41 protein-coding genes and 1 pseudogene (1 of these 42 cut by a window edge) are annotated in these 51,927 nt (G+C 58.0%); 12 read left to right on the top strand and 30 right to left on the bottom strand.

What is annotated here, in order from left to right; translation table 11 throughout:
• Positions 1-230: 230 nt before the first annotated feature.
• Positions 231-3,959: a DNA polymerase III subunit alpha gene (locus tag KVT38_RS15145; protein ID WP_217594564.1), complete on the bottom strand. Its 3,729-nt coding sequence runs from the start codon at positions 3,957-3,959 to the stop codon at positions 231-233.
• Between the two features lie 100 nt (positions 3,960-4,059).
• Between KVT38_RS15145 and KVT38_RS15140 the strand changes: the two genes are divergently transcribed.
• The 3 genes from KVT38_RS15140 to KVT38_RS15130 all read left to right on the top strand — a co-directional run bounded on the left by KVT38_RS15140 (position 4,060) and on the right by KVT38_RS15130 (position 5,281).
• Entirely contained in the window at positions 4,060-4,386 is a 327-nt protein-coding gene (locus KVT38_RS15140; RefSeq protein ID WP_217594563.1) for a YtrH family sporulation protein, read from the top strand.
• Between the two features lie 4 nt (positions 4,387-4,390).
• A complete protein-coding gene (locus KVT38_RS15135) occupies positions 4,391-4,891 on the top strand; it encodes a sporulation membrane protein YtrI (protein WP_217594562.1) in 501 nt (166 codons plus the stop codon).
• A 75-nt stretch (positions 4,892-4,966) separates the two neighbouring features.
• Positions 4,967-5,281 (top strand): YtpI family protein, encoded by a 315-nt coding sequence (locus KVT38_RS15130; RefSeq protein ID WP_217594561.1) that lies wholly within the window; start codon positions 4,967-4,969, stop codon positions 5,279-5,281.
• Here KVT38_RS15130 and KVT38_RS15125 read toward each other — a convergent pair.
• Positions 5,253-6,599 (bottom strand): DRTGG domain-containing protein, encoded by a 1,347-nt coding sequence (locus tag KVT38_RS15125; protein WP_217594560.1) that lies wholly within the window; start codon positions 6,597-6,599, stop codon positions 5,253-5,255. The two genes, KVT38_RS15130 and KVT38_RS15125, sit on opposite strands and share 29 nt — an antisense overlap.
• A gap of 150 nt (positions 6,600-6,749) precedes the next feature.
• Here KVT38_RS15125 and KVT38_RS15120 point away from each other — a divergent pair, with 150 nt between their 5' ends.
• Positions 6,750-8,099: a sensor histidine kinase gene (locus tag KVT38_RS15120; RefSeq protein ID WP_217594559.1), complete on the top strand. Its 1,350-nt coding sequence runs from the start codon at positions 6,750-6,752 to the stop codon at positions 8,097-8,099.
• Between the two features lie 49 nt (positions 8,100-8,148).
• Here the strand turns inward: KVT38_RS15120 and KVT38_RS15115 are convergent, their stop codons facing one another.
• The 11 genes and pseudogenes from KVT38_RS15115 to KVT38_RS15070 all read right to left on the bottom strand — a co-directional run bounded on the left by KVT38_RS15115 (position 8,149) and on the right by KVT38_RS15070 (position 19,092).
• Positions 8,149-8,736: a hypothetical protein gene (locus KVT38_RS15115; RefSeq protein WP_217594558.1), complete on the bottom strand. Its 588-nt coding sequence runs from the start codon at positions 8,734-8,736 to the stop codon at positions 8,149-8,151.
• 108 nt (positions 8,737-8,844) lie between these two features.
• Entirely contained in the window at positions 8,845-9,918 is a 1,074-nt protein-coding gene (locus KVT38_RS15110; protein ID WP_217594557.1) for a glycosyltransferase family 4 protein, read from the bottom strand.
• A 201-nt stretch (positions 9,919-10,119) separates the two neighbouring features.
• A pseudogene (locus tag KVT38_RS34785) lies at positions 10,120-10,209 on the bottom strand (helix-turn-helix domain-containing protein); the annotation flags it as partial.
• Between the two features lie 71 nt (positions 10,210-10,280).
• Positions 10,281-11,849, bottom strand: a complete 1,569-nt coding sequence (locus tag KVT38_RS15105) for a recombinase family protein (protein ID WP_217594556.1) — start codon at positions 11,847-11,849, stop codon at positions 10,281-10,283.
• A 509-nt stretch (positions 11,850-12,358) separates the two neighbouring features.
• Positions 12,359-12,880 carry an AAA family ATPase gene (locus KVT38_RS15100; protein WP_217594555.1) on the bottom strand — a complete coding sequence of 174 codons (522 nt, stop codon included), beginning with the start codon at positions 12,878-12,880 and terminating at the stop codon, positions 12,359-12,361.
• A gap of 266 nt (positions 12,881-13,146) precedes the next feature.
• The gene (locus KVT38_RS15095; protein WP_217594556.1) at positions 13,147-14,715 is read right to left on the bottom strand and encodes a recombinase family protein; all 1,569 of its coding nucleotides are present in this window, start codon (positions 14,713-14,715) and stop codon (positions 13,147-13,149) included.
• Positions 14,716-15,224: 509 nt separating this feature from the next.
• Complete coding sequence (locus KVT38_RS15090) at positions 15,225-15,746, bottom strand: AAA family ATPase (RefSeq protein ID WP_217594555.1); 522 nt, start codon at positions 15,744-15,746, stop codon at positions 15,225-15,227.
• Positions 15,747-15,899: 153 nt separating this feature from the next.
• The gene (locus KVT38_RS15085; protein ID WP_217594554.1) at positions 15,900-16,076 is read right to left on the bottom strand and encodes a helix-turn-helix domain-containing protein; all 177 of its coding nucleotides are present in this window, start codon (positions 16,074-16,076) and stop codon (positions 15,900-15,902) included.
• Between the two features lie 188 nt (positions 16,077-16,264).
• Positions 16,265-16,984 carry a YhcN/YlaJ family sporulation lipoprotein gene (locus KVT38_RS15080; RefSeq protein WP_217594553.1) on the bottom strand — a complete coding sequence of 240 codons (720 nt, stop codon included), beginning with the start codon at positions 16,982-16,984 and terminating at the stop codon, positions 16,265-16,267.
• 250 nt (positions 16,985-17,234) lie between these two features.
• A complete protein-coding gene (locus tag KVT38_RS15075) occupies positions 17,235-18,236 on the bottom strand; it encodes a hydroxyacid dehydrogenase (RefSeq protein WP_217594552.1) in 1,002 nt (333 codons plus the stop codon).
• A 10-nt stretch (positions 18,237-18,246) separates the two neighbouring features.
• On the bottom strand, positions 18,247-19,092 hold the full coding sequence (locus KVT38_RS15070; RefSeq protein ID WP_217594551.1) for a sugar phosphate isomerase/epimerase family protein: 846 nt from the start codon (positions 19,090-19,092) through the stop codon (positions 18,247-18,249).
• 156 nt (positions 19,093-19,248) lie between these two features.
• Here KVT38_RS15070 and KVT38_RS15065 point away from each other — a divergent pair, with 156 nt between their 5' ends.
• The 3 genes from KVT38_RS15065 (at position 19,249) to KVT38_RS15055 (ending at position 22,512) form a co-directional block, all read left to right on the top strand.
• A complete protein-coding gene (locus KVT38_RS15065; RefSeq protein ID WP_217594550.1) occupies positions 19,249-20,145 on the top strand; it encodes an AraC family transcriptional regulator in 897 nt (298 codons plus the stop codon).
• Between the two features lie 383 nt (positions 20,146-20,528).
• Positions 20,529-21,464 (top strand): phosphodiester glycosidase family protein, encoded by a 936-nt coding sequence (locus tag KVT38_RS15060; RefSeq protein WP_217594549.1) that lies wholly within the window; start codon positions 20,529-20,531, stop codon positions 21,462-21,464.
• A 34-nt stretch (positions 21,465-21,498) separates the two neighbouring features.
• Positions 21,499-22,512, top strand: a complete 1,014-nt coding sequence (locus tag KVT38_RS15055; RefSeq protein ID WP_217594548.1) for a bifunctional glycosyltransferase family 2/GtrA family protein — start codon at positions 21,499-21,501, stop codon at positions 22,510-22,512.
• A gap of 22 nt (positions 22,513-22,534) precedes the next feature.
• On the opposite strand, the gene KVT38_RS15050 is transcribed toward KVT38_RS15055, so the two are convergent.
• Positions 22,535-23,128, bottom strand: a complete 594-nt coding sequence (locus KVT38_RS15050) for a TetR/AcrR family transcriptional regulator (RefSeq protein WP_217594547.1) — start codon at positions 23,126-23,128, stop codon at positions 22,535-22,537.
• Positions 23,129-23,356: 228 nt separating this feature from the next.
• On the opposite strand from KVT38_RS15050, the gene KVT38_RS15045 reads away from it, so the two are divergent.
• Both KVT38_RS15045 and KVT38_RS15040 read left to right on the top strand, forming a co-directional pair.
• Entirely contained in the window at positions 23,357-24,844 is a 1,488-nt protein-coding gene (locus KVT38_RS15045) for a DHA2 family efflux MFS transporter permease subunit (RefSeq protein WP_217594546.1), read from the top strand.
• 180 nt (positions 24,845-25,024) lie between these two features.
• Positions 25,025-25,594 (top strand): dihydrofolate reductase family protein, encoded by a 570-nt coding sequence (locus tag KVT38_RS15040; protein WP_217594545.1) that lies wholly within the window; start codon positions 25,025-25,027, stop codon positions 25,592-25,594.
• Between the two features lie 123 nt (positions 25,595-25,717).
• On the opposite strand, the gene KVT38_RS15035 is transcribed toward KVT38_RS15040, so the two are convergent.
• Positions 25,718-25,906, bottom strand: a complete 189-nt coding sequence (locus KVT38_RS15035) for a hypothetical protein (RefSeq protein WP_217594544.1) — start codon at positions 25,904-25,906, stop codon at positions 25,718-25,720.
• Between the two features lie 71 nt (positions 25,907-25,977).
• Entirely contained in the window at positions 25,978-27,066 is a 1,089-nt protein-coding gene (locus tag KVT38_RS15030) for a VanZ family protein (protein ID WP_217594543.1), read from the bottom strand.
• Positions 27,067-27,415: 349 nt separating this feature from the next.
• Between KVT38_RS15030 and KVT38_RS15025 the strand changes: the two genes are divergently transcribed.
• Positions 27,416-28,663 carry a carbohydrate-binding protein gene (locus tag KVT38_RS15025; protein WP_217594542.1) on the top strand — a complete coding sequence of 416 codons (1,248 nt, stop codon included), beginning with the start codon at positions 27,416-27,418 and terminating at the stop codon, positions 28,661-28,663.
• A gap of 53 nt (positions 28,664-28,716) precedes the next feature.
• On the opposite strand, the gene KVT38_RS15020 is transcribed toward KVT38_RS15025, so the two are convergent.
• From KVT38_RS15020 to KVT38_RS14970, 11 genes are all read right to left on the bottom strand, one after another.
• Positions 28,717-29,802 (bottom strand): serine hydrolase domain-containing protein, encoded by a 1,086-nt coding sequence (locus KVT38_RS15020; protein WP_217594541.1) that lies wholly within the window; start codon positions 29,800-29,802, stop codon positions 28,717-28,719.
• A gap of 62 nt (positions 29,803-29,864) precedes the next feature.
• Positions 29,865-30,707: an amidohydrolase family protein gene (locus tag KVT38_RS15015; protein WP_217594540.1), complete on the bottom strand. Its 843-nt coding sequence runs from the start codon at positions 30,705-30,707 to the stop codon at positions 29,865-29,867.
• A gap of 120 nt (positions 30,708-30,827) precedes the next feature.
• Complete coding sequence (locus KVT38_RS15010) at positions 30,828-31,709, bottom strand: SDR family oxidoreductase (protein WP_217594539.1); 882 nt, start codon at positions 31,707-31,709, stop codon at positions 30,828-30,830.
• A 77-nt stretch (positions 31,710-31,786) separates the two neighbouring features.
• Positions 31,787-32,170 (bottom strand): Rrf2 family transcriptional regulator, encoded by a 384-nt coding sequence (locus KVT38_RS15005; RefSeq protein ID WP_217594570.1) that lies wholly within the window; start codon positions 32,168-32,170, stop codon positions 31,787-31,789.
• 208 nt (positions 32,171-32,378) lie between these two features.
• Positions 32,379-33,632: an FAD-dependent oxidoreductase gene (locus tag KVT38_RS15000; protein ID WP_368859102.1), complete on the bottom strand. Its 1,254-nt coding sequence runs from the start codon at positions 33,630-33,632 to the stop codon at positions 32,379-32,381.
• Between the two features lie 177 nt (positions 33,633-33,809).
• Entirely contained in the window at positions 33,810-35,678 is a 1,869-nt protein-coding gene (locus KVT38_RS14995; protein ID WP_217594537.1) for a hypothetical protein, read from the bottom strand.
• 813 nt (positions 35,679-36,491) lie between these two features.
• Positions 36,492-41,831, bottom strand: a complete 5,340-nt coding sequence (locus tag KVT38_RS14990) for an S-layer homology domain-containing protein (protein WP_217594536.1) — start codon at positions 41,829-41,831, stop codon at positions 36,492-36,494.
• Positions 41,832-41,941: 110 nt separating this feature from the next.
• Positions 41,942-43,516: an extracellular solute-binding protein gene (locus KVT38_RS14985; protein WP_217594535.1), complete on the bottom strand. Its 1,575-nt coding sequence runs from the start codon at positions 43,514-43,516 to the stop codon at positions 41,942-41,944.
• A gap of 51 nt (positions 43,517-43,567) precedes the next feature.
• Entirely contained in the window at positions 43,568-44,434 is an 867-nt protein-coding gene (locus tag KVT38_RS14980) for a carbohydrate ABC transporter permease (RefSeq protein WP_217594534.1), read from the bottom strand.
• A gap of 19 nt (positions 44,435-44,453) precedes the next feature.
• Positions 44,454-45,359 carry an ABC transporter permease gene (locus tag KVT38_RS14975; protein ID WP_368859101.1) on the bottom strand — a complete coding sequence of 302 codons (906 nt, stop codon included), beginning with the start codon at positions 45,357-45,359 and terminating at the stop codon, positions 44,454-44,456.
• 139 nt (positions 45,360-45,498) lie between these two features.
• Positions 45,499-46,479, bottom strand: a complete 981-nt coding sequence (locus KVT38_RS14970) for a Gfo/Idh/MocA family protein (RefSeq protein ID WP_217594532.1) — start codon at positions 46,477-46,479, stop codon at positions 45,499-45,501.
• Between the two features lie 236 nt (positions 46,480-46,715).
• Here KVT38_RS14970 and KVT38_RS14965 point away from each other — a divergent pair, with 236 nt between their 5' ends.
• Positions 46,716-48,992, top strand: a complete 2,277-nt coding sequence (locus KVT38_RS14965) for a helix-turn-helix transcriptional regulator (RefSeq protein ID WP_217594531.1) — start codon at positions 46,716-46,718, stop codon at positions 48,990-48,992.
• A 128-nt stretch (positions 48,993-49,120) separates the two neighbouring features.
• Positions 49,121-49,534, top strand: a complete 414-nt coding sequence (locus KVT38_RS14960; protein ID WP_217594530.1) for a hypothetical protein — start codon at positions 49,121-49,123, stop codon at positions 49,532-49,534.
• 111 nt (positions 49,535-49,645) lie between these two features.
• On the opposite strand, the gene KVT38_RS14955 is transcribed toward KVT38_RS14960, so the two are convergent.
• The 3 genes from KVT38_RS14955 to KVT38_RS14945 all read right to left on the bottom strand — a co-directional run.
• Positions 49,646-50,635 (bottom strand): GNAT family N-acetyltransferase, encoded by a 990-nt coding sequence (locus KVT38_RS14955; protein ID WP_217594529.1) that lies wholly within the window; start codon positions 50,633-50,635, stop codon positions 49,646-49,648.
• 155 nt (positions 50,636-50,790) lie between these two features.
• Complete coding sequence (locus KVT38_RS14950) at positions 50,791-51,477, bottom strand: response regulator transcription factor (protein ID WP_217594528.1); 687 nt, start codon at positions 51,475-51,477, stop codon at positions 50,791-50,793.
• Positions 51,474-51,927 carry the end of a sensor histidine kinase gene (locus KVT38_RS14945; protein WP_217594527.1) on the bottom strand. Its footprint extends 1,028 nt past the window's final position, so the window shows 454 of its 1,482 coding nt (coding positions 1,029-1,482); its start codon lies off the right edge, out of view — the gene reads right to left on this strand; the stop codon is at positions 51,474-51,476. Before KVT38_RS14945 ends, KVT38_RS14950 begins: the two co-directional genes overlap by 4 nt.

Raw genomic sequence — 51,927 nt, 5'->3', positions numbered from 1 at the left:
GATCATCTCCCTTATCCCTATTTTAATAAATTGTAGGGAGGGACTCCAATCCGATTAGGGGGCCTTAGAGAAAGTGCGTGATACAGGCCGACAAATGACCTTACTCATTAATTTTGGCGTTGTATCGTGTATTTTTGCGCGATAGCTTGCCCGAGCACTCCCTCTGCCGTTGTACCGCGCACATTTGCACGATACGCACCTATATCGATGTCAGAATCGGCGCGACGCTGCTATTTGACCTTCGCCGTGCCCGCGCCGAGCAAGCGTTCGACGGCCGCGGTCAGCGCCGCAGACGGCAGGACGCGGTAATAATCGTTCAGCGCCAGCGACTTGCGGTCGCGCTCGTAGAACAGAACCGTCTGCAGCGGCCCTTTGTGCTTGACGAGCAGCGCCTGCAAGTCCTTGAGCACGGAGGGCGCCTCATGCCCCTCGTCGATCCGCACGTAGAAGCGCTGCGACGCCGCTCCCCCATTGCCTCCGTTGACGCGCTCAGCGCCGGCCCGCGTCTTGTCGGGGGCCGACTTGACGACGGACGTCGCCCGGCGCGCGCCCTCAGCGGCGGCCGGCTTCGCTTCGGCCCGGTCCGAGCCGCGCGCGGCGTCGGCGCTCCGCTCGGACCGGCCGCCCCGGTAGCCGCCGCCTCTGCGCATGCGGGCCGCCTCGCGCTTCAGCGTGTCCGCCGACAGCGGCACGATCTCGTCCGCCAGCAGCTTGAAGTCCTCGTCGCCTTGCTGAAGCTTGGCCCGCACGAGCAGGAGCGCGCCTTTCCCCGCAAAAGCCGATGCGGTCTTCCAGACGGACGGGAACACGACGAGCTCGGCGCCCATGATGCGGTCCTCCAGCTCCAGAAACGCCATCGCCTGACCGCTCTTGGCCACGATCGGCTTGAGCGAGACGACCATGCCCGCCGTAACGACCTGCGCGCCGTCCTCCGCCTCCGCCAGGTCCGAGAGCCGGTCCAACCCCGCTTCCTCCCACAGCCCGTCGAAGACGTCTAGCGGATGACCGGAAAGGTACAGTCCCAGCAGCTCCCGCTCGAACTCGAGCGTCTGGGTCTGCGTATAGGGGGAAACCTCCGGCAGGTCCACCTCCCAGTTCGGCGCGTCGCCGAGATCGAACAGCTCCAGCTGCAGCTCTTCTTTTTCCTTGCGCCAGATCGCCGCAGCCTCGACGGATTCGTCAAGCGCCGCGAGCAGCTGCGCCCGGTGGCCGGGCAGCGCGTCCAGCGCGCCGCAGAGCAGCAGCGATTCGAGCACCCGCTTGTTGCAGGCGCGCGGATCGACCCGCCTGCACAGGTCGGACAGGCTGTCGAACGGCCGCTCGGCCCGCTCCTTCATGATGCTCTCGATCGCCTGCGTGCCGACGTTTTTGACGGCGGCAAGCCCGAAGCGGATGGCGTTGAACGAGCGGGCGGGATCGTCGGACGCCGCAATCGCCCGAGCCGAATCTTCGGACGCGGCGCCCGCGTCCCCCATCCCGTCTTGCCCGGCAGCCAGGGCCGTGCGCACCGGCGTGAACAGCACCCGGCTCTCGTTCACGTCCGGCGGCAGTACGGGAATGCCCATGCGACGGCATTCGTCGACGTATTCCGCGGTTTTACGCTGATTGCCGATGATCGAGGTGAGCATGGACGCCATGAACGGGACAGGATAGTGGGCCTTCAGGTATGCCGTCTGGAAGGCGAGCACGCCGTAAGCGGCGGCGTGGGCCCGCGGGAATCCGTAGTCGGCGAAGCGCAGGATCATGTCGTAAACACGATTCGCCTCGTCGTCGGTATAGCCCTGCCCCAGGCTGCCCCGCACGAAATGCGCGCGCTGCTCATCGAGAATCTCCCGCTTCTTTTTGCCGACCGCCCGTCGCAGCAGATCGGCTTCGCCGAGCGAAAAGCCCGCCATCCGGGAAGCGATCTGCATGATCTGCTCCTGATAGACGATGATGCCGTACGTATCACGCAGGATCGGCTCGAGATCCGGTTGCGGATATTCGGCCGCAACTTCGCCGTGCATAGTCTTGATGAACTGCGGGATGAAGTCCATCGGCCCGGGCCGGTACAGCGCCACGACGGACACGATGTCCTCGAACGTCCTCGGCTTCATGTCGCGCAGCACCCGCCGTATGCCAGCGGACTCCATCTGGAAGACGCCGGTCGTGTCGCCGCGGCCGAGCAGCTCGTACGTCGCCGGATCGTCGTACGGAATCTCCTCCCAGCGCAGCGCCTTGCCCGTCGACTCGAGCACGCTCTGCATCGCGCGTTCGATAATCGACAGGTTGCGCAGGCCGAGGAAGTCCATCTTGAGCAGGCCGACCGCCTCGAGATGCTCCATCGAATACTGCGTCAGCGGCACGCCCTCCGCGCCTTCCTGCAGCGGCACGTAGTCCGTGAGCGGCTCGGAGGAGATGACGACGCCGGCGGCATGCGTCGATGCGTGGCGGGGCATCCCCTCCGCGCGCCTGGCCATCGCGATCAGATCCGCGATCGGGCCGCCCTTCTCCGTCAAGGCGCGGAAATCGGGATTGTCTCTCGCGGCCCGCTCGATGGACATTCCCGGCATGCCGGGAATGAGCTTGGCCGCCCGGTCCACGTCCCCGTACGGCAGGTTCAGGACGCGTCCGACGTCGCGCACCGCGGCGCGGGCCGCGAGCGTGCCGAACGTGATGATCTGCGCGACGTGGCCGCTGCCGTACTTGGCTGCGACGTAGCGGATGACCTCGTCCCGGCGCTCGTCGCTGAAGTCGACGTCGATATCGGGCATGCTCACGCGCTCCGGGTTCAGGAAGCGTTCGAACAGCAGCTTGTGCTTGAGCGGATCGACGTCCGTGATGCGCAGGCTGTAGGCGACGATGCTGCCTGCCGACGAGCCGCGTCCCGGCCCTACCGCGATGCCTTGCTCGCGCGCGTAGCGGATGAAGTCCCAGACGATCAGAAAATAGTCGCTGAAGCCCATCCGGGCGATGACGCCGAGCTCGTAGCGCAGCCGCGCCTCGGCCTCCGCGGCAATCGCGCCAGCCGATGTTGCCTCCGGCTCGCCGTACCGTTCCCGCAAACCGGCCAGGCATAGCTCCTCCAGATAGGTCTCCGCGGTCATCCCTTCGGGGATCGGCGAAAATTTCGGCAAAATATGCGCCCCGAGATCGATCTCCAGCTCGCACCGGTCCGCGATCAGCGCCGTGTTCGCCACCGCCTCCGGCCGATGCCGGAACAAGGCGGACATCTCCTCCCCGCTCTTCATGTACAGCTGCGAGGTGCCGATCCGGAACCGGTCCTGGTCGTCGACCGTCTTGCCGGTGCCGATGCAGATGAGCACGTCCTGCAGAACGTGATCCTCCTCGTTCAAATAGTGCGAATCGTTGGTCGCGGCGAGCGGGATGCCCAGCTCGTCCGCCAGCTTCAGCGTGCCTGCGGCGATGCGCTTCTGATCGGTCAGGCCATGGTCCTGGATCTCGAGAAAGTAGTCCTCGCCGAACAGCTCCCGATACTTAAGCGCCGTCTGCCGCGCCTCGGCGTCCCGGCCGTGCAGCAGATGCTGGGACAGCTCGCTGCTCATGCAGCCGCTCAGACAGATCAATCCTTCGGCATGCCTCGACAGCGCCTCGAAGTCGATGCGCGGACGATAATGAAAGCCCTCGAGATGTCCGATCGAGCTCAGCTTCATCAGATTGCGGTAGCCGGCGGCGTTCTTCGCGATCAGCGTCAAATGGTAGATCGGCTGGTCGCGCCGCGACGCCTTCTCCAGCCGCGAGCCTGAGGCAACGTAGGCCTCCATGCCGATGATCGGCTTGATCCCCCGCTCGCGGCAGGCTTTGTAAAAGGGTATCGCCCCGTACATGACGCCGTGGTCGGTAAGCGCCAGCGCCGTCATGCCGAGCTCGGCCGCACGCGCCGTCATGTCCTTGATGCGCGAAGCCCCGTCCAGCAGGCTGTATTCGCTATGATTATGAAGATGGACGAATCCGCACATCGCCATGCCTCCCCGTGTTCCCGTTTTTGTTCCCATTAATCGAATTGTATCATATCGGCGCGGGCACGTCCCATACATATAAGTATAGGAGGGGATGGACATGAACCGCGTCTACGCGCATGCGGTGCTCGATTTCTGTATCGCCTTCGGCGTGGTGCTCGGCGGAGCGATGCTGGCCGGCATGGCGGCGCTGTTCCTCTGGCGTCCGCCGGCCGAGACGGTGCTGGAGATCGCGAGCCGCATCAAGATCTGGGCGGTCGTCGTCGCCGTCGGAGGCTCGATCGATCCGATCCGCGTCATCGAAGCGAACGTGATGGAGGGGTACTTGTCGCCGGCCGTTCAGCAGATCGGCTATATCGTCTGCGCGTTTCTCGGCGCGCACCTGGCGACCGAGCTGGTGCAGTGGTTGTGCAGAAATCCGGGGTGAGAAAATGAGGGTACCCGCGTTTTCGAGGTACGGACGGGGCATGCAGGCGGCCGCTTTTTTCCTGTGCGGGATGATCGTGGGCGCGGCGGTTTACAGCGCGCTCGTGCTCGACCAGACGAACCGGATCGTCCTGCACAACTACGAGCTCAAGGAGCAGGCGGAGCTGGCCGAGCAGCAGGCGAGGCAAAAAGAAAAGCCGAACGCGGGCGAGACGGTCATCTCGAGCATCGTGCTGTACGTGAACGAAGCGCCCGGCCGGGAGCCGCTCGACGCCGTCACGGAGAGCGCGCTCAAGGAACGGCTCATGACGAGCCTGAAGCGCAGCTTCATCGGGAGGAAAATCTACGATATCGGCTCCGACGCGGCGCTCGCCCGCAGCCTGCTGGACGGCGCCGTCTATCCGGATATCGAAAAGAAAGATTATACCGTGCATATCCGCACGGCGCTGGCGGCCGACGGCCGGCTGACGATATGGGCGGAAGCCGCGCCGCTGCTCAGACGCTGAGCGCAGGCGCATTCATTCGGCGCGGCGAATATGGTACAATGAGGAACAATTCGCTACATAAGGAGCTGCCCCCCTTTGTCCAATCTCGAAGCGATCCTGTCCTGGATCTTCGGCATCGCGATCCTCGTCACGCTGATTCTGTCCGTCGGCTTCAGCTTCCGTTCGCGTCGCAGCGCCGATCCGACGCAGCGCGGTCTGATGGCCGCACGGATGAACATATGCCTCGGCATTATGCTGATCGCGCTGGCGCTGCTGCAGATGTTCGTCTACAGCGGCTCGACGCTCCGCGTCATCGTCGGCGCGGTCTTCCTCGTGCTCGGCCTCTTCAACCTGTTCGCGGGCATGCGCAATCACGCCTTTTTTACGAAGCGTCGATCGTCTGCGCAGTGATCATCGCCTTGGCCATGACCTCCCCGTCCGCGAGCGCGGCGGTGACCTCCAGCTTGAGATGGCGCCGGCTCGCCTCAATGAGATGCGGCCGGATCGCAAGCTGCGCGTCGATCGGAATCGTCCGCAAATAGTAGACCGTCATATTTTCGACGATATGCTCGTGACGGCCGAGATCGGCAGCCATTCTGGCGACCGCCTGCTGCATAAGCATCGTCAGCACGCCCTCCGACAGCGTGCCGAGCGCCCCCGACATCTGAGGGGTCACGAGGCCGGTGAACGACTGACGCCCTTCCGCGTCCCGTTCCTCCGAAAAACCCGCCCATACGAGCGCATCGAACGTCTCGCCGAGCTGCTCGGGGCGGTTGGCGAACTGCATCGCCCGCAGCAGCTCGGCCCGGCTGACGGCGCCCGCGAGCTTGCGCTGGCGGTCGACGACGGGCAGCAGCTCGATGCCCTCGGTCACCATCCGGTGCGCGGCCGACGCGATCGGCGTGTTCATCGTGACCGTCATCGGCCTGCGCGTCATGAGCTTGTCCACCGATTGGTCCGGCGGGCGGCCGACGACGTCCTTGGACGTCACCATGCCGACGACGCGATTCCACTCGTCGACGACCGGGAAGCGCGAGTAGCCGGTCTCGGCGCTCGTCTTCAGGAAGTCGGCCACGGTCGCGGACTGCTTGAGCGAGCCGACCTTGGCCGTCGGCTCGACAAGATCCGCGATCATCATGATTTTCCGCTTAATGAGCCGGTCGTACATGGCCCGATTGATCATCGAGGCCACCGTAAACGTGTCGTGCTTGCAGGTCAGAATGGGGAGCTGGCGGTCGTCCGCCAGCTCCTTCACGTCCTCGCTCGTCCCGAATCCGCCGGTGACGAGCACGCCCGCCCCATGGGCGAGCGCGATGCGGTGCGCGCCTTCGCGATTGCCGACGATGAGCAGGCTGCCCGCGTCGATATAGCCCGTCATCTCGTCCAGCTCCATCGCGCCGATGACGAGCTTGTGCAGCGTCTTGTCGAGCCCCTCCCCGCCACCGAGCAGGCTGCCCTGGACGATCTCGAGCACCTCGGCGAACGTGAGCTGCTCGGGATGACTGCGCCGCTTCCGGCCGACCCGGACCGTCCCGATCCGCTCCTTCGTGCTGACATAGCCCGCCAGCCCCGCTTCTTTAAGCGCGCGGTAGGCCGTTCCTTCGGACACATCCCTGTCCTTCGCCATTTGCCGCACCGAGATGCGCGTGCCGATCGGCAGATCCCTTATGTATTCGAGCAGCTGCTCGTGCTTCGTTAACTCTTCTCCGGCATGATCGTTGCCCGCCATTTCCGACGCCTCTCTTTTCCAATCGTATCGAATGCAGTGGGCAAAAACAGGAAAACGATTTAAAGTATATACATACACTGCCTTCGCCCTCAATGTAGCACAGCGACCGCAGCCTAGTCGAGCCAAGCGCCAAAAGGAGAACTACCGTTCATGCAAGATTTCGTTTCATTCCTCCGGCAGGACCTGCTTATCTCCATTCCGCAGACCTTTACCGTTATATGGCTGACGCTTGCCGCGCTCGGCTTGCAGCCGGCCCGACGCTGGCTGCGAATCGGCGCGCTCGCCGTCGTCAATTCCGTCTTTACGGACCTGTTTTTCCACCTCGTTCCAACACCCATGCATGTGCTGAATTCCGTCGCGAGCACGACGCTCATGCTGTTCCTCTTGTTCAAGGACGTCGGTGCGAAAAAGAAACTGATGATCCTGCTGCTGTCCTACGTCATCAGTTCCCTGAACGATCTGGCCGTATACTATTTGTACGGAGCCGTGTACGGCGATGCCGACAAGGCGCGCATACTGGATGACTTCCCGGCATTCGCGTCGTGCCTGTATCCGGTGCTGCTCATTCAATGGTTCGTCGCTGCCTTCGTCGGCCCCCGGGCCGTCCGCTGGTTCGACAGCCTGCGCGCGGCCGGCGGTTACATTCGCCGCAACGGACTCGTTCGCGTGCTCGTCTGCCTTTTGCTCCAGCTTTTTGCGGGCAGCGGCGTCCTGCTGGGCCGCGCCATTCCCGGCGAATACGAGCGATACGCCTTTTTCGACTACCTGTTCTACGCGACGGTGCTGCTCTCGCTGCCCACCTTGTACTTCGTGATCTGGCTCATCGACCGTACGCGGCAGGACACGGTGCTGTCCACCCAGGAGCACTATATCGACCAGATCAGCGGTATGTTCACATCGATTCGGGGTCAGCGGCACGATTACCTCAATCATATCCAGGTCATGCATACGATGCTGCAGCTCGGCAAGCTCTCGGAGCTCAAGGCCTACATGTCGGACGTCGTCAAAGAAACGCACGAGGTCGGCGATATCGTTCAGCACGACATTCCCGCGGTAGGCGCGCTGCTGAAGGCGAAGACGGCCGTCGCGCTGAGCCTGGGAATCGACTTCGACAGCGACTTCGCTGGCCCCTGGAACCCGCGATCGCCCGTCAAGGTCATCGATATCGTGAAAATCGCGGGCAATCTGATCGACAACGCCTTCGACGAAGTCGTCAAACTGCCGGCCGGCGAGCGCCGGGTGCGCGCGTCCTTCCGGCTGTCCGACGGCTATCTGGAGTTGACCGTGTCCAATCCCGGACCGCCCATCAGCGAGGCGGCGCGGGCGCGTCTGTTCGAGCCCGGATTTTCGACCAAGCCGGGAGTCGACCGGGGGCTCGGACTGCCGATCGTCCGCGAGCGCGTCGCCCACTATGACGGTACGCTGACGGTCCATTCGGACGAGAAGCGCGGCACCGTGTTCCAGGTCCGGCTGCCGCAAAAAGCCGCCCAGTTGTCCTGAGCGGCTAGATCCTCGCGGCTTCCGGCCGCGCCCTCGCGCGGCGAATCGGCTAGAACAGCAGCAGCCAGCCTATCGAAAAAAGGACGACATACCCGGCTATGGACAGCAGCACCGCCGCGAAGCTGTCCTTGCGCTCCACCTCGTGCAGCTCCAGCGCGTGAATGACCAGAACGAGCAGGCTGAGCAGCAGCAGCCCGCCCGTCAACGCCAGCGACAGCCTGACCGACAGAAACGCCGCGAGCGCCGAGACGAGATAGCCCGCCCCGAACAGAAGCTGCGAGCTCCCTTGATAAGTGACGATCTCGATCCAGGCGCGCTTGCGCCGGCCCAGACGGTTGCCTACGGCAGACAGAGATGCCGTCAAGGCAAGCAGCGACAACAGGCCGAGCAGCAGCAGCTTGAGCGCCAGCCCTGCGCTGAACAGTCGGCTCACGAAGAGAACGGAAAAAAACGACATCGCATGCTCGACCCGGTTCTGAACCGCGAGCACCCAAATATAAAATCCGGCGACCGACGCGGCCGCCCCGATCAAGCCGAGCGGCAGGTCTTCGGCGCCGCGCAGCGCAAGCGCCGCCGACGGATTGCGCACAAGCGCCAGCAGCAGCCGCGGGTTCGCGGAAAATCGATCCCGGCTCATTTTCATCAACCTCCCCGACCATTCAAACGTTCCGCTTAAAAAGCGCTGGTTCCCTTTTTCGACGCGAGTCGCCCGATTCCCTCCGAAAACAGAAAAAATGCGAGTGACTCAGCTTAAGCCGAATCCCCGCATCATTTGAACAAAATTTGCGACATACAGCCCGGGAGCGAAGCGCGCAAGCGCGCGCTGCCTGCCGTCGGACCTGATCCGCTCTCTAAAGCCCGCGTCGAGCAGCAGCGCCTCGGCGAGATCAGCGGCCACGCCAAGCGACTCCTGCGCATACAGCAGTCCCGTCAGGCTGTGCTCGATGAACGTCCGAACGCCGTCCGAGTCGGCCGCAACGACCGGGCACCGGCACAGCATCGCTTCGCCTACCGCATAACCGAAGCCTTCCAATATGGACGTCGACGCGAGCAAGCCGCCGGAATCTCCGATGATCGAATAATAATCCGACATGACGAGGTTCGGGACGTTCGAATGTCTCCTGATGACGGGGGCAAGGCCGGATAACGAAGCCATTCGCTCGAAGGCCGCCTGCTCCTCCGGTTGATTCAGCGTGGCATCTTCGAACGTCCACAGATGCACGTCGTGACCGCGGCGTCTAAGTTCCGCGCCGATCTGCAGATAAGCACGCCAGTTTTTATTCGGCTCGATGCGGCCGACCCAGCCGACGATCGGGCTCGAATGGATCGGAACGGGGTGATAGCCGAATCGCTCGACATCGAGCGGATTGTCGAAACAAAACTGCGGTATGTCGCTGAACATGCCCCCGAACAGCTCGATCAGATGCGAGGTTTGCGGATAGACGAGTCCGTTGGCATAGGCGCGCAACCAGGTCGCCCCGCCAAGCAGCGCCTCTACCGCCTGCTGCCGCGTTCCGAGTCCTTGGGCCTCGAACAGCATCGTTCCGGCGAAGCCGAGCCTGCGCATCCGCTCCAGTCCGAAGAAATCGTTCGAGACGACCACCGCGTCGAACTGTCCCTCCTGCAGCAGCTGCCTCATTCCGTCGTCCTCGTTCGTAACATAGATCGGCACGCCGCTCGTATTATTCTGAAGGCCCGCCCCGGGCAGCTGGTAATGCAAGCGGCAGTCGACGCCGTGACGGATCAGCGCCTCCGCCCGCAGACGATTAAGCGTCTCCATCCCGCCGCTCGGCAGCAGGTAAGAAAATAATACGCGCATCCGTATCCCTCCCGTTCGGTCGCACGCCATAGCTTATGAGCGTCCGGTCCGCAACGATTGGTCAAGCGTCCCCTCTTCTCAAAAAAGTAACGATAGCAGCGCCTGTCGGCGTTTGTTCAAAATAAGCCGAACGCCAAAAACCTCCTTTTCCGCCGCATGGATGCGGTGAAAAGAAGGCCGGTCTGCGCCGGATCGCTCCGGTCAGATTTTTAACTCCCCGAGCTTAATCAGCTCAACGACCGCTTGTGAACGACCTTTGACGTTCAGCTTTTGCATGACGTTTGTAGTGTGTTTTCAAGTACACATAAATAAAGAGATTGAAAACTGTCCAGGACTCTCTACCCGTCGCTGCTGCTGTTCAATTATAGATTCGTAATGACATCGACTTCCCCGGCTTTATTAACCGTGATTTGCTGTATAAGGCGAGTCAACAGGAGTCGGGTCATTTCAATGTCGTCGTAATTTTTCATTTTCGTCAGATCGGTGAGACTCTGCTTCATCTGCTTGTGCGTCTTCTCTATGTTCGCTTCTTGTTGTTGATGGGCATTTATGATGTCGAGACGTTTCCCGTCTTCCTCGATCTCTTTCTCGTACTGCACCTTTTCGAATTCGTACTGGCCGGTATCTATCTCCCCGAGCATGTTCTGCCGGCGGATCTCGAATAAGAGCCTACGGTTGTCTTCAATGCGCTTCTCAAGCTTCTTTTTCTCTTTCTCCATATCCTTGCCTGCCAGCCCGATCGACAGAGCTTCCGGATCCTGCTCGTACACTTTTAGACGTGCCCGAACCTCTTCCAAAATCATCTTCATTAAATCATCGCGGAAGTCGAAATACGGAAGCCATTTGTCGTTGCTGCAACCTTTGGCGCCGACGCGGCGACGCCTGGAGCACATAAGGTATCTGTATTCGGTTCCGGATTTGTTGTTTGTTTTGCTCGCCATCGTGACCATGGCTGAGCCGCATTCGGCGCAAAAGATCATCTTAGCGAATACATTCACGAAGGACCGCCGGCCACCGCGGGCTCCTCCCCCTCGGATTAATCGGATGTCTTGCGCTTCCTTGAACAGCTCAGGCGAAATGATCGCTTCGTGCGTCTGGAAATCGGTCTTCTCCCACTCCGACTTTGGCTTCTGGACGAGCTTCTTGCCTCGGTCCATAAGATCGGCCAGATCGTTGTAAGTGACTTCGACGGTGTGCCGGCCGAAAACGTTGAAGCCTGTGTAGTTTTCATTTTGAAGAATACGTTGTACAGCCGTGAGCCCCCACAAGCCGCCTTTATAGGAAGGGATAGGGAGGCGCCCGCCATCTTCACCATTTATATAATTGACGATCGATTTCTCGCCCATGCCACGATTGACGTACAGGTCGTAAATCATCCTGACGATCTCGGCCTGCTCGGGAACAACATCTAGCGTTTTCCTTCCATCCCGGACAACCTTTTTATATCCATACGGAGGTATGGAGCCGATATAGTTGCCCTTGGCGGCCGATTGACGGATACCGCGGCGCGACGACGTGCTGATGTCGCCGCTTGTGTTTTGGTTGACCACCGACTTAATGCCGAACAGCAGCTCATCGTCCTTTACTCCCGAGTCGTATCCGTCCTCAATCGAGATCACGCGCACTTTAAGCGCATTGACGAGGATTCGCTTTAGCGATATTGCATCCAGCGCATCCCGGCTAAAGCGAGAGAGTGACGTAAAAAAGAGGGTGCGAACGTCGCCCCTCTTCGCATCCGCGATCATCCTTTGAACATCGTCACGCGCTACAATGCTTGTAGCCGAATCGCGGTCTTCGTAAATTTGTTCAATTTCCATGCCCAAAGTTGCGGACCGTTCACGTATAAATGCTTCTTGGTGTTCGGGACTGTCCTTCTGCGAGTCTTTCATAGTAGAAACACGAACGTATCCTCTTACGCCTTTAGTGATCATTACACATTTCCCCCGAAGTGTGTTTGTTCAGAACCTCGTCTAAATTGTGAGCAATCATTCCGTTTTTATCCAGTATTTTCGACCATTCGGCTTTTACCAATTTATTTATAACGGCTTGGGGATCCGTGCCTTTATGAATCAGATTTATTCGATAGGGCTTTTTCTTCTCCACGATCGCATCACCTGATCTATTTTATGAGCAGGGGCTTGGTCATGTTGCCCCTGCTTCGTCAATTGGTTTTTGGATCGCTTAACTTGCCGCTCGATCCGTTCGCAGTAGGACTTGCGCGCTGCCGGCGCATCGACGTTATGAATAGCTGCTCGTGCTGAAGGGATTAACGTGCGTCCGCAGAATGATGTGCGCGCGGTCGACCCATGGGAGATGAAGAGTGTTTAAAAAGTGAAGCCCCGGCGCATTCGGCAGCCGGGGCTCATTTTATAAGTTCCCTTTCTGACTTTCTCTTATCGCCTCATAAAATGCATGGCTTGCGTTCTGACCGCGAAGGAGGTCAATTAACGATTTTTGATATGATCCAATCTTTAACTTGTTGAGCCACAATCTCAATTGGTGTGCTACTTGTATCCACAATAGGTATCTGTAAAGCGGTTGCCTCTTGGTACATCCCTTGGGCGGCATGCAATGCCACGTTTAAGTTATTCCCCTCTTTCCATACACCGCCCCGTTCTTCTAGCCGAATGGTCCGAACACTGTCATTGCAGTGGAGGAGCAGCTTACAAACGGGGGAGAACATAGCATAATCTTCACAAAGCTCTGGTTGGTAAGCATAAGGAATGCTTCCGAAAAGGATCGTGTGGTTACCGCAACGCGAATTGAAATAAACGATTCGCAACCACAGGTTGCAAGCGGCTTGAAAGTTGTTATTTTCAACAAGATCGTCCATATCATATACATTAAATCCCTTGCCCAGCAATTTACTTACAACGGGTACTACCGTGGTCTTGCCGGCTCCACTAAGGCCAGCAACTAGAAATAGAGGAATAGGTATCGTCCATTCTTTTCTCCATTCCATATCCCCACCTCTCCTTTCAAGTGTAAGATTATAAAAAGCTTCCCCCTCTGAGCATCAAGCACATAATTCTATTTTATGTTTGAGTTAGTCGATTAGAAGCGCATGGGATGGTATAATCGCTTGCAGTCTGTAGTTGGTTCTTTTCGATTGACATCACCTATTATGTGTTTCACAATACATCACATTTGTAGTGTGTTTTCAAGTACACATAAATAAAGAGATTGAAAACTGTCCAGGACTCTCTACCCGTCGCTGCTGCTGTTCAATTATAGATTCGTAATGACATCGACTTCCCCGGCTTTATTAACCGTGATTTGCTGTATAAGGCGAGTCAACAGGAGTCGGGTCATTTCAATGTCGTCGTAATTTTTCATTTTCGTCAGATCGGTGAGACTCTGCTTCATCTGCTTGTGCGTCTTCTCTATGTTCGCTTCTTGTTGTTGATGGGCATTTATGATGTCGAGACGTTTCCCGTCTTCCTCGATCTCTTTCTCGTACTGCACCTTTTCGAATTCGTACTGGCCGGTATCTATCTCCCCGAGCATGTTCTGCCGGCGGATCTCGAATAAGAGCCTACGGTTGTCTTCAATGCGCTTCTCAAGCTTCTTTTTCTCTTTCTCCATATCCTTGCCTGCCAGCCCGATCGACAGAGCTTCCGGATCCTGCTCGTACACTTTTAGACGTGCCCGAACCTCTTCCAAAATCATCTTCATTAAATCATCGCGGAAGTCGAAATACGGAAGCCATTTGTCGTTGCTGCAACCTTTGGCGCCGACGCGGCGACGCCTGGAGCACATAAGGTATCTGTATTCGGTTCCGGATTTGTTGTTTGTTTTGCTCGCCATCGTGACCATGGCTGAGCCGCATTCGGCGCAAAAGATCATCTTAGCGAATACATTCACGAAGGACCGCCGGCCACCGCGGGCTCCTCCCCCTCGGATTAATCGGATGTCTTGCGCTTCCTTGAACAGCTCAGGCGAAATGATCGCTTCGTGCGTCTGGAAATCGGTCTTCTCCCACTCCGACTTTGGCTTCTGGACGAGCTTCTTGCCTCGGTCCATAAGATCGGCCAGATCGTTGTAAGTGACTTCGACGGTGTGCCGGCCGAAAACGTTGAAGCCTGTGTAGTTTTCATTTTGAAGAATACGTTGTACAGCCGTGAGCCCCCACAAGCCGCCTTTATAGGAAGGGATAGGGAGGCGCCCGCCATCTTCACCATTTATATAATTGACGATCGATTTCTCGCCCATGCCACGATTGACGTACAGGTCGTAAATCATCCTGACGATCTCGGCCTGCTCGGGAACAACATCTAGCGTTTTCCTTCCATCCCGGACAACCTTTTTATATCCATACGGAGGTATGGAGCCGATATAGTTGCCCTTGGCGGCCGATTGACGGATACCGCGGCGCGACGACGTGCTGATGTCGCCGCTTGTGTTTTGGTTGACCACCGACTTAATGCCGAACAGCAGCTCATCGTCCTTTACTCCCGAGTCGTATCCGTCCTCAATCGAGATCACGCGCACTTTAAGCGCATTGACGAGGATTCGCTTTAGCGATATTGCATCCAGCGCATCCCGGCTAAAGCGAGAGAGTGACGTAAAAAAGAGGGTGCGAACGTCGCCCCTCTTCGCATCCGCGATCATCCTTTGAACATCGTCACGCGCTACAATGCTTGTAGCCGAATCGCGGTCTTCGTAAATTTGTTCAATTTCCATGCCCAAAGTTGCGGACCGTTCACGTATAAATGCTTCTTGGTGTTCGGGACTGTCCTTCTGCGAGTCTTTCATAGTAGAAACACGAACGTATCCTCTTACGCCTTTAGTGATCATTACACATTTCCCCCGAAGTGTGTTTGTTCAGAACCTCGTCTAAATTGTGAGCAATCATTCCGTTTTTATCCAGTATTTTCGACCATTCGGCTTTTACCAATTTATTTATAACGGCTTGGGGATCCGTGCCTTTATGAATCAGATTTATTCGATAGGGCTTTTTCTTCTCCACGATCGCATCACCTGATCTATTTTATGAGCAGGGGCTTGGTCATGTTGCCCCTGCTTCGTCAATTGGTTTTTGGATCGCTTAACTTGCCGCTCGATCCGTTCGCAGTAGGACTTGCGCGCTGCCGGCGCATCGACGTTATGAATAGCTGCTCGTGCTGAAGGGATTAACGTGCGTCCGCAGAATGATGTGCGCGCGGTCGACCCATGGGAGATGAAGAGTGTTTAAAAAGTGAAGCCCCGGCGCATTCGGCAGCCGGGGCTCATTTTATAAGTTCCCTTTCTGACTTTCTCTTATCGCCTCATAAAATGCATGGCTTGCGTTCTGACCGCGAAGGAGGTCAATTAACGATTTTTGATATGATCCAATCTTTAACTTGTTGAGCCACAATCTCAATTGGTGTGCTACTTGTATCCACAATAGGTATCTGTAAAGCGGTTGCCTCTTGGTACATCCCTTGGGCGGCATGCAATGCCACGTTTAAGTTATTCCCCTCTTTCCATACACCGCCCCGTTCTTCTAGCCGAATGGTCCGAACACTGTCATTGCAGTGGAGGAGCAGCTTACAAACGGGGGAGAACATAGCATAATCTTCACAAAGCTCTGGTTGGTAAGCATAAGGAATGCTTCCGAAAAGGATCGTGTGGTTACCGCAACGCGAATTGAAATAAACGATTCGCAACCACAGGTTGCAAGCGGCTTGAAAGTTGTTATTTTCAACAAGATCGTCCATATCATATACATTAAATCCCTTGCCCAGCAATTTACTTACAACGGGTACTACCGTGGTCTTGCCGGCTCCACTAAGGCCAGCAACTAGAAATAGAGGAATAGGTATCGTCCATTCTTTTCTCCATTCCATATCCCCACCTCTCCTTTCAAGTGTAAGATTATAAAAAGCTTCCCCCTCTGAGCATCAAGCACATAATTCTATTTTATGTTTGAGTTAGTCGATTAGAAGCGCATGGGATGGTATAATCGCTTGCAGTCTGTAGTTGGTTCTTTTCGATTGACATCACCTATTATGTGTTTCACAATACATCACATTCGAAATATGATTCCGAACCGTCTTCTCACTGATGAACAGCTGCTGGGCAATGTCTCGGGTCGTCTTGTCCTGTACCAATAGTTCGAACACTTCGCGTTCCCGATTGGTAAGAAGGAATTTGTTCTTGTGGTCGCTGCTTCTCAACGTATGTCACCCCTCCTTGCCCGGGATTCAGATGCTTGCAGGGTGAAGGGTACAGTCGATCTATCATATGAAAAGCCCCTGTAGCTGGTGCGATCGGCGAATAAAATGGGCGCGCAAAGTAAAAAACGAACAACCCGGCGCATAGGGCCGGGTCATTCGTCGTATGCACGAACCGTTCTTTGGCGAAATTACGGACGGGAAACGTTGTTCATATGCGGGTGATGCGCGTTCGTGCCGGTCGCCGCGCCGCCGGTGCCGCCTGCGCCACCGCTGCGTTCGAGTGCGCCGGCGCCGGTCATGCCGCCGCCGACCGTGCCGCCGTTGCCCGCGCCGCTGATTCCATCGTTGCCTGCCGTCCGATGACCGTCTTCGGCCGTCGGGAAGATCCGGTTCACGATTGCGTTAAACTCCGTCAGAAGCCCCTGGATCGGATGTCCTTGACGAACCTGCTCCGCATAGCCGCGCATCCGGTCGCTCCATTCGGGATTGGACGACACGTACACGTGATCCGTCGCAGGCGACTGTGCCTTGACCTCGTCCGCGATCTCGCCTTTCAGCTTGCTCGACAGCTCCTGGTCTCCGCGGCCTTCGGACATGATCGCGACGTATGCGTTCCGATCAGAGCGGACGACATAGGCCGATTGCACGTCGGGTCTCGCTGCCAGCTTATCCGCGATCTTCTGATTCATCTCCAGGTGGCTGTTGCCGTGCAGGCCGACGACGTTGTTGTTCATGCGCTGCGTGCCGCGCATGCGGTTCATCTCGTTGCGTCCGTCGTCAGCGAACCGGTCGTTGATGCTTTGGGACCTGATGTTCGAATTGCCGACGTCCCCCTGCTTATTGGCGCAGCCTGCCATCGTCAGCGATGCCGTCAATATAAGCGCGGCCGCCGTTGCTTTTTGCCACATTAAGATTCGACTCCCCTTTGTCTTCGCTATAGTTAGATCGATTGGAAAATACGGTGTTGCGCCAATCGTTAGAATCACCAACGCGATGCGTCGCTATGCGTTTTTTCGATCGAGCTCTTTTGCAGCCGTTGTCATCGTCATGGAGAGTTTCGATTATCTGTCGGAAATTAAGTTCGGAGCAAAAAAATACGCTTCCACCGACGCCTTTTGCGGCATCGGGGAAGCGATCGATGTAAGTAAATGATTCGACTTATCTTGGCGTCAGTCGGTGGAAATGATCCCGAGTCACAGTGCCGATCGGCGCCTCGCCCTTCGTGAACCGATGAAGCTCATCGACGATAAAGTCGCACAAATCGCGCTTCAGGAGGCCATGGAAGCCGCCGATATGAGGCAGGCAGAGCACGTTGTCCATCGAGAGCCATTCGTGCTCCCGCGCCAGCGGCTCCGAAGCGTATACGTCGAGCGCCGCGAATATGCGCCCGTCTCGCAGCTCTTCCTTAAGCGCCTGCTCCTGCACGATCGGGCCGCGCGCCGTGTTAACGAACAGCGCCCCGTCGCGAAGGCGGGAAAGCTGCTCCGCGCCGATCATGCCCTCGGTTCGCGGCGTCCACGTATTATGCAACGAGACGATATCGCTGCGCTCGAACAGCTCGTTCAAGCTCACAAGCTCCGCATCCAGCGCGGCCGCCTCCTCCGGCGAGCAATAGCCGGAATGGATAAGCAAGCGGACATCGAACGGCTTCAGCATGGCGATGACCTGCTTGGAGATCTCGCCGTAGCCGACGATGCCCACGGTTCTGCGCGTCACGCCGAGCACGGATTCGCGGTTGTTGTTGCTCCACTGCCCGCGCTTCAGCCTGGCGGCATAGCCCGAGTGATCCCAGGCGCCGGCCAGGATGAGCGATACGGCGAGCTCGGCGGTCGAGCGTCCGAGCACCGTGTTGGCGCTCGTCACGACGATCGGCGTATCGAACACGTCGTCGCCGACGATCGAGGCGACGCTGCCGGCGCCATGGCCGATGAACTTCAGCTTGCCGGCGCGAGCGAGCGCTTCCCGCGTGAAAAACGGCGAGCCCCACGATGTGATGCAGGCGTCGTAATCGCCGATCCGTTCGGCAAGCGCGACGGCGTCGAACGGCTGCCCCGGCGCGACGAAGTCGGCTTTGGAAAAGCTCGCCAGCTTGTCGCGGACCGCGGGCCGCCAGAACAGCTCCAGCAGTCCCGGATCCGCAATCGTAACCAATGTTTTCATATTGCGTCCCTCATTTCCCCAGTTGGTCTAAAATGTCGCGCATCTTCGCCGCATAGGCGGGAAAAATCGTCTCGGGCTCCATGCCCGGCGCCTGCAGCTCGGGCCGCCATTTGGTCTCCCACTCCAGGGAGTAGCTGCCCGAATAGCCCGTGCGCTCCAGCGTTTCTACGATCGACGCGATCGGAACCCGTCCCTCCCCGATCCGCGTGTACTTCCAGCTGCTGCGCATCGGATCCTCGAACGGGACGCCGTCCTTCATATGGACGTGGGCGCGCTGCGCCCCCAGCAGCGCCACCGTCTCCTCCGGCTGCTCGCCCTCTTCGAGCGGGTGGATGATATCGTAGATAACCGCGCAGTTGTCGCGCCCCACATCGTCCAGCAGCTTGCGGAGCGAGCGGCCGGTCGCGAACTCGTTGTGCGTCTCGATCCAGATCGGCACGCCGAGCGGCGCCGCATCGTCGCAGGCGGCCGCGATATGCGCGACGAGCGTCTCGTAGGGGATGGCCGGCATAACCTGGTCTCTTCGTTCGGTGAAGTAACCGAGGAAAACCCGTACGCCACCCGCCTGCAGGTCATGCGCCAGCCTGACCGAGCGCCGCAAATTTTCGAGCTGCGCCTCGTCGCTGTCAAGACCGGTAAGACAAACGCCCGAGGCGATGTCGGTTGCCCGGACGCCGGTCCGTTCGAAACTTCGGAATGCCGACTTGCGCGCCTCGGCCGTCATGTCAGTGGATACGCCCCATGGCGCGCCCTCCCTGAGCTCCATCCCGCCGAAGCCCCAGCGGACGGCCAGCTCCAGCATCTGGTCCAATGTCAGGCCCTCGCAGGGGAGCGTGCTGAATGCCAAACGATTCATGCCGCACCTCACTTTCGTTTTCGTCTCTCGCAACCGGACATGATGATTATGGCAGGGCTTTCGGGGGGATCGCCTCCCTTTTTCCGCGCTTCTTTTGAACATTTCCGAGAATCCGTGTACGATGATAGGAAGAGAACGAGACGCAGCGGAGGTCCTATGCCCGATTATCCGGTTTACGGCTCAAAAGAGATGCTGGACGACGCGTTTCCCTTCAAGATCGAGATCCGGCGGCCCCAGACGATGAACGACGTCCTGCACGCTCACGAGCATCTGCAGCTTTGCTATATGCGCTCCGGCAGCTGCCTCCACTGGGCGGGAGGACAGTGTCATGTGCTGGCTAAAGGCGACCTTTTTTCGATCCCGCCCTTCCAGGAGCATCGGCTCGAGCGACGCGAAGGGATGGACTTCGTCATGTACCAGGTCGACTTCATGCCTCATGCGATCCATGAGAGCCTGCGGGACCTGGCGAGCATCGAGACGTTCGTCGACTTCGCCTTTATCCGCCCGCTTATCGCCGAGGCCGACCTGATGCCCAAGATGACGCTGACGCTGCCCGCGCAGGCCGTCGTCGAGAGCTTGCTGGACGTCATCGCGGCCGAGTGGGAAGAGAAAGAGGAAGGCTATCGGCTCGCGATCCGGGCCGAGCTGCTCAAGCTGCTCGTGCTGACCTGCCGGCAATACAAACGATATTCCGGCGCCGAGAGCCCCCGCGAGCGGCAGCAGGTCGCATACCACCGCAAAGCTTTTTTCGAAACGATCGCCTATATGGAGTCGCATTACGACGAGGACCTTCATTTGGAGGATATGGCGGCCAGGGCGCTCATGGCGCCGTCTTACTTCAGCAACCTGCTGAAGTTGGTCAAGGGCAAATCGTATATCGAGCTGCTGTCCGCGCTGCGCATCCAGGCTGCCATGGAGCTGCTGCTGGGCACGGACCTCAGCGTGACCGAGATCGCGACGCGCGCGGGATACAACCATATCAGCCATTTCAACCGTACCTTTAAAAAGCATACCGGGCTCACGCCGGGCGATTATCGCAAGCATCAGGCCTGATCGCGCCCCGCGCCGGCAGTCAGATCGTTCATGTTTTAATGACATCCTTTATATTCGCGCCGATCAGCCGCTTTTATAATAGTAAAAGCCATCGACCAGCATGCGGCGGAGGCGCGCGAGTTATCCAATCTCTTGACTCTTATACGAAACGCCCCTCTCGGCGATGGCCGGGAAGGGCGTTTTTTGATATCGAAAAAGGATCGTGCGGCAGCGAGCCTCGAAGATTACGCGATCGAACGGCGTTCCGCCCCGACACCTTTTTCAGCAATCGGTCAGCTTCGGCTCACCCTTCCTTCAGCCTGCGTTCAAGCTCGCTTCAGTTCCCTCCGCGATAATGAATCCCGCAAGCAAACATCTTCTTCATACCGACGGGAGTGGTCGCCATGAAACGCATGAAACGAAAAACCAAAATAGCCGTCACCGTCGTCCTGGTCTTCGCAACGCTCGGAACCGTAACGTACAGGCTTGCGGACCGATACTTGATCGAGCACGTGGAAATGCGGGTCGCAAACGCGCAGACGACGTCGAACGCCTCGTCCGGATCGACGCCGGCCTCTTCCGGCAGCGTTCAGTCCGACGACTGGAACTACGAGAGCGACAATGAAAAAATCGGCATCCAAAAGTTGCAAACCGGCTCGGGCGACGACTTGATCACCTATTATGTAGCCGACGTCGTCCTCAAAAACGGCGCGAGCATCCAAACCGCGTTCGCCAAAGACGCCTATGGCACGAACATCACGCAAAATACGTCCGCCATCGCGGCCAACCACGGCGCCGTATTCGCGATCAACGGCGATTACTACGGTTTCCGCAACGACGGCGTCGTCATTCGAAACGGCACGCTGTACCGGGACGAGCCCGCGCGCGAAGGGTTGGCCCTGCTGTCTGACGGAACGATGAAGTCGTACGACGAAGAGGAAGAAAGCTCCGCCTCGCTCCTGGCCGAGGGCGTAACCAATACGTTCTCGTTCGGGCCGGCACTCGTGCATGACGGCGTCGTCGCCAACGACTTCGACAACGTCAAAATCGACACCAACTTCGGCAACCGTACGATCGACAATGCCAATCCGCGGACGGGCATCGGCATGATCGCCCCGAACCACTACGTTTTTGTCGTCGTGGACGGCCGCTCCTCGGATAGCAGAGGCATGACGCTGAACGAATTCGCGAACCTGTTCGCCGAGCTCGGCGCGACGGAGGCCTACAACCTGGACGGCGGGGGATCCTCCACGATGTACTTCATGGGCAGGGTCGTAAACAACCCGCAAGGCAAGGAAAAAGAGCGGGGCGTAAGCGACATTATCTACCTGCCCCAATGAGGACCGAAGACAATCTCGCCGAGGAGGCACGGATATGACGATACTCATTCCTTCTTACGAACCCGACGGACGGCTACTGGAGCTGATTCAAGATTTAAGATCGGTCACGGACATGTCGATTCTGATCGTGGACGACGGCAGCGGGGACAAATACAGCAGCATCTTTCAATCGGCCCGTCAGGCCGGATGCACCGTCCTGACGCACGAGGACAATAAAGGGAAAGGCTGCGCGTTAAAAACAGGCTTCGATTACATCAAACGGACGGGCGACGCGGACGGCGTCGTTTGCGCGGACAGCGACGGACAGCACCTGCCGCGCGATATTTTGCGGATCGCGAGCGCGGTACGGACGCATCGGCGCCATATCGTTCTCGGCAGCCGTCGCTTTACGGGCAAGGTGCCGCTGCGCAGCCGATTCGGCAATTCGGCCACGCGGCTCGTGTACGCATGCGCGACAGGCATGCCGATCCAGGACACGCAGACCGGGCTTCGCGGCTATTCGGCCGACATGCTCGATTGGCTCTGTCGGATACCCGGAGAGCGGTTCGAGTACGAAATGAACATGCTGCTCGCTTCCAGGCCGGCCGGATACGCGACGGTCGAGGTGCCGATCGACACAGTCTACCTCGACGACAACAAGTCCTCTCATTTTCGCCCGCTCGCCGACTCGGCACGCATTTATTTCCCGTTTCTCAAATTCGGGGCATCGTCAGCCCTGTCGGCCGCGCTCGACTTCGTCCTGCTGTTCCTGCTGCAATGGATGACGTCGAATCTGCTCGTCGCCGTCGCCGGCGCCCGCATCGTCAGCTCCGCCTTCAACTACGCGATGAACCGCAGGTTCGTGTTCGGCGGCAAGCGCGCAGGTACCGGCGCAAGGCGGTCGCTTCCCCGCTATTATGCGCTGGCGGTCACGATACTGATCTTCAATTACGCGCTGCTCTATTCGCTCCACGAGACGCTCGGCATGCCGCTGCTCGCCGCCAAGCTGCTGACCGAAGGTTCGCTGTTTCTGTTCAGCTATTGGTGGCAACGGAGGTACGTCTACTAAGCGTCCGCGGTCAGCCCCGTGGTCACGGGCGTTCGTGCTGCCGTCTCATGAGCATGAACTGCTTGGCCAAATATTGCGGCGTGTAGGGCATGTCGTTGCGCAGCCAGGAAATGATCGTGCCGATCAAGGCGGAAGAGCCGTACCAGACCACGATATCGCGCTGGATACCCAGGGCGGCGAGGTTCGCCTCCCCCTCTGGGCTGTCGATCCGCTCTATGACCATAGCGGTCAGCAGCTTTAAGAATTGCTCCGTAAAAACCGTCGTTCGCCTGGTCGTGAGAATGACTTTGTAAAAGCGGAAGTTATCGGCAATGTGCTCGAGCAGGTTCACCATCAGCGGCCAATCCTCTTTGCGCGCGGACGTTTGCCGGGATTCCGGAGACTGAAGAATCGCGCGGATGTCCTCGATCATCTCGGCTGCCATTTTCTCCATCATGTCCGGAATGTCCCGGTAGTGAAGATAAAACGTCACCCGGTTAATCGTTGCGCGCTCTGCCAGCCGGTTCACCGATATTTTCTCGACGTCCATCTCCTCCAGCAGCTCGACCAGCGCGTCCCGCAGCATCCGGCGCGTGCGAACGATGCGAGGGTCGGTGCGCGGCGTCGCCTGACTCATAGGTACCATCCTTTCCATATTCGCCCTGTGGACGACAGTTTCTTTATAATCTGTCTATCTTGTTGGATCTAGGCAACAAGCGTCCGTTTTCATGCGACTTAATTGACATTCTATCGGTTACTGTCGATTGCAATACTCGCATATGCGGTTAAAATCTAATTTATGCCGTGTTAATTATATTACACAGTGTAAATTTAGTCCAACACGGGCTCGAAAGGGATGGGGCAAATGAGTAACACCTTGGCTGGAGAGGGCGGTTCCATTAAAAAAGGGCCGATCCTGTTCATTATGATTCTGGGCGCTTTCCTGGCCACGCTGAATCAGACGGTCATGAGCGTAGCCACGCCGGAGTTAATGAAGGACTTCGATATCTCGGCGACGACAGCCCAGTGGCTGACGACCGGCTACATGCTGGTGAACGGCGTGCTGATCCCGATCACGGCTTATCTGATGCAGCGCTTTACGACGCGGGAGCTGTTCCAGGCTTCCATGGTCATTTTCCTCGTCGGCACGCTGACGTCGGCTGTCGCGACGGGTTTCCCGGTGCTGCTGACCGGGCGGCTCATCCAAGCCGCAGGCGCCGGCATTATCATGCCGCTGCTGATGAACGTCATTCTGACGCTTTTCCCGCCCAACAAGCGGGGAGCCGCGATGGGCATGGTCGGCTTCGCGATCATCTTCGCGCCGGCGATCGGACCGACGCTCGCGGGTTACGTACTGAAGAACTTTGCTTGGGAAACGATGTTCTACGGCATGCTGCCGTTCGTCGCGCTCGTTATCATTCTGGCCTTTATTTATCTGGGCAACGTGTCGGAGCGGACCTTTCCGAAAATCGATATGCCAAGCGTGCTGCTGTCGACGATCGGCTTCGGCGCCGTGCTCTTCGGGTTCAGCCGTGCGGGTACGGTAGGATGGTCGAGCGCCGAGGTCATCGCGTATTTGGTCGCGGGCATCGTCGCGCTGGCGCTTTTCACCTGGCGGCAGCTCGCTTCCCGCAACCCGCTGCTCGACCTCCGCGCCTTCCGGTACGACATGTTTACGCTCACGACGATCATCAATATTGCCGTCACGATGATGATGTACGCGGACATGATGCTACTTCCGCTTTATTTGCAAAATGCCCGAGGCTACACCGCCCTCGAATCCGGCCTGCTCATGCTGCCCGGCTCGCTTTTGATGGGCTTCATGATGCCGATCACCGGCAAGCTGTTCGACCGGTTCGGCGCGAAGTGGCTTTCCGTCATCGGCATGGCCATCACGATCGGCACGACGATCGGCTTCATCAACCTGACTGACTCGACAAGCTACACGTATCTGGTCCTCATGTCCACGGGTCGCCGGCTCGGCATGGCGATGTTCCTGATGCCGATCACGACAGCCGGCCTGAACCAGCTGCCGCCGAAGCTGAATGCGCACGGCACGGCCATCTCCAACACGATCAAACAGGTCGCCGGCGCCATCGGCACCTCGCTGCTCGTCACCGTCATGACGGACCGCTCAAAGGCGCATTACATCGAAATGGCGGCCGCCGGCGGCACCGACCAAGCGCATATGTCCATGGAAGCGATGATCCAAGGCATCAACGACGCGTATCTCGTTATCATCGCAATCGGCGTCGTCGGCCTGCTGCTCTCCTTCTTCATCAAGCGCAAGGAGCATCCGCACGAGGTCAAGGATCTGTCGGCACGGACGGAGGTCAACGTTCAGGAAGCTTAATACTCAGCTTAAAAAAAGCCGGTCCGCGAATAAGGGGCCGGCTTTCTGGCGAGGAAATTAATGAATTCCCCCTTGCACCTTACGTAACGTAATGATTTATAGTGAACGTAACAACAGGACACGCACAGGCCAACCGTCAGAAGTTCAACCATAACTTTTAATATCGGAGGAGAAACAAACATGAGAAAGCTCGTATTGTTCATGCATGTGTCGCTGGACGGTTATGCGTCGGATTCGAACGGAGGATTGGGCTGGATTCCGTACAACGAGGAATTCGAGAAATACGCGGAGGAGGTCGTAGCCGAAGTCGGCTCTCCGGTGTACGGTCGCACGACGTATCGAATGATGGAGAGCTACTGGCCTACGGTGCTGGACGATCCGGATGCGTCGACACACGATTTGGAGCATGCGAAATGGGTGGAGGACGTGAAGAAGATCGTCATTTCCAGCACGATGGACAAGGCTGAATGGAACAATACGATTGTGATCAGAGACAATATCGCGGAGGAAATCAATGCGCTCAAGGAGCAGCCCGGCAAAAATCTCGTTATCTTCGGCAGCCCGGGCGCTGCGAAAACGATGCTTGCGCTCGGCCTGATTGACGAATTGCTTCTCACCATTTGCCCGGTCGTCCTGGGAAGCGGAAAATCGGCGTTCGACGGCGGTCTCGAAGCCATCCGGCTCAAGCTGCTGTCCAGCCGTACGTTCCATTCGGGCATTATCGCGACCCGCTACGCGTTGGAGAAATAAATTCTGCGATTCGAATCTTTGGCATGCTCAGCAATCAAGCGTTAGTCCGTGCAAAAGTACAGCATTTTTATCCCGGCTGGGTATGCTGTACTTTTGCAGGCTAGCGCCGTCGATACATGCTCTTTATGATCGCTCCCGTTTTAGCTTTTCGATCGCTTGCAGCGTATCCGCCAGGTATTTGCTGTACTGACGCAATCTATATTCGTCGCCGGATTTTTGAAAAAATGAAATCCACTTTCGTAGGTCTTCCTCGCGGGCTCTCAGCGCTGCTATCGTGTCGGTATCAACATCAACATCGTCTGTTAATATCACGGCAAGCACTCCAAGTTTTGACTTATAGCCATGTTACACACATTTTACAATATCCAAACACTTCGCCCTGGCTAACTGACGATCTGCCTTGTGCCGCTCCATTTCTCGTGAAACGGCACGCGCTGACGGCTCAGGATGCAGCGGATCAGGTGAATGCCGAGCCCGACGTTCATCGCGAACAGCCCGACGGCATACGGAATGAGCACCAGCGGCGAAAAATCCCGGACGGCGACGATCGGATACGTCAAATTGAAGCCGCCGGCGAGCACATATAGCAGGCCATAACGCATCGCCAGCTCCCGCAACATTACGCGGTCCCCTTTTCCCCGCACGCAGATTCGAACGACCCATTTCCCGGCCGTCCGGCCGTTTGTCGCATAAGGAATCGCAACAAAATAGACGATCACGATACCTGCATACACGTATAAAAAGGAAATGTGAAGCATCGCCAGGACGGCGCAAAACGGCAGCAGGATCGCCCAATCGATCGCGGCCGCGATTGCCCTGCGCGTATACCCGACCCGTTTCGCGGACAGATCGACGCCTTCGTCGAGCCGGTCGATGCGCGGGAGATGGCTCGCGAGCCATTCCGCCGCCAGGTAGCCGACCATGCCGCCCAGCGTATTGGTAATCAGATCGTCCACATCGAACAGGCGGTACGGATAATCGTAGATGCCGAATATACCCGTCACTTGCGTCGTCTCGAATAACAAGGACAAGCCGAAGGACAGCAGCAGGCAGCGAATCCAGCGGGCACTGAAGTAGTACCGGAGGAACAGCCCGAACGGAATCGTCAGCAGCACGTTAAACGCAACCTGCAGCACCGCCCGCTCGCCCAGCAGATGCGGATACGTCGACGGACGGTCCAGCGATACGCCGGTTTCCCGAACGATGTCGGTCAGGAAGTGGAACGGGATCCATTGGAAGTACGAGCCCGCATCCGGCGGCGCGTTGTGGATCGACGGAGGCAACGGCAGCAAGATCAGGTATACGGCGTTCAGCACGTACAGCAGCAGCAAATACAAAATAAACGCCCTGAGCTTGTGAACGTAGCCGTACCGGCGGTACTGCACGACCAGAAACGGAACGGTGAATAGCGCAGCCGCGATCGGAAAGCTCAAAAACGCGTAGGAAATCGGAAACAAATAAGAGCCGAGCATCGGAGAACACCTGCCATTTCCTTTTTCAGGCTTAACTATAACGCATTTTTCATTCGAATGCCCCCGCTTCAGGTCGATTGCAAACAATCGATAGCATTCATATGCCCGCCCAGGCCGCTCCGATTAAAAATTGAAAAGTTTCGGCAAACGCGACAATTTCACGCTTTTTGGATGCGTGATACGTTTAGCTTGCGCCATGTAGAAGCGATCCGTTGGGGCTAGCAAAGCGGACAGCTGGCGACGAGTGCAAACAAGGGGGTGGCGGATGGAGTCCCGGCAAAACCGATCGGATCGGATGTGACGGTGTGACGGCATTTTTGGAAGCGTTATCTATTCGAGGAGGGATACGATGAGGAAATTAGTATCGCTGATCGTTCTGCTGCTTCTGCTGACGGATGCGAGCGCCGCCTTCGCTGCGCCCAAGATCAATACGTTCGAGCGGCCGGCCCGAGGCAGCGCCTACACGCTGAGCCAATGGGCGCTCGACGGCTGGAACGCGCCGTGGGACAACGGCATGAGCACGCGCACATGGATCGACGGCTACAACTTCAATCACTCCGGCGGCCAGTCGCTGCGCGTCTTTTATCCGCAAGGACAGATCGATCCGCCCAATTCGGGCGCCCAGGCGCCCTTCGAGGTGACGCCGGGAAGAGAGTACTATCTATCCTACTGGGTCCGCTTCAGCAGCGACTACAGCTGGGGGACGACCGAATTCGCGGGCAAGCTCGGGCTCGGACTGGCCGGCGGCGCGGCATGCTCGGGCGGGCAGGTATGCACCGGTTACAACGGCTTCAGCTCGCGCATGATCTGGCGCAGCGGCGGTCAGGCCGCCATCTACTATTATCATATGGGCAATGCGGGACAGTACGGCGACTATGCAGTGCTGAAAAATGCTAACGGTTCCGACATCTACTATCCGAAGGGCACGTGGGTGAACATCGTCCAACGCCTGAAGGTGAACACGGTAACCAACGGCAACGCCAATCCGGACGGCGAGATCCAGATCTGGTACAACGGCGTATCGGCTGCCAACATCACGGGACTGCGGTTCGTAAGGAACGCGGATCAAGTGGACACGGCCTACTTCTCCTCGTTCTTCGGCGGCGCCACTTCCTCGTTCGCGCCCGCGAACGACTCGTACGTCTGGTACGACGACCTGAAGGTATCCACGAACCGGGCGGACATCTGCGAGCTCAGCACGGGGGGCTGCTTCACGCGCACGTTCCAGGCGGAGGACTACACGTCGATGAGCGGCGTCATGAAGGAGACGACGCCGGACACCGGCGGCGGACAGAACGTCGGCGGCATCGACAGCCAGGACTGGATCGCGTTCAGTAACGTGCAAATTCCGCGGACCGGCACCTATCTCGTGGAGTATCGGGTGGCGACGCCGAACAATAACGGCAAGATCTCGCTCGACATTAATTCCGGCGCGACCGTGCTGGGCGAGATCAACGTGCCGAATACCGGCAGCTTCGCAAGCTACCGGACCGTCTCACATGTCGTGCAGATAACGGCCGGCACCTACCAGTTCGGCCTCTATGCCGTCACGGGCGGCTTCGATATCAATTGGTGGAAGATAACGCAGCTGTATTGACCGTCTAAATAGAGCAAGAGGAGGCGGTTTTTCCCGTCTCCTCTTGTTTGACTTCACAAGCCGGCTACTCTTCTTTTCAATTCCTCCATAATAGACATGCCGGCATCGCTTTGGGAATACAGATTTTTCGTAAAACCGACGGCAAGCCCCAGCTCCGGATCGGCGAACGCAATAGAGCCGCCATATCCGCCATGCCCGAATACCTGAAGGCGGTCGCCCATGATATTCCCCTCTTGCCCGAGTCCATAGCCCATTCCTCTGGGCAACGGAACACCGTCTTTTAATCTTAACGGCGCCGTCGCGACCTTCATACGCGAATCCGGCAACAGCTGGACGCCGTCGATCCCGCCGGGAAGCAGCGCGGCATAATGCCTGGCCGCCGCGCGGGCCGACATGATGCCGTTGCTGGCCGGTACGCATGCCCGTCTGGCGGCCGGCGTATTCATCCACTCATGCAGCGGACAGATCCAGGCGGGGATGGCCTGCAGAGCATCCGCGGCTTCGGTTGGCTGAACGTAACCAGGCTCTTCGAGAACGGCCACCCGATGTTCCATTCCCTCCGGCAAGCCCACGTACATGTCCGTTATGCCGAGGGGTTCGCAAATGTCTTCCTTGAGAATCTGCGAAAACGGACGCCCGTCGATCCGCCGCGCTACCTCGCCTAATATCCAGCCATACGTGATCGCGTGATATTCCATATGCTCGCCCGGGGGCCATTGGGGAGTCAGCCTTGCGATTTCCTCGCACATCTTGTCCCAATCGCCTACATCCGCGACGGTTACCCCCGCCGGCATATGCGGAATTCCCGACGTATGGTAAAGCGCATGCCCGATTGTCGCATCCGCTTTGCCGTTAACGCCGAATTCGGGCCATATATCCGCGATTTTCGTATCGTAATTTAACAGCCCCCGCTCGGCCAGCAGGTGAATCAGGGTAGCGACGACGCCCTTCGTCGTCGAGAAAACCGGGAAAAGCGTATTTCCATCGACCGCTCTTCCGCTTGCTTGGTCGGCGATCCCGGCATAAGCGTCGACGATGAGCTCGCCCCGATAATAAACGGCAAGCTGAAGACCCCGCTCGCTTCCCTCCTCGACCTTTTGTTCCAAAAGGTCTTGCATCGCGCCTTGTATGTCTTGCATTTCCCCCACTCCTCCGGACCGGAATCATTGCCATATGCGCTTGCTGCTCCACGTTCGTCACGTCACTTGCCGGGAACCAAGGTTAGCTTATAAAACTTCTCGGCGTTCTTGCCGAATAACGCGTCGCGATTGACTGCGGTCCAACTGTCCGGAACGAAATCGACCGTCGCTTGCAAAACCGCATCGTAGGTAGACGACTCCAGGCAAACCGGCCAGTCGCTGCCGAACATGACCCGGTCCGGACCGAACGCTTCCAGCGCGTGGCGGACATAAGGCCGGGCCTCCTCCAACTCCCACTCGCGTCCGGGCTCTGCGGAAAAGCCGGATATTTTGGCAAAGACTCCTTCGTGACCGGCTAATTCGGCAAAACGCTCGCTCCAGGGCAGCCAGGCGCCGCGATCGATTTCCGGCTTGGCCAGGTGATCGACGACCGCGCGAAGCTTCGGCACGCGCTCGGCCAAGCGGATCAGGTTGGGGAGATGACGCGGACGCGCTTGGAGGTCGATCGGAAAATCGGCCTCCGAAAGCATCCGGATATTTTCCACAACCGCATCCTGCAGGATCCAGCCGTCGGGGAGATCCTGGATCATCGGGCGTATGCCGACGAATAACGGGTGCTCCAGCAACTTGACGAAGTCGCGTTCCAGCCGCGGATTCGACAGGTCAAGCCACCCTACCACACCCGCCAACGTCGACTCCGCTTCGCCCAAGCGAAGCAAATACAAGGTCTCCTCGACCGAGGGGGCGGCTTGAACGGCGATCGTCGCATCGAATTCGTATCGGGCCAATATCGGCTTAAGGTCTTCAGGGCCATAGTTCCGATACAAAACGCCTTTATCCGGCGTCAGCCACCCGTAGTCCGTCCTCTCGATCGACCAATAGTGCTGGTGAGCGTCGACTCTCATGGCGTCCTCTCCTCTACGAGAGAGTATAATCTATAATTTGTATGCACGGCCATATGCAAAATTCCACGTTAGTGCCCGTATGCGCTTATCTCCAGGGCAGAGTTAGTAACATGCCAGCTTTTAATCTTCCTCTTTAGAAATGGATATTTGTTTTTTAAAGAACTCCTTATATGTCATTGGTTTTCGGCCAATTAGGCGTTCAAGATCCCCGGACGTTTCCGAGAATTCTCCAGTGTTGACTGCTCGCACCCAACCCAATAAGAAATCATTTGTAAAAGCAGGCATGCCCATGGCTTCAAGATAATCATTTTCGCTAAGGGTCTCATAAGCGATATTTTTCTCGCTAATCTCCGAGAGGGCTTCAGCGATGTCTGCAAAAGAGCTTCCCTCGCTGCCACTTAAATTGTATGTATGATTTTCGTGCCCGTTTAGGGTGAGAACTGCTACGTTGGCGGCCGCCAAATCATCCAGAGATGCAGCGGCTACTTTACCGATACCCTCCGGGACTCGCACGCTGCCAGCTTTAAGCGCATCTCCATAAAACGAATGCAAGGTTTCAAGGTACGGTGGATTCCGCAGAATGGTATAGTCTAATCCGGATGCTCTAAGCGTTTGTTCAGTAAATAAGTCTGACATCGTTACTTCGGGCAAAATAAGATTTGAATTTTCTTTTCGAATGATCGACGTGTAGATCACCTGCTTAACCCCAGCCTGCTTTGCAGCCGCGATGACGTTGAAATGTTGTGTATTGCGGTCGGTAAATGCTACCGCGGAAATGAGCATCACTTTTTCAACACCATCAAAGGCCCGCAAAAGGGAGTTATAATCAAAATAGTCGCCCTGGTGAACTTCTACACCTTCCTTAACAAATCTTTCTATCTTTTCAGATTCCGGATCACGTACCAGTACAGCGACCTGATTGGACGGAACTTTTTGAAGAAGAAGATCTAGTGTCCTGATGCCGAGATTACCTGTTGCTCCAGTGATAAGTATTTTCCCCATTTTAGTTTCTCCTTTGAATTTTATATGTAACTGGAACCGTTACGGTTACATATTGATCTAAAAAAAAGGCCTTTGTCTTACTGTGCCTTTTTTAATAAATCATCAACAACATCTTGTATAGTGAAGCTGGCGAGAACATCTTCCATAGAAATTTCAATTTTTTTAAATATAATCGCAAGAACATTTTGAATATTAGCTCCAACAATGCACGACAGTGCTGTATCTTCATGAATCTGAAACAGGCGCCCTTCTTTCACAGCATCAACCGCCCGATATACGTCAAGCAAGGTTATCTGGTCAACTGGCTTTAAAAGCGTTGTTCCCGCATAACCTAAATTCACATTGATGAAGCCTGCTTTTTTCAACATACCGGTTATTCGACGAATGACTACCGGATTTGTGTTTACACTGCTCGCAAACAGCTCAGACGTACAAATCGTATTTTTACCGATCGCCAACATGCTCAGTATATGAATCGCTACAGAGAATCTGGTGCTGATTTTGACTTCGCTCACCCCCCTTTATGTAACTATAATAGTTACATAGCTTATTATTGTCAACATTTGAAGATGAAGAACTCTTCGATTCCGTAAGAGCCCATACACATCATCCATAGCAAAAAGACCGCCGGGAGCTGCGCCTGCTCCTTGACGGTCTTCTCTTCTCGCCCTATTTTAGAAACTTAACGCCTTGCTCCTGCATTCGCTCATGCAGTCTAGAGATTGGCACCTGGGCGAGGTCGACGCCGTCATCGATGGCACAGGCGGCCGCGATACCGGCGGCCTGACCGAGCGCGTAGCACGTCGCCTGAATGCGCATCGACGACATGGCGACGTGGGTGGCCGATATCGAACGCCCCGCGACCAGCAAGCCCTTCACGCTAATAGGTATCATGCAGCGGTACGGGATATCGTAGCCGCTTACGTGGCGTTCGTCTGTTCCTTTACGGCCGTCCGGGCTGTGTATGTCGATCTCGTAGTTCGTCTGCGCCACGACGTCCTCGAAGCGCCGGCCACCCGTCACATCGTTCTCCGTCAACGTATAGAGCCCTTCGATCTGGTTCGTCTCCCGGACGCCGACCTGACCGGGCACATGCGACAGCACATACGTCTCGAAGCCGTTGCGCTGCAAGTAGTTGGCCACGGAGAATACCTGGCGAAGGGATTCCTTTTCCGCGAAATTAATATCCTCGATCATGGCGCCGTTGCCTTTGACCCGGGTCATATTAACGAGGAGTGTGCCATTGTCGTTGCGCTCCCAATACAAATTGCGGCCTTGCGGGAGTTCATCGACCGTCTCGTAGTAGTAGCAGTCGTCCGGCAAATAGGGCTTCACCGGCTTACCGGTGTTTTGCATCATAAACATGAGCGTCATGGGCTGAGTCAGCCCGTCTTCGCTTCGTCCGGTGCGAATGGGCACGCCGGCGTCCTGAGCCACACGGGCGTCGCCGGTGCAATCGAGCACGGTCCGTCCGAGGAACGCCTTCAGCCCCTGGCGCGTATTCGCGATCACCCCGGTTACCGTGTCGCCTTCCATCGCGGCAGCGACGAAGCTCGTATGATAGTAAACCTTGATGGCTTCCCGCTCAAGCTTTGTGTTGAGATAATGCCGCAGCTCGAACGGCGAATATTGCGGCCAGATGGAGCCCTCGTGCGATTGCGGCAGGTGATCCGGCAACACCTCCGACACCATTTCCCGGTATATCCCCGTCACATTCCCGACACCCATAAAAACGCTCACATTTCCCAAAGTCCCCATGCCGCCGAGCTGTCCCGAGTGCTCGAGGAGCACAACCTTTTTGCCGCAGCGAGCACCGCTGATGGCCGCTGCCGTGCCCGCAGGCCCTCCTCCCACTACGACAATATCCGCTTCGTCGTATACTTCTACAGCACATTGCAGCGGAACGGACGAATGTATACTCACCGCCATCTCCATCCTTTCAAATGCTCGATTTGGCTTCATTATAGGAGAGGTACGGGTTTCATTATAGTTTCACTTTTGTTACATTAATGGAAAAAGCGCGTGGAGGAGAGCGGCATGCCTCGCAAAAAAGAAATAGGCCCGTCTGTCGGCAGAATGGGCCTAGTCGCGCTGTTCCCGTCAATTCATCTCGTCGTCGTTCACCTGATCCTTGGCGTTGCCGTGGAGCGTGTCGTACGTTTTGCCTTTCGCGCCGTGCTCATTGATGATCGCGATCAGCTTGACGACGATTTTGCCGCCCGGGCTCCGCCGCAGCCGGAAGATGGCGCGAAGCGTCGTGCCGCCGCCCATCGTCGCCTGATCGATATACACCTTCACCAGATTGCCCTGCATGTGGCCGTTGACGGACAGATTGTAATGGAACTGTCCTTGGGCAAACGTTATGCCTCCCGCCTGAATGTCGTGAATGGCCTGGTTGACGGCCGCCTGCGCGTTATGATCGACCGAGCCTTCCCACCCGGTCATGGACGGGCTGATGATCACTTCGATGTCGCTACCCTCTTCCTCGTCCGAGACGTCCTCCGACTTGTTCTCCAGCGAAAAGAGCAGCTTCTTCGCTTTGCCGATCTCGCCATGCAAATAAGATTTCATCCGCGCCAGCGATTCGTTCTTCGTGCCGGATCCGCCGGCCGCGTCCATCATCGCCTCCAGCTTTTTGATCTTCTCGTACAAATAATCGTAGCCTTCGCGGTAAGCGATCTTCTGAAGCAGCTCGCGCAGCCGGTTGATCAGCAGGTACAGCTCTGCCTGCGTTTCCTTGCGCTTCATCTCGGCTTCCTGCTTCAGCTTCTCTTCCGCCCTGCGCAGTTCATCTTCGATCCGCTCCTTGGCGGCTTGCTCGTCCCGCGCCTGCTTCTGCTTGTTGCCGTATTGAATCAGCGCCTCTGTCTGCGCTTTGCGGTAGCCCTTGATCATCTCGTCGTGGCTGTTCTCCCGCTCGGAACGGAACGGCTTCAGCTCCTCGGAGTAGCCGGACTCGGGAAGCTCGCCTTGCGGGGCGGACGGTTCGGGCACGCCGCCGATCGCGGTATCGTCGGATTTCGGTTCCTTCTCGTCCTGTCCGGTGGTCTGCTTCATCGGCACGACGTCCGGTACCGGCGTTCCGCTCGTTTCCGTGCCGGGTTCGAGAATCGATTCGGGCTGCGTCTCCTGCATGCCGCCGTCTTTCGGAGCCTGACCCGTTTCCGCAACGGTCGCCCCGGTTCCCTCCGAACCCTGGCCGCGCAGCTTCAGCACGAGATGAAGTCCCTCGGTGGACGGCCCCGGCTGCTTTCCATCCTCGGAGGGCGGTTCGAGCATCGTCTCGGATCCGTTGCCGTTTCGATTCATCACGCCGCCCCGTCGCCCGCCGCCTTTCCCGTCTCCCTTGCCGTTATCGTCATCCTTGCGAAAGTCGCTCATGGAATGGAAATTCTTCGGGTCGAACGGACGCAAGCCTTTGGCAGCCATCGAAGGTCCGGATTTCGATTTGGAAGCGTCCTGCTTCGGTTCGTCCGTTTTCTTGTCGGGCAGATTGGCGTAATACTGTATGCGTTTCTGCGCGAGTTCCTCCTGTTCCGCCGTGCGGTACACGTCCCTGCGCTCATAATAGTAAAACTCCGCTCCGTCCCGCGTCCTGCGCAGCCTCAGCCGGCCGCCGAGCAAGTTGTCGTTGGAGATGAGCTCGTATGTCTCGTTGGTCTGATCGTCCATATACAGGTCGGGCATCCCCTCAACTGGAACCGGCTTGCGCTGAATGACCGGACCGGATGGATTCGCATTCCCCGACACGAGGCCCCGCACCGCCTGATTGCCGATCGCCCGCTGCAGTTGCAGCAGCTTCCCTGGCGAGGAAGGCGCGGACGGTGAAGGCGCATAAGACGAACCTCCGGCCGAAAAAGATTGTCGTAAGGGTCCCCCCGTTTCATCGATATGCGCCGTTTGGGCGGAATGACGGCTTCCCGTGAACTGCTCGTGCGTCTTGTCCTGCCCGGAGCGAGTGAACCTCATTACGCGTCCCCCTTATGGGCTGAGAGCCGACCGGAACGTAGATGACTGGATTCTGTAAGTACGGCGCAGCGGCCAGCCGAATCTTGTTGCCTGTTCGATCGGTTCGATTATAGCATGGACGGTCCTACCAATGGATAAGGCTTCCGAACCAGATGATGATTTCCATTTCCGCTCGATACGAACGAATTGTACGGAAGACGGGAAAATTCCGCTTCCTGCAGTTTGCCGACGACGCCATTCAGGGAGCGATCGACTTGAAAGATCCGCGTCGCGTCGTGCTCGAATATCCGAGGGCGATCATGCATCTGATGGAAGCATTTGTATATAGTAGAGTTCATGTTGTAGTCTCCTTGGTTTTGTTTTCGGATCCGTTCGCTCCCTTCGTGTCCTTATTGAACTATCGTTCTCCGATAGCTTAACTGAAGGTTGATAATTAATTATTACGTAAGAATAGTCGATTCTCGCGGAACTGTTGTCTCTATAAATTCCTCTTTTAGCTTGTCTAAATTGTGCAGGTAAGAGTGTTTGATTAAAATGTTCGTTAAAATCAAGAAGGATTTGTAAGTCAATTTTGTATGTCTTCCTACGATAAATCATGGATTCATCATCTCCACAAATACTCATTATCATTACGCTTCTATCATAAAATAAGCTTACAAATAAATCCATTTCTTTCGTTAAACTGACCGTTGGGAGATTAACAGCCCACTGGATCTACTGGCAGGCTGCATAATTGAAGTGTCGGTTTCCATTTATTAAAAATGCCGCCGGCAGCCCGAATACGGGCGCCAGCGGCATTTTTTTACGGCGAGCTTATGGAAGCGTCTTGACCTTCATGAGCTCGATTATACGTACGACGACCGTTGCCGCTTCGGCGCGGGTCACGGTTCCGTCCGGCTCGAAGCGTCCGCCGGCGCGGCCTTTCATGAGGCCCGCCGCCTGGACCGCGCGCACGGCGCCGGACGCCCAGGACGGGATGCGCGCGTCGTCGGCAAAGGCGGATGCGGTATCCGCGGCGGGATCCCTGCCCAGCGCGGCTGCGAGCATGACCGCAAGCTGCGCGCGGGTGAGCCCGGCGTTTGGCCGGAGCGTGCGATCGTCGTAGCCGTGCAGGATGCCGGCTTTGACCGCCTGCGCGACGGCCTCCGCCGCCCAGTCGCCGAGCTGGTCGCGGTCGGCGAAGCCCGGCACGGCGCCGGCCTGCCCTTCGGGCTGCAGCGCGTTCATCAGCATGACGCTGAACTCCGCGCGGGTGACGCTTTGGTTCGGCTTGAAGGTGCCGTCCTCATAGCCCTTCACGATACCTGCCTTCACTGCGGCCTGAATGCCGCCCTCTGCCCAGTGCCCCTGCGTATCGGTGAACACCGCATCCGGGGACGCGTTCACGGCGAGCACGGCGAACTTGGTCAGGTGATCGGAAAACACCTCGACGGCACTGCCGTCGACCGTGCCGCCCATCTCGACCCACCGCTGCTGCGATTCGTCGTAATAATGAATGGACGGCTTCCGCCCTTCGCCGATCTTGGCGGAATCGAACGTCAACCGGATCTTGATCGGCACGCCGAACTTGCCCGGCTCGCTCTTTGTGATCTCGTAGATCGGGCTCGCCGTGCGATCGCCTGCCTTCAGAAGCTGCGCAACGACGGCCGCGTCTTCCAGCTTGGCGATCTTGTAGGTCGCAGAATGATTCAACGCGCCTGCCCGTATCGTTACGGTAACTTCCTGGCCAAGCGACAGCGAGGCGGACTCGCCGGCCTGCACCTGCCGCTCCGCCTGCTTGGCCGGCGTCGGCGTCGGCGGTGACACATAAACCGGCGTCGGCGTCGGTGTCGGTGTCGGTGTCGGTGTTGGTGTCGGCGTCGTAGTCGGGGTAGGGGATGGCGAAGTCGATGGCTTAGGCTCTTCTTCCGCCTGCACGCTCGCCATGACGAAGCCGTTGTCCGACTTGAAGGCGATCTCTTCGCCGTTCCAGCGGACCTTGGTCGCGCCCGGCGCATACACGACGGCCGTCAGGCTGTCGAACGCGCCGTCATCGCCGGCAGCAAGATCCAGCACGCCGTCTGCGAAGCTCGCCTCCGGCCTCACCTGAGCCGCACTCCCTTGTTTCCCGTCGACAAAGTAATATTGCAGCTCGCCGGCCGTCTCCGCACCAGCATTATAATAGAAGACTTGCTCGCGCCCGTCCTTAAGCTTCACTTGGACCCGCCCGTCCTCCGTCCTCCCGACGGAGGCGATCGCGCTCTCGCCGGCGTACGGCTCCAGCACGCTGACGAACTGCGCGCTCTTCGCCTGCACGCGGTTCACGAGCGTCGGCGTGTAGACGTCGGTCGCGTTGCCCGGTCCCGGCGCTTCGCCCACGATCATCTGCGTCGGCGCATCCGGCGCGGCGGTCAGACTGAACAGCTTCAGCCCGTTGCCGGACGGCAGCTTCCAGGCGCCTTCCCATTCGCCGGCTATGTCCTGCGACTTGCCGTTCCGGAAGAAGGCGTAAGCGTCCTTCGTGCCGAGCGGACCCGCATACGGCGTCATCGCCCGGTCCGTCTTGAACTCGCCCATGCCGTGCATCACCCAATCGTACTGGCGCTCCGTGCCGGAGGCGACATTGAACAGATCGATCAGATAGTCCTTTGTCACCGCGACGGTGCGCTCGTACCGGTCCATGCCCGCATACGCCCGGCTGGAGGTGTTGGTCATAATGCCGAGCGGACCCGACTGCAGGAACAGCTTCGTCGGCTCGTACGTTTCCGCGTCGTTCGCGGTCGGGATCTGCTGCGTATCTCCGTCGACCAGCACCGTGTTGTGCGCGAACGATTTTTTATAGTAGGACTCGTACATCGAATTGCTGTACGGCGGAATGCCGAGATCCGGCGCGAGACGCTCGCCCTGGCCGAAAATCTCGAGATGCAGCTTGTCCGGGTGGCCGTGATAGCCGCCGTGCAGGCCGTAATCGACAAGCGCGTACAGCTGATTCGCGCCTTCCCCGGCGCGTAGCACCGAATGGCCGAGTCCGGTGAAGTTCATGCTCTCCGCGGACAGCGAGCCTCCGCTCGGGATCGTCTCGGCGCCATAGAAGACCGCCTGCTCGCCCGCGATGCCCGAGGACGTATTGCCCGGCACGACGAACCCGCCTCTGACGCGCCCGTTGTCCGCATACAGGTTGTTCAGCAGCGCGCCATAGGCCGGATCGTCATAATGCGCGTACACGGCCTCGTAATCCATCGGCACGACGCGTCCCGTCGCCGCCAGACTCGTCGGATATTTGCCGGAATCGTTGCCGTTGATGATGCCGAGGTCGGGGAATGCGTATTGCAGCGTCGCGTCGTACATTTTCTTGAAGTTCGGGTTGGCGAACAGATCGTAGCCCATGCCGAGCAAAGCCTGCGCGTGGTCGAACAGCGCGGACTGCGCGTAGAAGTGGTATCCGATCGCGCCTTCGTACCAGAAGCCGTCGGACAGCACGCTGTTGTTCATCTGGAAATTGAAACCGCTGCGGCCCTCTACGGAGAAGTCCATCAGCGTCTTGTCCTCCAGAATCGCTCCGATCGTGCCGATCGCCGTGTTGTGCCACGTCTGCCAGTTGGATTTACCGACATCGTAGCCCTGCAGCGTCTTCGCCGACGGCGCGAACAGGTTCTGCTCGATGTCGTACTTCTCCGCGTCGGTCAGCAGGCCGCTCGGCTCGATCAGATCGTACGCATGTGCCAGCTCGATGATCTGGACAGCCTCGTCGAGCGACTGATAATAGATTCTGCCGTTAAGCGGCTGCAGCGGATAGCTCGGATACAGCGCCGCATAGTGCGTCAGAATCTCCTTTGCCTTCGCCGCATACTTCGTCTCGCCGGTCAGCGCGTAGACGAGCGCAAGATTGCGCGCGGCCTCGATGTTGACCGTATGGGCGGTGAACCGCCATGCCGCGTCCAGATCGTCGCCCGTATGCCAGCTTCCGTCGGTCGGACATCTATGCTCGTGCGGTTTGTCGTAGTCGAAGACGAGCGGCGTATCGCCGCACACGTAAAGCGTGCTCTCGCCGCCGGGCTTGGACGGGTAATACACCGTTTTATCGACCCATTCGTCCGCCTTGAGCCGGATCGCTGCCAGATAATCCGCCGCCCAGCCGTACTTCTGAATCTTGGCCTTCGCCTCGGCGAGCTGATCCCCGGAGAGCATCACATAAGGATGCTGCTTGGTCGCCACTCTCGGCGAGCCTACTTTCAGATTCAGTTCGATCGTCGTATCCTTGCCGCCCGCGAGCGGATGTACGTTCAGGATCGCCTTCGTCGCGCTGCCCGCCGCTGCCGTAGCCGGAACGGTCGCCAGCACGTCGACGTCCGTCTCGGCGCCGTTCGCCACGACGGCGGTCGTCGCCGGGAACGTCGTCCCGTAGCCCGTCCCCATCGGCGTCTTCAGCGACAACGCATAGGCCGTATCGGCGCCGCCGATGTTTTTCAGCGAAAAGGCATAGTGAACCTCGCTGCCCGGCAGCGCGCTTTTGTCGATCTGCCGGATCGACGGCTCGACCGCGTTTTTGGCGAGCGCCATCGCGTCGAAGTACAGCTTGTCGTCCGGACTCGACACCGGGTCGGAGTCGTACCAGCGCGGATGTAGAATGACCTTCCGGATATTCTCAAGCTTCGCCCCGCCGTTGGAGTTCAGGAATTTGCCCAACGGCAGCTCGATCTTTTTCCAGCCCTGCCAGTCAACGAAAAAGGAGCTCATGAAATATTCGTTGCCCGGATTCGCGTCGTCCGGCGTGCTGATGATGACGTATACCTTCTTGTTGGACACGCGGTCCGAATACAGCCAAAATTCCAGCTGGTCGTTCGACTTCCACGGCGCGTTCGTCACATCCGTAATATCGATCGGCACGGTCGGGTCCGACCAGCGTCCGGCGTAATTCCCCAATACGGCAGGAGCGGTCGACGGCGTCGTGTTCGTCCAGCCCGCGAACGTCTCCGTGTTGCCGATCTGCAGGCTCGAGCTGCTCGACAAGTCGATGTTGTAGGCAAAGCTGGTCTCCTCGCTGACCTTACCTTCGAACTCCGCCTTGGTCGCGATCGTCAGCGAACGGTCGACGAGCAGCGGCGCCGTATATGGCTTGTACGTCTCGTCTTCGCCCTCGATCTTGTAATAGATCGCCGCGCCTTCAGTCGCCGAGCTCAGCGAGACCGTCTTGCTCTCGGCATAGGTGCCGGCACCCGGGCTTGCCGTCACGTTTTCCACGAAGTCTCGGTAGACGAACGTATAGTTATAGGTCGACTCCGCACTGTCCGTCCCGGCGAGGGACGACTTGACGACCAGCGTCGTATCCGCGGTCAGCACAAGCGGCGAAGAATAACGCTGAAAATCGCCGTCCACGCCGACCCGCTTATAGTACACGCCCGCTAGCACCGACGGCTTCGTCGCGCTCGACAGCGTCACCGTCGTCTTGTTGACGTATTCGCCCGACGGCTTGTCCGCGACGGCCGGATACACTTCGCCGGTCCCCGTCAGGCGGAAGTCGTCGAGGAACATGCTTAAGCCGGGATCGAGCGTCGTGCCGCCGACGCCGGCCTGGTCGAGCCTGACGTAGTCGAGCGGTCCCCACGCTTTGACGCTCGCCGAGCTCGTCTGCGTCTTGACGACGGACAACGGGATCTCGACTTCCTTCCAGCCCGTCCAATCGAGCGGCAGCCGGTAGTAGTAATACTCGCTGTCGCCCTTCATGAAAAAACGCAGCTGAATCGGTTTGTCCGCCTGGTCTCCCGTCCGGGCCTTCACATTGTAGGCCCAGAACTTCAGCGTGCTATAGCCGTTCAGATCGATGCCCGGCGCGGCCTTGGGATAGATCAGCGCCGCGCCCGCGATATAGGTCGTCGGATTCGCAGCATCGACGTTGATCGCGAGCAGCCACTTCTTCGAGCCGGCTCCTTCCTTGATATAAGCCGGATCGGCGTTCGGGACGAGCGCGACGCCAGCGGTGCCGACCGTGTCGCCCGCTGCGTTTGTCGTCGAATCCATGGCGTTCAGCTGCTGCGAATAGGGGACGACCAAGGGCGAGTCGCCCTCGCCTGCCGCCTCCGCCGCGTTCGGCGGCAGCGCGGCGAGCGCGTTTGAGACGAGCAGGAGCGCGGCCATCGCGGCCGCCAGCTTCTTTTTCAACTTGAGAAGAGTCATGCAGAACCTTCCTTTCGCGCCTATGGGTATGGCAAAGCCCCGCCGATTCGACCAACGGGGCTTGCGATCGTTCCATTTCGTACTTGTTCCGCTTCTGTCTGTTCGCTCGTTTACTTTACGGCCGCCTTCGCGCGCTCGTCCGCTTTTTTGTAAATCTCCAAAATCTCTTCGTATCCGAGCTTCTTCTGCTCTTCGACGAACTTATCCCACGTATCGAAGCTGCGCGTGCCCATGATGAACTTCGCGAAGTTCTCGTCGCGGTGGCTGTTAAGCGAATCGCCCTTTGTGCTCAGCACCTGCTGCTCCTCCGGCGTGAACGGAGGCGTCGACGTCTTGGCGTTGTCGTACTGCGGCGCTTGCTCGTACGCGGACTTCAGCTCCGGCGAGGAGACCGAGATGTGGGCGTCGAAGTCGAACCAGGTGTACGTGCCGTCGGTCGACAGACCCGTCTTCTTGCGCAGGTCCGAGATGTCCGTGTACTTCTCGATGAAGCTGTCGCCGCTGACGGTGTCGCCTTCCTTGCCCCAGCTCACCAGCTTGTGCCCTTCGTCGGAGTAGAAGAAATCGATGAACTTGACGATGTCCTTGATCTTCTTGGATTTGGAGGAGATCATGAAGCCTTCTTCCGTGACAGCCGTGAACGCGTTCTTCTGCAGACCGGTCGGACCCGCCGGCGGCGCCATGAAGTTCATGGAGAAGTCCGGATTGTCCTTGCGCAGCGCGCTGTTGTAGAAGTCGATCCGCCCGATGTAGTCGAGCGTGACGAACGCGCGGTTCGTGGACACGATGTCCTGCCACATTTTCGTATCGATCGTGAGGAAGTCTTTCGGAATAAGTCCGTCTTTATAAAACTTGTTGAAGTAGACGAGCATGTCCTTGTACGCAGGCTGAATCGGCGCATACTTCCATTCGCCGTTTGTTCCGTCCAGATAAGCGCTTGCCCGCTGCGCGTCGACCGGCGCCGACACGCCGAAGCCCGCCGCGAAGTCCTCGAAGTATCGCAGTCCGTTGCGAACCGTAAGCGGGTAGCTGTCCGGGTATTCCGCCTTCAGCTTCTTCAGCGTCTCGTACAGCTCGTCCCACGTCTTCGGCGTCGACAGATTCAGCTTCTTGAAGATGTCCTCGCGGTACATCCACGTGCGGCGATTCGACTCCCCGAGCCCCTGGTTCGGGAATTCATACATCTTGCCGTCAGAGGACAGCATGTTCTGCGTCTCTGCCGGATACTTCTCCATCCAGGCTTTGAAGTTCGGCATGTCGTCCACATAGTCGAGAATGTTGACGAGCGCGCCCTGCTGGCCGAACTTGTCGGCGAGGCGCTTCTCCTGCGTCCACATGATGTCGGGCATGTCGCCGCCGGCAATGGCCAGGCTGATCGCGTCCTCGAGCAGATTGCCCGCGGGCAGCTGGATGTCCAGCGTGACGCCCGTCTTCTCCTTAATATAAGACCAGATCTTCCAGTTCGCGTCGTACGGCCAGCTCGGGTTGCTGTAATTCAGGAACGTGAACGTTTGCGGCGTGAGCTCCGTAGGCGCGGCGGACGCGCTTGCGCCGGCGCTTGCGGAAGTCGTGGCCGAGGCGGACGGCGACGGACTCGCACCTTCGTTGTTGTTTTTCGAGCACGCGCCGAGTACGACGCTCGCGCCCATGACCGCGGACAATACGACTGCTGTCTTTTTGTTCATTGTTGCCCCTCGCTTTCTGTTTTCCGAACGAATTTTTCCCATGTCTGTATGTTAACCTTTGACCGACCCGATGAGCGCTCCCTTGGCGAAATACTTCTGGAGGAACGGGTAGACCAAAAGGATGGGAACCGTGGTCACGATAATGGTGGCGTACTTGAGCGCCTCGTCGACGATCATGCTGTCGCCGCCGATGTTGCCCGCGCCATTGGCGCCGCCCGATCCTTGAAGCACCATGTTGCGAACGATGACCTGCAGCGGGAACAGGTCGGCGTCGCGCAGATAGAGCAGCGCGGAGAAGAAGTTGTTCCAGATGGCGACGCCGTAGAAGAGGCCGATCGTCGCGAGTATCGCTTTGGACAGCGGAAGCACGAGCCGAAAAAAGATGCCGATGTCGGTCAAGCCGTCGATCTTGCCGGACTCCTCCACCTCCTGGGGCATGCCGGTGAAAAACGTGCGCATGACGATCAGGTTCCACGTACTGACGGCGCCGGGCAGCACCATCGCCCAGATGGTGTCGATCAGATGATAGCTTTTGACGACGAGAAAGGTCGGGATCATGCCGCCGCTGAAGAAAAGCGTGATGACGACCATAACCATGAAGCCATTGCGGAACAGCATGTCCCGCTTGGAAAGGGAGTAAGCCCCCGCCGCGCTGACGATCAGCGAGATGGCCGTGCCGATCGCCGTATAGATGACCGTATTGACGTAGGCGCGTCCGATCTCCGGATTGTCGAAGACGGCCGTGTACGTGTTCAGGTTGAATTCCTTCGGCCAGAAGAACACTTCGCCCTTCAGCACAGGCACGGTACCGCTGAGCGAGACCGCGATCATATAGATGAAGGGATACAGCGCGGACGCGGCGACGGCGAATAGAACAACATACAATATCACATCGAACAGACCGAATTTAGGCTTCATTGCGCGTTCGCTCCTTTCCTCACCATAGGCTCGTCTCGCTCGTCTTGCGGCTGATCCAGTTCGCCGTGAGGATGAAGAGCAGGTTGACCACGCTCGTGAACAGGTCGATCGCGGTGCCGTAGCTGTAGTTCATCGCCTGGATCCCCGTTCGGAACACGTACGTGCTGAGCACGTCCGCCGTCGAATAGATCGACGGATTGAGCATGAGCAGCACCTTTTCGAAGCCGATGTCGAGGACGTGACCGATGTTCAGAATGAACAGGATGACGATCGCGGGCATGATGCCGGGTACTGTGATGTGGCGAAGCTGATGCCAACGGCTGGCGCCGTCCACGGTCGCCGCCTCGTATAGCTGCGGATCGATGGCGCTTAGCGCCGCGAGATAGATGATCGTCTCCCAGCCGATATGCTGCCAGATCTCCGACAAGATGTAGAGCGTGCGGAAATAGTTTTCGTTTTGCATGAAGTTGACCGAGCTGTAGCCCATCCATTCGATCACGTGGTTGACGAGGCCGCTGGTCGGAGACAGGAAGAGGAACATCATGCTCACGACGACGACGTTCGAGATGAAGTGGGGCAAGTAGCTGATCGACTGCACGAGCCGCTTGACGACGCCCTTCCTGACTTCGTTAAGCAGCAGCGCCAGAATGATCGGAGCCGGGAAGCCGAATACGACCTTGTAAACGCCGAGCAGGACGGTGTTCTTCAGCAGCTTGGGGAAGTCCGGACTGTGAAAAAACATCGAATAATACTTGAGTCCCACCCAGTCGCTCGCCCATATGCCCTTGAACGGATTGTAATCCTTGAACGAGATGAGGATGCCGAACATCGGCACGTACTTGAACAAAATGTAGTACACGAGTGCCGGCAAAAAGAGCAGCAGCAGGTACTTGCTTCTGTTCAGTCTCAATCGGAATAATGCCACTTGCGACCCTCCAGTCTGAAGCGATGTGTCTATGCCGCTTAGCTTAATGAATGCTGTGTCGGCGGCGCAATGATGCGATCTGCGGAAACCTCGCATTTTTTCGGTTTTTGTTGCATTAGAGAAGCTTATTAGCGGTTTTTTAACGTTCGACCGGCGTTTCCGCCCCTCGTTCATGCGAGCGGTACAGACTCTCTACGACCGCGACGACGCTTCGGGAGTAAGCCATCGAGCATTCGGGCTCGCGGTTCTCCCGAATCGCGCCGAGCAGATCCTCGAACTGGCGGACGAACGGATCCGGCTGCCGCGGCACGTCGACCTGCTCGTAATCGCCGCCCTGGCTGATCCAGAGCCCCCTGCCCGTCAGCAGCTTCATGCTGCCGCCGGTGAACCGGAACTCCGTCTCGTCGACAACGGCGCCCGGGTAGCCCGATTGCGACAGCGTCGCGGGAATGCCCGATTCGGTCACGAGAAAAGCCGAGCCGCCGCCTTCGATATCCCCTCTCATGTCCGCATAAAGAACGCTTGACGTCACTCTGGCGATCCGCTCGCCGGTCATCCACTGAATTTTGTCGATCGAATGCGAGCCAAGATTCGTCAAAATGCCGCCTCCCGCCTTCGCCTTTTCGAAAAACCATGCCGGCCTCGTTGGCGTGTCGTACCGTTGGTGGCGCCTGTCGTCGATCATCGTCAGTCGCCCGAGCCGGCCGCCGTCGATCCAGGCTTTGGCCGCGAGATTGGCCGCATCGTAATGCTGCGTGTGCCCGACCATCAGCCTCACCCCGCCCGCTTGCACGGCGTGGACGATCTCGTCGCATTCGCTCACGCTCATCGCCATCGGCTTCTCGAGCATGACATGGCACCCGAGGGAGGCGGCCAGGCACGCGGCTTCCTTATGCAAATAATGGGGCAGGGTGACGACCGCGATATCCGGCCGTTCTTTGTCGAGCATCTCTTTGTAATCCGCATAGGACGGGATGCCGTGCTCCGCCGCCAGGGCGTCCGCCCGATCCCGGGCAATGTCCGCGATCGCGCAGGGCGCGAGCGCATCCATACTGCGCAGCGCCTTCAGATGCGAGCCTGCGATGATGCCGGCTCCGATCACGGCCACGCGATATTCCATTTTGTAAGACCGCCTCCTCCGTTCGAATGCGGTCATCATACCAAGCGCGGCGGCGGGCCCGCCATCAGGGGATTTTACGGTTCTTGTCGAATCTTAAAAAGTGAGGGGAATTCGCGGGCAATCGTTAAAAAGGATAAGTTTCCGAAGCGAAGAGTATTGAGCGTACAGCTGACACGGGGCTATACTCAATTTTATGTAAAGCTCGATCGACGAATTTGTAAAAAAGGAGTAATCGGATGAAATGGACGGCGCGATTCCGGGGGACGGCCAAAAACCAGATGTCTCTTTTCTACACCTTGTTCGGCAGCTTCATCGCGATCATTCTCCTTTTGGTATCCATTTATTCGGTTGCCTTTACCTTTTTCAGGCAGAATATCCGGGACGAGATTATTCTGAACAGCAGCCTGAATCTGAACGCGACGGCCGCCAATTACGAAAAGCATATCAAGCTGGTTCGGAGCTTCATGCTCGGCTACCTGTTCGACAACGACACGGAAATTTTGAAGCGCGGCGATCCGATGAGACGATACGATGTCGTGGTCGACGTGCAGAAGTCGCTGGCGCACGATTTGAACAATACTTCTCTCTACCTGGACAATATCGTCTATTTTTTCCGCGGCGACGGCTTTATCATCGACCGCGACGGCACGCGGGACCCGGACACGATGTTTTCGAAATTTTACTACGAGCCTTCGTATACGGCGGACTTCTGGCGGCGCGAGATCGACGGCGGCGAGAGCTTCAAGGTGTACCCGGCCGGCTCGTTCGCCTCCGTCACGCCGTTCGAGCGCAAGCCGCTCGGAACGCTGCTGCCCATTCTGGTCAAAAACGGCTACGATCACGACTTCGCCTTTATCGCTTTTTTGAACGGCGATCGCATTTATACGGCCTTTCACCAGGCGAAGCCGGACAGCACGTTTTTTATCGTTGACGGCCGCGGCCAGGCGCTCTTTTCCTCCGGCGACAGTCCTGCGCTTCCCTCGGAGGTTGCGGGCAAGACCGGGAAGGGCTACGTCAATATCGGAGGCAGCTACTATTTCTACCGGACAGGCGGAGAGACCGGATTCACGTACATCGAAAAGGTATCCGACAAAGGGCTGGCGGCACAGCTTAGCAGACTGAACCTGATGATGGTGGGGCTGCTCACGCTGTCGGTGCTGATCGGCCTTGCCGTGTCCTATTGGTTCTCCAAGCGGTTCCACAATCCGCTCGCGAACATGATCCGCTCCGTGCAGTCTCTTCGCGCGGTCGGCGTCCCCGCCGGCGAGGGGAGCCGGATCAAGGAGTTCAACCTGCTGCACGACACGTTAAGCGACCTGTCGCGCTCCAACCGCGAATACCATCAGGACCTGCTCGCCAAAAACAACCTGCTGCAGCAGTTCGCTTATATGAAGAAGCTGAAAAAAATTCACGGCGGCGGCGAACAGCTCCCGGTGACCGTCGATTCGGCTGCGCACTACCGGCTCGTGCTGTCGCAGATCGACTTCAAGGAACGCTTCGCCAAAGAGATTGCGAATGCGCCGCAACGCGCCTTCAATATGTACAAGGAGCTGATCGACGCGCATTTTTCCAGCCGGTACGACGATTCCTTGACCTTCCAGCTGGAGAAGGACCAGATCCTGTCCATCCTGTTCGTCAAGAACGACCGCGGCGCGGAACGGCAGGACGAGCATATGGCCGAGCTGGCCCGCATGCTCGGCACGGATATCCCGTACTGCAACTTCACGATCGCGATCAGCCCCGTCCGCAGCCACTCCGCCGACTTCGCGGAGACGTACCAGGACGTCCTCGACCTGGTCAAGCAGCGCAGGCTGGGCGAAGACGTGCAGGTGATCGGCGAATGGGTCCCGCAGCCTTCGCTCATGATTCCCGCGCCTTCGGAGGAGCAGGAGCTCACGGCGAACCTGCAGGCCGGCTGCGATGAAGTGACGGTGCCGCTCGTGAACCAGCTACTCGACCAGCTTGCGCGCGCGGGCGCGCTGGCCCATCAATTTCAGGACTTCGCCAGAGATGTGGTCAATCGGACGATCAAAATTTTGTACGCGCAAAACATCTCGTTCACGACCTTTGCCGACGGCGGTTCGCCCTACGATCAACTGAAGAGCTGTTACACACTGGAGCAATACAAGGCGTTCTTCGAGAAGTTTCTGACGAAGTCGGCCGAAGCCGTAAGGGCCAAAAAGTCCGAGACCGACATCATCACGAAGTTTGTCATGGAATACGTGGAGGAGCGCTTCGGCGAAGATCTGTCGCTCGACGCGATCGCGGGCAAGCTCGGCATCACCGGTCCTTATTTGTCCACATATTTCAAGGAAAAGACGGGCACGAATCTCAGCGACTACATCCTGACTGTGCGCATCAACAAAGCGAGCCAGATGCTGCGGGATACCGACCTGCTCATCCAGGAGATCGCTTCGCTCGTCGGCTACTACACCGTCGCCTCGTTCAACCGCGTGTTCAAGCGGTACACGGGCCTGACGCCGAGCGAGTTCAGGCGGAGCCATAATCGATAATTCTCAAATACGCACCGGCGATCGAATGTGAAATAAACGATTTCATGATTATGCAACGTTTTCCTGTTTTTCGTTGTCATATATAGTAGGAACTGGCCAGTTTCCAATCAAAGGAGAGAGGTGTATTAATGAAGAAGTTCATCGTTTTGCTGTCCATCTTCGGGCTGTTGGTTGGCGTGCCTTCCGCGTATGCTCAATATGGGTACGGGGATACGATTAGTACCGCAGTCGCTGTCACCCCCGGTTCCGGCTACGGAACGATATTGCAAGGCGGTGAAGCCGATATTTTCGTATTGAACAATAACACTGCGCAATCGATAACGAAAACGGCAAATCTTCTGTCTCCAGCGGACGTGAATTATAACTATTGGGTAGAAATTCACAATCCGGGCGGCTCCGTCACATACCTGAATCCATGGGATAACGGTATCGGCGGTTTAGATTCGATTCAAATAACGGTCGGGCCGGGAAGCAAAGCTTACTTTATCGTGTCCGACACGGGAACGCTGTCCAGCGCCAGCTATAGCTTCTGGGTGAATTAAGCCACACGAAATATTGAAGTAACGGAGAACGATCAATTAATTACACAGCCTGCCGGCGAGATCCGGCAGGCTGTTTTAGCTCCCTCGGGCAGCATTCCTATAAACGCAAACCTAACGTACTTCCGCACTCGCCTCGTCCAATGTTTTGTCGTACTTGGCGTACGTTTTCCATACCTCGTAGCCGAGCTTGCCGTAGAAGTCGACATAGGGCGTCGTGTCGATGACGATGCGCCGAACGCGCCGCGCGGTTAAGAAATGAATGGCGGCTTGCACGATCGAGATGCCGTACCGGTGCCCCCTGCACGCCTCGTCGATGCCGAGCGGGCCGATGCCGCCCAGCTCCTCCTCGAACAGCGGCGCCCAGTATACGTTTTGCGCCAGCAGGGGCGATGCCGCGTCGTTCATCCGGCAGAAGCCGACGATCGCGCCCTCCCGCTCGAGCAGAACGTACTCGCGCCCCGTGCCGCCCCGCTCCCAATAGTCGCGGTGCTGCAAATCCCACGTGCCGGGGAAGCAGCGCGCCATGAACGCCGTCAGCGCTTCCCTGTCCGCCGGCTCCGCGACTCTCGCCGCCGCGCCGCCGCCGAATTCGGGCATGGCGACGCGCTCGTCCGGGCCGTACGCCTTGATCAAGTCGAAGACGTCCTCCCGATGGACATAACCTCTACGCTCGAACCACCGCCGCGTGTCCGCCAGCTCGCCCGGGATGCCAGGGAACAGCCGACGGTGCAAATCGTTGCCCAACGTGACGCGCCTTGCCCCGGCGCCGCGGAAGGCGCCCTCGGCGAGACGCAGCAGCTCGCTCCCGAGCCCCTTCTCCCGATGCGCCGAACCGACCAGCAGCGCTTGAATCCACCCGGCGTCGCGCCGAAGTCCGAAGCGGCCGTCGTCCTCGGCCGCCGACTTTGCGATCGCGAGCCCGATGACCGCCCCGCTCTTCGAATCCCGTGCGACCCAGGAACCGTTGCGCAGAAGCCGTATATCCTCCAGCACATTCTGCCGCAGCAGCCTTGGCCGCATCGGGAACGAGGCGCCAAGCTCCTTGTTCCAGAGCGCCAAGGCGCCTTCCAAATGCTTCTCCTCGAACTTCTCGAATATCATGTCGTTCCTTGTCCCCCTGCCTTCTGGATCATTATCCTTACTAGATAATCTAGCGGAAGGCGAGTGGCGGGCAAATAAGCAAATCTTTCGATTGTTGTTATTCGATAAGATCCGCGCGAAAAAAAGGCTGCGGGCTACGGTCCCTGAAGCTTCTCCTAAACCTGGAAGCGATATCCCGCTCCCCATATCGTATCGATGTACTGCGAGCGGGAGGAATCGAGCTCGATTTTCTCCCGGATCTTGCGGATATGGACCGTGACGGTCGGCAGGTCGCCGAGCGAGTCCATGCCCCAGATTTGCTCGTATAGCTGCTCCTTGCTGAAGACGCGGTTCGGATTGGAGGCGAGGAACGCGAGCAGATCGAACTCCTTCGTCGTAAACGCGACTTCCTTGTCGTTCACGTAGACGCGCCGCGAGGCTTTGTCGATGAGCAGGCCGCGGATGCGGATCTCCTCGCGCTTCTGGCCGCCGCCCGACAGGCGCTCGTACCTGGCGAGGTGCGCGTTCACGCGCGCCACCAGCTCGCTCGGGCTGAACGGCTTGACGACGTAGTCGTCCGCGCCGAGACCGAGGCCCCTGATCTTGTCGATGTCCTCCTTCTTGGAGGAGACCATGAGGATCGGAATATCGAGCTCGCTGCGCAAGCGGCGGCAAATCTCGAACCCGTCGGTCCCCGGCAGCATGAGGTCGAGCAGAACGAGATCGAACTTGCCCTCGAGCGCTTGCTTCAGCCCCCGGTCGCCGCTCGTCTCGATATGCGGTTCATAGTTGTGAATGGCGAGATAATCCCGCACGAGCTCCGCCATACTGAGGTCGTCCTCGACGATCAAGATGCGTTTCATTCGGCGCGCCCCCTTCCCGTCCATTTTTTAAGCGAGATCGTGATCAAGGTGCCCGCCCCCAGCTCGCTCGCCGCCGCCAGCCGGCCGCCGTGCTCCTCGACGATCTGCTGCGCGATCGCAAGGCCCAATCCGCTGCCTCCCGTATCGACGTTGCGGGCCGTGTCCGCCCTGTAAAAACGTTCGAAGATGTGCGGCAGCGACTCCGCGGAAATCCCCTTTCCGTTGTCGCGTATCCCGATCCTGTAATACCCGTCTTCCTCGATGAATCCGATCCAGATCGCCGCGTCCGCCTTGTCGGCGTACTTCACGGCGTTCTCGACGATGTTGACGAACACGCGCTTCAGCTTCTCGCGGTCGGCCACGACGACGGCCGGCTCCGCAAGCGCGGGCGGCTCGTAGCTCAGCTTCACGCCGCTCTTTTCCGCGTCCAGTTGGAGCTCCTCGGCGCAA

This window comes from Cohnella sp. GbtcB17, assembly GCF_019091135.1.
Lineage (GTDB): Bacteria > Bacillota > Bacilli > Paenibacillales > Paenibacillaceae > Cohnella.
This window is presented reverse-complemented; position numbering and strand designations above follow the sequence as displayed.

Bases quoted from the DNA above. Each gene is read 5' to 3' on its own strand.
- KVT38_RS15145 (WP_217594564.1), bottom strand. From the start codon at position 3,959: ATGTGCGGATTCGTCCATCTTCATAATCATAGCGAATACAGCCTGCTG.
- KVT38_RS15140 (WP_217594563.1), top strand. From the start codon at position 4,060: ATGAACCGCGTCTACGCGCATGCGGTGCTCGATTTCTGTATCGCCTTC.
- KVT38_RS15135 (WP_217594562.1), top strand. From the start codon at position 4,391: ATGAGGGTACCCGCGTTTTCGAGGTACGGACGGGGCATGCAGGCGGCC.
- KVT38_RS15125 (WP_217594560.1), bottom strand. From the start codon at position 6,599: ATGGCGGGCAACGATCATGCCGGAGAAGAGTTAACGAAGCACGAGCAG.
- KVT38_RS15120 (WP_217594559.1), top strand. From the start codon at position 6,750: ATGCAAGATTTCGTTTCATTCCTCCGGCAGGACCTGCTTATCTCCATT.
- KVT38_RS15115 (WP_217594558.1), bottom strand. From the start codon at position 8,736: ATGAGCCGGGATCGATTTTCCGCGAACCCGCGGCTGCTGCTGGCGCTT.
- KVT38_RS15110 (WP_217594557.1), bottom strand. From the start codon at position 9,918: ATGCGCGTATTATTTTCTTACCTGCTGCCGAGCGGCGGGATGGAGACG.
- KVT38_RS15105 (WP_217594556.1), bottom strand. From the start codon at position 11,849: ATGATCACTAAAGGCGTAAGAGGATACGTTCGTGTTTCTACTATGAAA.
- KVT38_RS15100 (WP_217594555.1), bottom strand. From the start codon at position 12,880: ATGGAATGGAGAAAAGAATGGACGATACCTATTCCTCTATTTCTAGTT.
- KVT38_RS15095 (WP_217594556.1), bottom strand. From the start codon at position 14,715: ATGATCACTAAAGGCGTAAGAGGATACGTTCGTGTTTCTACTATGAAA.
- KVT38_RS15090 (WP_217594555.1), bottom strand. From the start codon at position 15,746: ATGGAATGGAGAAAAGAATGGACGATACCTATTCCTCTATTTCTAGTT.
- KVT38_RS15080 (WP_217594553.1), bottom strand. From the start codon at position 16,984: ATGTGGCAAAAAGCAACGGCGGCCGCGCTTATATTGACGGCATCGCTG.
- KVT38_RS15075 (WP_217594552.1), bottom strand. From the start codon at position 18,236: ATGAAAACATTGGTTACGATTGCGGATCCGGGACTGCTGGAGCTGTTC.
- KVT38_RS15070 (WP_217594551.1), bottom strand. From the start codon at position 19,092: ATGAATCGTTTGGCATTCAGCACGCTCCCCTGCGAGGGCCTGACATTG.
- KVT38_RS15065 (WP_217594550.1), top strand. From the start codon at position 19,249: ATGCCCGATTATCCGGTTTACGGCTCAAAAGAGATGCTGGACGACGCG.
- KVT38_RS15060 (WP_217594549.1), top strand. From the start codon at position 20,529: ATGAAACGCATGAAACGAAAAACCAAAATAGCCGTCACCGTCGTCCTG.
- KVT38_RS15055 (WP_217594548.1), top strand. From the start codon at position 21,499: ATGACGATACTCATTCCTTCTTACGAACCCGACGGACGGCTACTGGAG.
- KVT38_RS15050 (WP_217594547.1), bottom strand. From the start codon at position 23,128: ATGAGTCAGGCGACGCCGCGCACCGACCCTCGCATCGTTCGCACGCGC.
- KVT38_RS15045 (WP_217594546.1), top strand. From the start codon at position 23,357: ATGAGTAACACCTTGGCTGGAGAGGGCGGTTCCATTAAAAAAGGGCCG.
- KVT38_RS15040 (WP_217594545.1), top strand. From the start codon at position 25,025: ATGAGAAAGCTCGTATTGTTCATGCATGTGTCGCTGGACGGTTATGCG.
- KVT38_RS15030 (WP_217594543.1), bottom strand. From the start codon at position 27,066: ATGCTCGGCTCTTATTTGTTTCCGATTTCCTACGCGTTTTTGAGCTTT.
- KVT38_RS15025 (WP_217594542.1), top strand. From the start codon at position 27,416: ATGAGGAAATTAGTATCGCTGATCGTTCTGCTGCTTCTGCTGACGGAT.
- KVT38_RS15020 (WP_217594541.1), bottom strand. From the start codon at position 29,802: ATGCAAGACATACAAGGCGCGATGCAAGACCTTTTGGAACAAAAGGTC.
- KVT38_RS15015 (WP_217594540.1), bottom strand. From the start codon at position 30,707: ATGAGAGTCGACGCTCACCAGCACTATTGGTCGATCGAGAGGACGGAC.
- KVT38_RS15010 (WP_217594539.1), bottom strand. From the start codon at position 31,709: ATGGGGAAAATACTTATCACTGGAGCAACAGGTAATCTCGGCATCAGG.
- KVT38_RS15005 (WP_217594570.1), bottom strand. From the start codon at position 32,170: ATGTTGGCGATCGGTAAAAATACGATTTGTACGTCTGAGCTGTTTGCG.
- KVT38_RS14995 (WP_217594537.1), bottom strand. From the start codon at position 35,678: ATGAGGTTCACTCGCTCCGGGCAGGACAAGACGCACGAGCAGTTCACG.
- KVT38_RS14990 (WP_217594536.1), bottom strand. From the start codon at position 41,831: ATGACTCTTCTCAAGTTGAAAAAGAAGCTGGCGGCCGCGATGGCCGCG.
- KVT38_RS14985 (WP_217594535.1), bottom strand. From the start codon at position 43,516: ATGAACAAAAAGACAGCAGTCGTATTGTCCGCGGTCATGGGCGCGAGC.
- KVT38_RS14980 (WP_217594534.1), bottom strand. From the start codon at position 44,434: ATGAAGCCTAAATTCGGTCTGTTCGATGTGATATTGTATGTTGTTCTA.
- KVT38_RS14970 (WP_217594532.1), bottom strand. From the start codon at position 46,479: ATGGAATATCGCGTGGCCGTGATCGGAGCCGGCATCATCGCAGGCTCG.
- KVT38_RS14965 (WP_217594531.1), top strand. From the start codon at position 46,716: ATGAAATGGACGGCGCGATTCCGGGGGACGGCCAAAAACCAGATGTCT.
- KVT38_RS14960 (WP_217594530.1), top strand. From the start codon at position 49,121: ATGAAGAAGTTCATCGTTTTGCTGTCCATCTTCGGGCTGTTGGTTGGC.
- KVT38_RS14955 (WP_217594529.1), bottom strand. From the start codon at position 50,635: ATGATATTCGAGAAGTTCGAGGAGAAGCATTTGGAAGGCGCCTTGGCG.
- KVT38_RS14950 (WP_217594528.1), bottom strand. From the start codon at position 51,477: ATGAAACGCATCTTGATCGTCGAGGACGACCTCAGTATGGCGGAGCTC.